The following is a 42327-nucleotide window of genomic DNA, read 5'->3' as shown; positions in this document are numbered from 1 at the left end:
TTGCGGCGGCAAAGAAAAGTAGGTGCCGCCCCGCACAGGGGCGACGCCTGAAGCAGGCTAACGCAACGCGGATGCCATCGCAAAGGCAAGCGCACAGGGGCGACGCCTGAAACAGGCTAACGCATCGCGGATGCCATCGCAAAGGCAAGCGCACAGGGGCGACGCCTGAAGCACGCTAACGCAACGCCGATGCCATCGCAAAGGCAAGCGCACAGGGACGACGCCTGAAGCACGCTAACGCAACGCGGACGCCATCGCAAAGGCAAGCGCACAGGGACGACGCGTGAAGCACGCTAACGAATCGCGGACGCCCGCGCAGACCCATAACTCGAATGCCATCGCAGATACTACCCACCCCCACGGCACGCGCAGCAAAAACCAAAACAAACAAAAGAACCGGTACGATTCACCCTTCCCCGTCCCACGGATAAAAAAACGGAGCCACCCCATGACCTCGCGCGCAGCATGGACATCCCGCATCGCCGCTTCACTCGCAGTCTCGCTCACGGCCCTAACCGCCTCCGCGCAACAGACAATAAAAATCGGCGAAATCAACAGCTACAAGGCACAGCCCGCATTCCTGATGCCCTATAAAAACGGCTGGAACCTCGCACTGGATCAGGTCAACGCAACCGGCGGCGTGCTAGGCAAGAAGCTGGAAGTCGTCTCCCGCGACGACAACGCGAACCCCGGCGACACGATTCGCGTCGCGCAAGAACTCGTCGCCCGCGAGCAGGTGCAACTGCTATTCGGCGGCTATCTGTCGAACACAGGCCTCGCGCTAACCGACTTCGCGAAGCAAAAGCGCATGTTCTTCCTCGCCGCCGAGCCCCTCACCGACAAGATTGTCTGGGCCGACGGCAACAAGTACACGTACCGCCTGCGCCCATCCACCTACATGCAGGTCGCGATGCTCGTGCCCGAAGCGGCAAAGCTGAAGAAAAAACGCTGGGCGCTCGTATATCCGAACTACGAATACGGCCAGTCGGCGGCCGCGACGTTCAAGAAGCTGCTAAAGGCCGCGCAGCCCGACGTCGAGTTCGTCACCGAACAGGCAACGCCCCTCGGCAACCTCGACGCCGGCTCGACTGTGCAGGCGCTCGCCGACGCAAAGCCCGACGCGATCTTCAACGTGCTGTTCAGCGCAGACCTCGGCAAGTTCGTTCGCGAGGGCAACACGCGCGGGCTCTTCAAGGACCGCAGCGTCGTGTCGCTGCTGACGGGCGAGCCGGATTATCTCGATACGCTCGGCGCAGAAGCGCCCGTCGGCTGGATCGTGACGGGCTACCCGTGGTATTCCATCGATACGCCCGCGAACAAAAAGTTCGTCGCCGACTACGAGGCGAAGTATCACGACTATCCGCGCCTCGGCTCGGTGGTCGGCTATGCGGCGCTGATGTCGATCGCGAACGGCATCAAGAAAGCCGGTTCAACCGATCCCGACAAACTCGCGACTGCCTTCAAGGGCTTGAATGTCGATACGCCGTTCGGACCGATCACATATCGCCCGCAGGACAACCAGTCGACAATGGGCGCATTCGTCGGTGTGACCGCGTTGAAGGACGGCAAGGGTGTGATGACGTCGTATCGCTATATCGACGGTGCAAGCGTGCAGCCGTCCGACGCCGAAGTGAAGAAACTGCGTCCCGCGGACTGATTCCGCGAACCTCCGGGACGCAGGACGCGTCCGGAAGGCCAGCCGCGCGGCTGGCCTTTTTTCATGGATGCGCCGTCATTCCTCGGCGTCGTGCTCGGCCACGAAATGGCGCAGATACGCGAGCACGGCCGCTTCCGCCGCGCGATGGTCCGCGCAGCTTTTCGAACCGGCGTTCTCTTCGTCGCCGAACAGCGTCGATGGCGCATCGTGCACATCCACCTCCTGGCCTTCGCGGAAGATGCGGATCTCGTGCATCGTCTCCGCGTACTCCGCCACCCAGTGAATCCCTTCGATATGGGCGCCTGCCCTGACTGTCTGTGTGTTCATGAGGCGTCTCCTGACGGTTGCATCGCCGCCTTTGACGTAAACCATAGACGCTATCGGCACATTGCGCAGCCCTCGTTGTGTATCGAGGCCGCTTCTGCCGGCACTGCAGGGCAGCGCGAATCGACGCATCGCCTGGCTTCGCGAACGGCCACGGACCGCAAAAAGCAGGGCTAAGCGCGCGTCAGCGAGGACAAGGCACAGCCGTTGCTGTGTATATCGGGCCACCATTCAACGGGAGCACTATCATGCCTGATAAAGCAACCCTCAAGCGTGCCGCCGCCGACAAGCGCGCCGGCAAGTCGTCGAGTACGCAAGCGGGCGAATTCGTGAAGGAAGAAATCGACCACGTGCGCGAAGGCAAGCATGGCGTCAAATCGGCGAAGCAGGCCATCGCGATCGGTCTGTCGAAGGCTCGCCGCGCAGGCGTCGCGCTGAAGCAGCCCAAGGCGGGAACGACGAGCGCCGCCACGCGCAAGAAAGCCGCCGCGGACACGTCGGCGGGCCAGAAGAAGGCGCCCGCCGCAAAGCATGCGGCGGCGAAGAAAGCGACTTCGGCTTCGAAGACCAAGGCCGCACGCCGTCCGGGCAGCGAATCGACGGCGAAGCGCTCGCGCGTGGCCGAGGCCGTGCTGAAACGCGAAAGCGGACAGGGCGCATCGAAGGAAGCGTTGTCGAAGCAGGCCAAGGCAGCGGCAGCGCGCCGTCCGGCTGCAAGCCGTTCGGCTACGGCAAAGAAGGCGGCTGCAACGAAGGGCGCGGCGGGCCGGTCGGCGGCCGCGAAGAAAGCTGCGCATACGCGGGCCGCGCGTGCGCATCATTGAAGGTATCGCTGAAGGCTGACAGGAGAACCGCCGCTGTGCGCGCCGTGGTTGAAACCGATGGCGCGCACAGCAGCGTGCAAGTCGCTTACTGGATCGAGGCCAGCGCGTTGCGCACGGTCTGGAAGATCTGGTCGATCTGCGCTTCGTCGATGATCAGCGGCGGCGAGAAGGCCAGAATGTCGCCCGTGAAGCGGATCAGCACGCCTGCCTCGAAGCACTTCACGAACGCCTCGTAGGCGCGGGCGCCCGGCGCGCCGTCGCGCGGCTCCAGCTCGATGCCCGCGACCATGCCGAGGTTGCGGATGTCCTTCACGTGCTTCGCGTCGCGCAGCGCGTGCACGGCGGCTTCGAACTTCGGCGCCATCGATGCCGCGCGCTCGAACAGCCCTTCGCTACGGTACAGGTCGAGCGTCGCCACGCAGGCAGCGGCGGCGAGCGGGTGCGCCGAGTACGTATAGCCGTGGAACAGCTCGATCGCGCCCTGCGCGCCGGCGTTGACGATCGTGTCGTGCACCGTGCGGCTCGCCGCGACGGCGCCCATCGGCACGGCGGCGTTGTTGATCGCTTTGGCCATCGTCAGCAGATCGGGCTTCACGCCGAAATACTCGCTGGCCGTTGCCGCGCCTAGACGCCCAAAGCCCGTGATCACTTCATCGAAAATCAGCAGGATGCCGTGCTTCGTGCAGATGTCGCGCAGCTTCTGCAGGTAGCCTTGCGGCGGGATCAGCACGCCCGTCGAGCCCGCGACGGGTTCGACGATCACGGCGGCGATCGTCGACGCGTCGTGCAGCGTGACAATGCGCTCCAGTTCGTCGGCGAGATGCGCGCCCCAGGCCGGCTGGCCCTTCGAAAACGCATTGTGTTCGAGGTTGTGCGTGTGCGGCAGGTGATCGATGGACGGCAGGAGCGCGCCCGAAAACGTCTTGCGGTTCGGCGCGATGCCGCCCACCGAAATGCCGCCGAAGCCCACGCCGTGATAGCCGCGCTCGCGGCCGATCAGGCGCGTGCGCTGCCCTTCGCCGCGTGCGCGGTGATAGGCGAGCGCGATCTTCAGCGCGGTATCGACCGATTCCGAACCGGAGTTCGTGAAGAACACGCGGTCGAGCCCTTCGGGCATCAATTCCGCGACTTTCGACGCCGCTTCGAATGCCAACGGGTGACCCATCTGGAAGGTCGGCGCGAAATCCAGTGTTGCGGCCTGCTTTTGAACGGCGGCGACGATCTCGTCGCGGCCGTGACCCGCATTCACGCACCACAGGCCAGCACATGCGTCGAGCACGTCGCGCCCGTCGGTCGAGCGGTAGTACATGCCTTTCGCCGATTCCAGCAGGCGCGGCGCGGACTTGAACTGGCGGTTGGCGGTGAACGGCATCCAGAAGTTCGACAGATCGTCGATTACGGGGCGCGAAGTCATGGGTATCTCCTCGAATGGATAGCGAAACTGTAGCGTCCAAGGTTAAATGGCGGACATAAACAGTTGAGTCACTGCGCTGCTAACTGTGCTGGTCGAATTGGCTAAACTGTGCTGGAATTGGCTCGATATCTGTTGCCGTCTGGATGAAACCCCGATGATCGAACTCGAACTGGATCGTGACCGCCGTCTTGCGCCGACGCTCGTAGAGCAGGTCGTGCAGGGCTTCGCGCATGCGATCGACAATCAGGCGCTGCGCGCCGGCGCGCTGTTGCCGTCGGTGCGCCGGCTCGCGCAATCCCATTCGCTGAGTACCTTCACTGTCACGGAGGCGTACAACCGGCTCGTGTCGATGGGCCTCGTGACGGCGCGGCGCGGCTCTGGCTATCGCGTCGCGCCGCGCGCGCGGGCCGCGCATGCGAATCCCGTCGACTGGCAGCCGCCCAGCCTCACCGCGACATGGCTGCTGTCGGACGTGTTCGCCGACCATTCCATGCCGATCAAGGCAGGCTGCGGCTGGCTGCCGAACGAGTGGATCAACGAAACGGGCATGCAGCACGCGTTCCGCGCGATGAGCCGCGTGCCCGCCGCGCGTCTGGGCGACTACGGGCATCCGTACGGCTTCGCGCCGCTGCGCGCGAGGATCGCCGAGCAAATGGACCGGCTCGGCCTGCCCGTCGAGGTATCGAACGTGCTGCTGACGCAGGGCGCGACCCAGGCCCTCGATCTGATCGTGCGCACGCTGCTGCGCGCGGGCGATACCGTCGTCGTGGAAGATCCCGGCTACTGCAATCTGCTGCAAATCCTGAAGCTCGCCGGGCTGAACGTGATCGGCGTGCCGCGCACGCCGGCAGGCATCGACACGGACGCGCTGGAGCAAATCGTCGACGCGCATCATCCGAAGGCGATCTTCGTCAACACGACCTTGCAGAATCCGACGGGCGCGACGTACGGCATGGCGTCTGCGTTCCGCCTGCTGCAGATCGCCGAGCGCAACCGCATGTGGGTGATCGAGGACGACGTGAGCCGCGAGCTCGGCTCGCCCGGCGCGCCGATTTTCGCGGCTATGGAGGGCCTGCGCCGCGTGCTGTACATCAGCGGCTTTTCGAAGACCGTGACGCCCGCGCTGCGTTGCGGCTATGTGGTCGCCGAGCGCGACGTGCTGCGCGAGCTGGCGCGCACGAAGATGGCGGTGGGGCTGACGTCTTCGGAGGCGATCGAGCGGATCGTCGACAAGGTGCTGCACGAAGGGCGCTATGCGCGGCATGTCGAGCAGGTCAACGAGAGGTTGCGCGCGGCGCACGCGATCGTCGAGGAGCGGCTGGATGCGCTGGGGCTGGAAGCCTTTCACCGGCCGCGTGCGGGGCTGTTCCTGTTCGCCCGCTTGCCCGTCGAGCCGGAGCGCGCAGGCGAAATCGCGACGGCGGCGCTGTCGGACGGTATCTGGCTCGCGCCCGGTTCCTACTTCCGTCCCGACGATGCGCCGAGCGCGTGGTTCCGTTTCAACGTCCCGCATTCGACCGACGACGCGTTGTGGCGCTTCATCGAACGAACCGGCCGGGGCTGAGCGCGGCAAGCGCGCGAGGCACCGTCATGGCCGCGCGAGCGAGTCGATCAGTTCGCCGATGTTGGCCGCGCCGACGTTGTCTTCCAGCAGCCCGATGAACACGCGGCTGTACAACTGGTCCTGCTGGACTTCGGGCAGGTCCGTGCGGGCCTTCGCGATCGCTTCCGCCGCGCGGTGCGCCGAACTGACGATGCGTTGTGCAAGTTTCTTTTCCATACCCTGCGCTAACGACAGCAAGCCGCAAAGCTTGAGCCGTTTTCCCCTGTTTAGAGCATTCGTTTCGTCACGAGCAAGCTGGTGCGCCGAATGCGTTGTTGTGGTCCTGCCCCGGGTTCTGCCTGAATCGTCCAACTATCACGCGACGAGCGCGTTCTTTGCCCTTGGCGCGCGGTTGGCGCGGCCGAGTTCCTTTGCGTCGTACATCACCCGGTCCGCGCTCTTTACCAGATCCTCCGCGCGTTCGCCGGGTTGCAGCACCGCGATGCCGAGACTCGCGCACACGCGGTACGCATTGCCGTGCACGCTGACGGGCGCTTCCAGCGCCGCCGTGATCGCGTCTGCGACCTGGGGCGCCAGCGCCGCGCCGTCCTCGATCACGAGCAGAAACTCGTCGCCGCCCAGCCGTCCGACCTGCGCGCGGCCTTGCGCAACCTCCATCAGGCGCCGCGCGATGTCGGCAAGAATCGTGTCGCCCAGATGGTGGCCGAAGGTATCGTTGAGTTCCTTGAAGCGGTCCAGATCGACGAAGATCACGGCCACGCGGCCGGCGGCGTCCGGCGCGGCGACGGCTTCCTCCAGCCGGTCCATGATGCAGCCGCGATTGGACAGACCCGTCAGGCGGTCGGTGTGCGCGAGCCGGTGCAATTGCGCCCGGCCCTTCAGCAATTTCAGGATCAGGGCGGCGATCCACGTGGACAGTCCGACCAGAATCGCTGAAATCACGCTCGCCATCGTCACGTAGACGCGGCGCATCCGGTAGTAGTCGTCGAGCGTCTCGGCGACCGAGAGGCCCGCCATCACCGTGAGCCCGTAGCGCTTGACCTCGCGGCGCGCGACGATGCGCTCTACGCGGTCGATCGGGTCGGTGAACATGTCGTCGTTCCCGCGCGGATCGACGTAGCCGGTCGGCAGCGACTCGCCCGTGCGGCTCGGCGCGCCGCCTGCGCGGCGCGACAGCATCGAGCCGCGGTCCGACAGCACCGCGATCATCCCGTGCTCGCCGAGCGCGGCACTCGTGTAGAAGCCGTCGGTGAGCCAGGCGGGATTCTCCGACACGATCACGACGCCGCCGAAGCTGCCGTCCGGACGGTTGATGCGCCGCGTCGCCTGAATCGACCATTGCCGCGAGATCCGGCCGATCAGCGGTTCACTGAGGAACAGTCCGACATCGGGCCGCTCGCGATGCACGCGGAAGTGCTTGCGGTCGCTGAGATCGATCGCGCCGGAAAACGGAATCGTCGACGCGATCACATGGCCGTCCGCGCCCGCTAGTGTGACTTGCAGCGCCGTGTCGGCAGTGATGAGGCCGTAGGCCTGGTATTTCTTGAGGTCGAACGTATCGGGCGAGCTTTCGTAGCCGTATTTGACCAGCAGCGCAATCGTGTCGACGTCGTGAATCGTTTTCAGCGTGTGCGTGTCCAGCGCGCTGGCGACGGTGCCGGCCGCGACACGCGCGTCGTGCAGCACGGCTGCCTTTTCGACGCGCAGCCGCATCAGGATCGTGACCCACAACACAGCGAGGATCAGCACGGTCAGCGCGGGCAGCAGAATGAACGCGCGATGCGGCGCCTTGCCGTGGCCGTGCGGCCGCAAGCACTGGGCGAAAGTGCGAAGTCTGCCTGTCAGCGACCTCGTTACGGACGCGGTGTTCTTCACTGGCTGATGCCTGATGGCTGACGCGTGAGGCGCCTCAACTCGACCGTTCATGGGAGACGGCGCGCGCGTGGCCGCCGTCTTGCTGAACCCTTATAACGGCAGCGCTGGGCGGAAGTTGATTGCGATTCTCAGATTCGATCGAAACAGCATGGACGTGCTGACCTTGGCGGCGTCGATGGCGGGAATCGACTCGATGGAAGCGCTGCCTCGCGTCGAAATCATCCGGGCGGAATGGGGCTGACGGCGAACGCGTAGCCGTTCTTGCCGTGGCGCTTGACTTCGTACATCGCGCCGTCGGCGGCGGCGACCAGCAGCCGGTGATCGGCGATGCGATCGGGATAGGTCGCGATGCCGACGCTCGCGCGCACGAGACCGAGGCCCATTTGCGTATCGGTTTCGCCGACGCAGTTCATCAGCCGCGCGGCAATGCCCGCGAGTTCGGTGTCGTTGCCGAAGCCAGACACGAGCGCCGCGAATTCGTCGCCGCCCATGCGCGCGACCATATCGCCGGGGCGCAGCGACTGGCGAAAGCGCTGCGCGAGCGCGATCAGAAATTCGTCGCCGATCGCATGGCCCAAGGTGTCGTTGACCTGCTTGAAGCCGTCGAGATCGACATACAGCACGGCGCATTTGCCGGGCGCGCGTTCGGCTGCGATGCGGTCGAGCCGCGCGAGCAGTTGCTGGCGGTTGGGCAGCCCAGTCATCGCGTCATGCTGGGCGGCGTGGCGGAACTGGTGCGTGAGTCCCGCGAGCCGCCGATGCCGCCGCGCAAACACCACGAGCGCCGCGAACAGCGCGCCCGTCACGACGACGGTCAGCACGGCGAGCACGCTCGCCACGCGCAGCGTGCGCCGGCGGACATCGTTGCTGACGGCGTCCCGGCGCGCGCGCCAGTAGTCCGCCGTGGCCGCCAGCGACTGCTTCAGTTCGTCGAGACTTTTTGCCGTCGCATTGGCCTGCGGCAGGCGCGGCGCGGGAACGGGGCTCGATCCGATCAGCGCGTCCAGTTCGGTTACGCGTGCGCCCAGTTCGTCGAGCGCCTGCCGGTATGTCGCGTTAGCGGCAGCCGAAGGTGCGCTGCGCTTCAGCAGAGTCGCGACGTTGAGCGCATTGTCGGCCCGCCCGACGGCTTCGAGCACGAGCGTTGCGTATTGCTGCCGGAAGTGGTCGGAAAAGAGCGCCTTGACCTGCACGGCGACATAAAGCAACCCGACCACGAGACAGGCGAGGGCGATCGCGCCGACCGCGATCGGCTGCGGGCGCCATCGCGGGCTGAGCGGGCGGATCGGCGTGACGGTTCGCTTCACGCCGCTGGGCTAGGGGTGCGAATACGGATCGGGGTGGTTGCCGGGCTCCCGGCCGCTGCGGCGATAGGTGACCTTGCGGAACATCGCGGTTAGCCGCGACACGAAGGTTTCCTTCGGTTTCGCCCGTTGTGCATGGCGCGCGGCGTTGCCCGGCTGCTTGCCGCGGTCGGCGCGAGCGGTAGCGGAATTTGGCGCCGGTGCGGCGCGCGTAGCTTGCGGCGGGTCGTTCGCGTCTGCGTTTGCGTCCGTGTCGTCGTCGGCTGTCTGGTTTGCGGCGAGCGAGTCGGTGCTGGTGGACGCGGGTTGCTGCGCCGGCGCTGCCGGTATCACCCGGCCCGACACGGAACTGGTCGGCACGGCCGCATGGCTCGGGATGCGCAGGTCGCCGTTCGCGCTGGCGAGCGTCGTGGGCAGTGGGCGCCGGGCCGACTCGACCGCGTCGGCGTAGGCCACCTGATCGCGGTTGAACCAGATCACATACGCAGCCGTACCCATCACACCGACGGCAAGGCCCATCGCTGAGATCAGACAGATCTGCACCCAACTGTAATGGCGTGCCTGCGGATCGTCGCTATCGGGTAGGTAGGCGCTTTCGTACTGCTGCTGCCGGCCGCCGCGCGCGCGGTCCGGAGATTCCTGTGCGTCCATGTGTGCAACGCCTCCGACCCTTGCGGTCTGCGTCTGTCAATGGCGGGACTGGCACGTCGCATCCGCGCCGAAATCTGCTCTGAGATAACCGTGGACCTTGAGCAATTATCGAGCCCGTCAAATGCCGGAATCCGGCGATGGTGCCGGTGAGGACAGCGCTGAGCCCGCTCGCGAAGACAGGGTTATGTGTCGGCTATTCTACTGTCAATTCGCAAGACGGGCCGTGGTGGAAAACGGACGTTCGAAGCGTGCGGCAGTTGCCTGAAAGGCATGCAAAGCGAGAAAAATTTCCAGACTGCCGCGCCTCACGCCATGAGGCGCAACACGATGGGATAAAGCGTCGCGACGAGCATCAGCGCCATCGCGATGTTGAAGGTGCGCAGCCACACAGGGTTCGACAGGGCGCGGCGCATCGCGGTGCCGAACGCGGCCCACAGGCAGATGCACGGCAAGCCGATCACATAGAACAGCACGGCCATCAACAGCGCGTTGATGCCGAAGTCGGCGCTCAGATGAATGGTCGTTGCGGCCGTGAGCACCATCATCCATGCCTTCGGATTGACCCACTGGAACGCGATCGCTTCATGAAAGCGCATCGGGCGGCGTTCGCCTTTCTTGACCTGCATCTCGCCCGACGTGCCGATCTTCCACGCGAGATACAGCAGGTAGACGACGCTCAGCACTTCCAGCACCGTGTACAACACCTCGAAGCGGCGAAACGCTTCGCCGAGGCCGAAACCGACCGACAGCATCAGCAACGCCACACCCGCGCTGATGCCGAGAATATGCGGCAGCGTGCGGCGAAAACCGAAATTGACGCCGGATGCGAGCAGCATCGTGTTGTTCGGTCCGGGCGTGATGGTGGTGACGAGCGCGAACAGGATGCCGGCGGGCAGGGCGCTGGCGCTCAGGGTGTCGAGGGTCATGGACGGCTCCGCGAAGTATTTCGAGATTGGCAATCAGTGTACCGAGTGGAGCCTGTACAGTACCGGTACAGATATGTGAATGATTTCCGGTACGGAGAGCGGGTATGCCGAGGTGCCTTGCCACAGCGCAAACATTCAGGGCACGATGCGTGGATAGCACCCCAACGTACTTGAAGCATGCATAACTCGAAAGACAAATCGTCAGCATCCCTGAGCCTTCTGAAAGGCATCCTGCCCATCGGCCGCGCGAGCGCATGGCGCGACGTGTTCTCCGGCATCTCGCTCGCGTCGATGGACATACCGCAGGTGCTCGGCTACGCGCGCATCGCCGGTATGCCCGCCGTGACGGGGCTTTACACCGTATTTCTGCCGCTCGTCGCGTTCGCGTTCTTCGGCGCGTCGCGCCACCTCGTGGTCGCCGCCGATTCGGCCACCGCGACCATCTTCGCCAGCCGCGCGTCGACCATTGCGCCGATGGGCAGCGCCGAGTACGTCGCGCTGGCGGGCATGGTCGCATTGCTGACGGCCGCGCTCCTGCTGCTCGCGCGCATCTTCAGGCTCGGCTTTCTCGCCGATTTCCTCTCGCGTACCGTGCTGGTCGGCTTTCTGACGGGCGTGGGTGTACAGGTATCGATTGCGATGCTCGGCGACATGTTCGGCATGACCGTGCCGTATCCATCGTCGCGAAGTCTTGCGCAACTGGTCTACGTGATCGGGCATGTCGTGCACGCGCATCTGCCGACGCTCATGCTCACCGTGCTGGTGGTCGGCGCGATTCTCGCGGGCAAGCGCTTCCTGCCGCGCGTGCCGATTCCCCTCGTTGCCGTGATCGGCAGCATCGCCGCGAGCAAGACCTACGATTTCGCCGGGCACGGCATTACGATCCTCGGCCCGATCAGCGGCGGTCTGCCGCCGTTCGCGTTTCCAGCCGTAACCTGGCAACAGTTCCTCGACCTCGTGCCCGTGGCGGCATCGTGCTTCGTGATGATCATTGCGCAAAGCGCGGCCGCTGCCCGCGTGTTCGCGCAGCAGTATCACGAAGAAGTGGACACCAATGCCGACATTCTCGGGCTGGCGGCGGCCAACGCCGCCGCTGCGTTCAGCGGCACATTCGTCGTCAACGGCAGCCCGACGCAGACCGCGATGGCCGAACGCGCGGGCACGCGCAGCCAGATCGGGCAACTGGCGTTTGCGGGCGTGGTCGTGGTGGTGCTGCTGTTTCTGAGCTCGTATCTGCAATACCTGCCGCATTGCGTGCTCGCCGGCATCGTGTTCACGATTGCAGTCGGTCTCGTCAACGTGCCGAGCCTCGCGGCGATCCGCGCCGAAAGCCCCGGCGAGTTCACCCTCGCGCTCATCACGGCGGCCGCCGTCGTGATGCTCGGCGTCGAGCACGGCATTCTGCTCGCCGTCGCTTTGTCGCTGCTGCGGCATGTGCGGCACAGCTATCGTCCGCACACCATGGTGATGGAACCGTCGCCCGCCAACGGAAGGTGGCAGCCCGTGCCCGCGAGGCCGGGCATCATGACCGCGCCGGGGCTCATCGTGTACCGCTTCGGCTCCGATCTGTTCTTCGCCAACGATCACGTCTTCACCGCCGAGGTGATCGAACTCGTCGATGCCGCATCCGGCGACCTGCAGTCGCTCGTCGTCGATGCGGGCGCGATCACCGCGCTCGACTATTCGGCGGCCCTCACGCTGAGCGATCTGATTGCGGATCTGCGCGAGCGCAAGGTGGTTGTCATCTTTGGGCGAGTGAATCCCTATCTGCGCGCCGATATGGACCGGCATCGCATTACGCAGATCGTCGGCGAGTCGAACATATTCGACACGCTGCATGAAGCGCTCGCGGCGGCGGGCATCAGCCCGCCGCGCGAGGTGAACGCGTTGTAACTTCGCGGGCCGCGTCATCCACCCGATGGCGCGTTGCAGCAGCCGCGCTGCGGCATTCGCACGGGCCTATCGCTTACCCTGGATCGGGCGTCGAACAGCAGCATGCGCCGTGCGCGCATGTTGCGCCGCACTTCGTTGCCCGGCGGCGCATCGCATCGTCTTCACACGCCAGGACTCCCGCCCATCCCATCCATCCGCACGCATCTGCAACATAGGGCAAGTCCCTAAGCGCATTTAGCCCTGCATTACCACGGCGCACATTGCCCTCCTACACTCAGCATCAAACGGAGGAGGGACGACATGGCCAAGATGATCCACACGATGGTCCGCATTCAGGATCTCGACCGCTCGCTGAAGTTCTATCAACGCGCGTTCGGGCTCGAGCCTTCGCACAGGCTCGATTTTCCTGATTTCTCGCTTGTCTATCTGCGCAACGACGAATCCGACAACGAGATCGAACTCACCTGGAACAAAGGACGCGAAGACCCGTACTCGCACGGCGACGGCTACGGGCACGTCGCGTTCGTCGTCGACGACGTGAAGCGGGAGCGCGAGCGTCTGATCCAGCTCGGCATGACGCCGAACGACGTGCGCGAATTCAAGAACGACGACGGCGCCTTGCTCGCGCGTTACTTCTTCATTCAGGACCCGGACGGCTACAAGATCGAGGTGCTCGAACGTCACGGACATTACCAATAGAAAGCCGCGCGCGACGCGGTACCCCCACAACACAACCACCAAGGAGACAGGCATGAGTCACAGAGTGATTCCAATCGCCGCACCGTCTGCCACGGCTCATGAGCCGGATGCACCGCATGCGCCGCGCTCGCTGGCGAGGCGCGAGTGGCTCAAGGGCACGGGCGTGCTGATCGGCACGCTGGCGTTTCCGTCGATCCTCGCGACGCTTGCGCCCAGCCGCGTATGGGCGCTCGAAATGCAGGCGCTGGATACTCACCAGGGGGCAGTGCTGCTCGCCTTCGTCAAGCAGCAATACCCGCACAAGACGCTCGACGACGCGGTCTATGCACTCGTCGTCAAGGACCTCGACGCGAAGGCGCAGAAGGACCCGGCAGTGCGTCAGCAACTCGCCGATGGCGTGAAGCAGCTCGACGCGCTCAACGGTGCGGACTGGACCAAACGCTCGCCCGCCGACCAGGCGCGCGATGTCGCCGCGATGCAGAAGACGCCGTTCTTCACGACCGTGCGCACCACGGCCATCGTCTCGCTGTACAGCAACGACATGGCGTACGCGCACTTCGGCTACGGCGCGGCGAAAGGCGACGGCGGCTATCTGACCAAGGGCTTCAACGATCTGGCGTGGCTGCCGAATCCGCCCGCCGCCGCGAGCGGTCCGATTCCCACCGACAGCTGAGCAACGGAGACCTGACATGGACGACAACAACAAGGTGCATTTCTCGCACAACGATGCGCGCGCCGTGGTCATCATCGGCTCCGGCGCGGGCGGCGGCACACTCGCCAATGAGCTGGCGCAAAAGGGCATCGACGTGATCGTGCTCGAAGCGGGCAAGATGCATACGCAAGGCGATTTCACCACTGACGAATGGGGCTCGTTCTCGATGCTGTCGTGGCTCGACAAGCGCACGACGTCGGGCAGCTGGCGCATCGCCACCGACTTTCCGAATCTGCCCGCGTGGATCTGCAAGACGGTCGGCGGCACGACGACGCACTGGGCGGGCGCGAGCCTGCGCTTTCAGCCGCATGAGTTCAAGGCGAAAACGAACTACGGCACGATCAAGGATGCGAACCTGCTCGACTGGCCCGTGACGAGCGAGGAGATGGCGCCGTGGTACGACCGCGCCGAAAAGAAAATGGGCGTGACGCGCACCAACGGCTTGCCCGGGCTGCCCGGCAACAATAACTTCAAGGTGATGTACAACGGCGCGACGAAGGTCGGCTACAAGGAATGCAACACGGGCCACATGGCGACCAATAGCATCGTGCGCGACGACCGCGCGCATTGCTTCCAGCGCGGCTTCTGCTTCCAGGGCTGCCGCACGGGCGCGAAATGGTCGACGCTGTACACGGAGATTCCGCGCGCGCAGGCCACGGGTCACATGGAATTGCGCACCCAGGCGCAGGTCGTGAAGATCGAAACGGATGCGAAGGGCAAGGCCAGCGCCGTCGTCTATTACGATGCCGCCGGCAAGCTGCAACGCCAGAAGGCGCGCATCGTCGCGGTGGCGGGCAATGCGATCGAGACGCCGCGTCTGCTCCTGAATTCGCATTCGAGCCGCTTCCCCGACGGACTGGCGAATTCATCCGGACAGGTGGGGCGCAACTACATGCGTCACACTACGGGTTCCGTCTACGCCGTGTTCAACGACAAGGTCGACATGTACAAGGGCACGACGATGGCGGGCATCATCGAAGACGAAGCGCGCTTCGATACGTCGCGCGGTTTCGCGGGCGGTTATCACATGGAGACGGTGTCGCTGGGGCTGCCTTTCTATGCGGCGTTTCTCGACCCCGGCGCATGGGGCGCGGACTTCACGCAGGCGATGGAGGCGTATCCGTACACGGCAGGCATGTGGATCGTCGGCGAAGACATGCCGCGCGAGACGAACCGCATCACGCTGAATAACGACGTGAAGGACCAGTATGGCTTGCCCGTGCCCAACGTGCATTTCGACGATCACCCGAACGACGAAGCGATGCGCGAGCACGGTTTCAAGCAGGGCAGCGCCGTGTATCAGGCGGCGGGCGCGAAGACCGTGTACCGCGTTCCGCCGTATCCTTCGACGCACAACCTGGGCACCGCGCGCATGAGCGCGAAGCCGCAGGACGGCGTGTGCAACCGTTTCGGCCAGACGCATGACGTGCCGAACCTGTTCATCTCCGACGGCAGCCAGTTCACCACGGGCGCGGCGGAAAACCCGACACTGACCATCGTGACGCTGGCGATCCGTCAGGCCGACTACATCGCAGGGCAGATAAACAGGCGCACAATCTGATCGATCGCACGTGAACTCATCGGGTGCGGCAGGCGGGCGCGATGGCCGCCGCCGCACTCGCCGCCGCACTCATACGAACAATGGAGACAAGCCATGTGCAACGTCTACGTGAACGCGGACCCGATCCTGTACGAATCGCGCACGCGTTCGCTGCGCATCCACGGCGTGATTACGACTGTGCGTCTGGAGAATCTTTTCTGGGACGTGCTGCATGAAATCGCGTCGCGAGAGAACATGACGACCACGCAATTCGCCGTCAAGCTCTACGACGAACTCATCGCGCTGCGCGGCGAGGTGCCGAGCAATTTCGCATCGTTCCTGCGCGTGTGCTGCTTGAGGTATCTGTCGATCGTTGCGGGTAAAAGCGAGTTAACCAGCTTTCCCGTCCCCGTTCCCGTGCCCGAAGTGAAGCCGCGCGTGCTGAAGACGGTGTGATCCGTCGCGGCGTTTTTTTTCACACAGGCAACCAACGCGCGCCTCAGCGCGAGTGCGTGCGGAACGCCTCGCCACCCAGGCCCGCGCGATCGACGGCGACGATGCGGTTGCGGCCGTTGTCTTTCGCCTGATACAGCTGTGCGTCGATCAGATTGATGAACGCGGTCGTGTCCATGCTGCCCGAAGGCGAGCCGTTCGGCACGATGGTGCCCACGCCGAAGCTCGCCGTGACGCGCTGCTGATGCGGCGAGCGTACATGCGCGATTGACTCGGCGTCGATCAGATCGCGGCAGCGTTCGGCCATCTTCACGGCCGTATCCGCGTCCGTGTCCGGCAGCACCAGCACGAATTCCTCGCCGCCGAACCGTCCGAGAAAATCGCCGGAACGCGCGGCTTGCGCGAGCACGCCCGCGACGCGCTTCAGGCAATCGTCGCCCTGGATGTGGCCGTAGTAATCGTTGTAGGACTTGAAGAAATCGATATCGATCATGATCAGCGACAGCGGCTTGCCGCTTTCCTGACCCGCAATCCACTCGCGCTGCATCACGGCGTCGAACATGCGGCGGTTGCCCACGCCCGTCAGTCCGTCCTGGAACGACAGCGCTTCGAGCTCTTTCTGCAGACGTGCGAGCTTTTCTTCCGTGCGCTTGCGTTCGCTGATGTCGAACATGAAGCCGATCAGCGAATCGACGCCGCCGTCGGGCTTGCGCACCACGTGCACGACGTCGCGCAACCACACGTAGCCGCCGTCTTTCGTCAGCGCGCGATAGTCCGCTTCGTGATCGGTGCCTGCCTGCGACTGCGCGACGCAAAACTCGACCACCTTCTGCCGGTCATCGGGGTGCATCCGCTCCGCCCAATCGTTGACCGTTTTCCACGACGACGGCGCCCAGCCGAGCAACGCCTCGATCTGCGGGCCGATGTAGGTGAAGGCCATCGTTGCCCAGTCGATCTTCCACGGAATCGCCCTGGTCGATTCGAGCAGCGTGCGATACACGGCGCTGTCGTGTTCGAGCCGCTCGCCTTCGGCGCGCATGCTGGCGCCTGCATCGTCATGGCGCAGAAACGCGGCGCCGAGCATGTCTTGCGTGTCGTCGATGTTTTTCATGGTCGATTCGTGTTGGTCGATTGCGCCCAATGGCGCGCCTCGCCATGTCAACGGCACGGCGGCATCGTTTCCTGATCGGCGGAAACCCGGACGGACAATTCTACTGATGCGGTGGCGCTGCGTCGCGCGCGAGGTACGTCCTGAACGTCTCGATCAGCGCACGGACCTTGGGCGGCGTGTGCTGCGTCGGCGGAAACACGGCCTGGATGCCCGCCGGTTCCGTCGACCATTCGGGCAACAGCCGGATGAGCCGTCCCGCCGCGACGTCGTTGCCGATCGAAAAGTCCGTCAACAGCCCCAGTCCGCCGCCCGCGAGCGTCGCCGCACGCGCGGCTTCCGCCGTGTTCACGAGAAACGCGTTCTCGCAGCGCACGCTTTGCGTGGCGCCGTTCGTGTGCCGCAAGTCGAGCGTCTGCGGCCGCGGCAGCACCGTCAGCGCTACGAAAGGCAGCGCGGGGAGGTCGGCGGGCGTTGGCGGCTCGCCCCACGTTTCGATGAACGCCGGGCTCGCCACGACCCATTTCTCGAAGCTGCCGAGCGTCACCGCGCGGTAGTTCGAATCCGCGAGACGCCCGAGCCGGATGGCGACGTCGATGCCGTCCGCAATCAGGTCGACGATATGGTCGCTGCACAGCAGTTCGATATCGAGCCGTGGATGCGCGCGGCGCAGTTCGACCAGCACGGGTGCGACTACCAGCGTGCCGTAGTCGATCGGGCAACTCACGCGCAGCGTGCCGCGCACGGGCGCCTCCTCGCCGCCGATTTCAGCCAGCGCTTCCTCGGCGGCGCGCAGGATCTTCACGCTCGCGTCATAGAACGCGCGGCCCGCCTCGGTGACGCCGAGACGGCGCGTGGTGCGCACCAGCAGGCTCGCGCCGACTTCCGCTTCGAGCCGCTGCATGTGCGTGCTGACCATCGTCTTCGCGAGCCCGAGCCGCTTGGCGGCCGCTGTCAGTGAGCCCGCTTCGACCACGGCGACGAACACGGCCAGCCGGTTCAGGTTCACGTCACGCACGTCGGCCATGTCGATTGTCCACTTCAGGAGGATTGTGTATCCAAGGTTATCAGGCTTCTGGGGCAAGGCATCGCGCATTACTCTTCGGATTGTCCAATATGACTGAACCCGGAGTGACGAATGCCCGCAGCCAAGCCCGCCCAGCCGATCCGCCTGTACACGACCCTGCTGTCGGGGCACGGGCATCGCGTGAAGCTGTTCCTGACGTTGCTCGACCTGCCGTTCGAAGTGATCGAACTGGACATGCGCGCCGGTGACAACCGCAAGCCCGAGTATCTGGCGCTGAATCCGTTCGGCCAGGTGCCCACCATCCAGGACGGCGACGTGACGCTGTTCGATTCGAACGCGATTCTGGTGTATCTGGCCAAGCGCTATGGCGACGCGTCGTGGCTGCCGGAAGACCCGCTGGGCGCGGCGGCCGTGCAGCGCTGGCTGTCGCTGGCGGCCGGGCAGATCGCATACGGCCCGTGCTCCGCGCGGCTCGTCACCGTGTTCGGCGCGCCGCTCGATCATGAAACGGCGAAGGGCATCGCGGTAAAGCTGTTCGACGTGATCGAGCGCGAACTGGCGGCGAAGCCATTCGCAGCCGGCGAGCACGTGACGATCGCCGATATCGCGGCACACACGTATATCGCGCACGCGCCGGAAGGCGGCGTGTCGCTGGACCCGTATCCGAACATTCGCGCGTGGCTGCGCCGCGTGGAAGCACTGCCGCGCTTCATCGCGATGCCGCCGACGAAGGCGGGCCTGCTCGCCGAATAGCCAGCGACGAGCGGTTCCGCATTACGCATCACGCTGACGTTTTGCCTGCAGGAGCCTGACATGTCCGATTTCACTCCTCTGAACGGCTGGGGCCTCGACACCTCGCCGTTTCACGCCGACGAACTCGCCGCGCAGCGGCTCGCAGGCGTGGACCGCCAGGCTGATCCGTCGGGGCGGCGCGGCATTCGCCGGTACATGCCGGACCAGCACCGCGAGTTCTTTGCGCAGCAGCCGTTCATGGTGTTCGGCGGCGTCGACGCGAGCGGGCAGCCGTGGGCGACGATACGCACGGGCGATCCGGGCTTCGTGTCGTCGCCGGATGCGCGCACGCTGCGCATCGACAGCCGCGCGCTGCCCGGCGATCCGCTCGGCCCGCGCTGGCAGACGGGTGCGATGATCGGCGGCCTCGGCATCCAGCCGCATACGCGGCGGCGCAACCGCATCAACGGCGTCGTGACGGCTGTGGCCGGCGACGCGGTGACGCTCGAAGTGACCCAGAGCTTCGGCAACTGCGCGAAGTACATTCAGGGGCGCGTGCCGACCTTCATCGACCGTGCCGAAGGTGGCGTTCCAGCGCCGCAGGACATCTCGACGCATTTGAGCGATGCGGACCGCGCGTTCCTCGCGCGCGCCGACACCTTCTTCATCGCGAGCGCGAATATGGCGGACGACGCGGACTTTGCACGCGGCGTCGACGTATCGCATCGGGGCGGCGCGCCGGGCTTTGTGCACATCGACGACGCGGCGACGTTGACCGTGCCCGACTTCACCGGCAACAGGTTCTTCAACACGATCGGCAATCTGCTGCACGATCCGCGCGCGGGCCTGCTATTCATCGACTTCGCGAGCGGCGATCTGCTGTATCTCGCCGTGCGCGCCGAGATCATCTGGCAGGGCGCCGAACTGGCCGCTTTCGAAGGCGCTGAAAGGTTGGTGAGCTTTCATGTGCAGGAAGTGCGCCGCAGCCGGGGCGTGTTGCCGTTTCGCTGGTCCGATGTCGAATACGCGCCGCAATTCGCGGCGGCGATTCGCAAGGCAGCGGCCGCGTCCCCATGGCACAAGCTGAAGGTGGCGGCCGTCGTCGAAGAGACGGCTTCGATTCGCTCGTTCTATTTCGAATCGACGGATGGCGCGCCGTTGCCTGCGTATCAGGCGGGCCAGTATCTGCCAGTTCGCGTGCCCGTCGAAGGACACGCTGCGCCGTTGACGCGCACCTACACGCTGTCCGATGCGCACGATCCGCATCGTTACCGGATCAGCGTGAAGCGCGAGGGCATCGCGTCGAACTGGCTGCACGACCATCTCGTGGCGGGCATGGAGATCGAAGCGATGGCGCCGCGCGGCGTATTCGTCTACGACATGCAGAGCGCGCGGCCGGCGGTGTTCATTTCCGCCGGCATCGGCATCACGCCGATGATCGCGATGTTGCATCACGCACTGAACGCGCGCGTCGCTGGCGATACTCAGGCGAAGCGTTTGTACTTCTTTCATGGCGCGCGCAGCGACCGCGAGCGTCCGTTCAGCACGAATCTGAAAGACGTGGCGGCGCGTTATCCGTCGGTGTCGCTCCATTTGTTCGATAGCGCAGCGAGCGAGGCCTTGCGCGGGATCACACCAGGACGCGTGAACATCGACACGTTGAAGCGCGCACTGCCGTTCGACGACTACGACTTCTATCTATGCGGCCCCGAGCCGTTCATGCGCGACCTGTATCGAGGTTTGCGCGCATTGAATGTCGCTGACGAGCGCATCCGTTTCGAAGCGTTCGGCCCCGCCAGCGTGAAGCGCACGCCGACGCGCGCCGAACCCGTTGCGGAAGAAAAGGCTGAATCGGGCGGCGCGGAAGTGACGTTCGCGCGGTCGCAACGCACGGTCCAATGGCTGCCGAAACAGGGCAGCCTGCTCGAACTCGCGGAAAAACACGGCATCGAAGCGAAATCGAGTTGTCGTTCAGGCATGTGCGGCACGTGTTCGACGAAAGTATTGTCGGGACAGGTCGCATACGACGGCGACGTCGAAGCGGACGTCGCGGACGGTTGCGCGTTGATCTGCATGGCGCATCCCGCTGTCGAAGGGGAGCGCGCGAGCCTGACGCTGGACCTCTGAGCCTGGCGGCTCACATCATTTGCCCGCGCCTGTCGACGGCACGCAGGTGAGGACCAGTGAACTGCCGTTGCCCGCTTCGGCGCTCAACATCGCGCGATGAAACTCGCGGCGATCGCACGACCACGCGGCCGTGAAATCGCGCGCGCACGACGCGCGTTGCTTTGCATCGAGCCGTGCGTTCACGATGTAGCGACAGGTCGCGCGGTCGTTGCAGTGCTTTGCGAGGTCGCGCGTGGCGTTGCCTGATGCCGCGCCGCAATTCGCGCCGTATGTGCCCGATTCGATGCGGATGTGTTGCGCTTGCGCTGCGATGCTGAAGACGGAAGCCGCAACAGCGGCGCCCACGAGCAAGCCGGGTTTTCGCGCCATGACGTCTCTCCCACCATGCGTTTCGCAATCGCGCCAGCACCGAAACGACGATGCGGTCGCAACGCGCGCCGCCGAACTCGAATAGCGCCGGACCCAACTTTTCCACTTCGTCCGCAAGCGATTCGCGCAACAGCAGTTTCGAGATTCAGCCGTGCGTGCGCGTTTTGCGCACGGGTGGGAAATGCTTTTTGCCCGATGTAAAGCTCAGACGCCTGAATTGCTCGCGCTTGTGTTCTTCCTCGAAGTGCGCGACGGAAGGCTTCACAAGATCGCTGCGGGACACGACGCCGAGCAGTTGCATCGAATCGCGATCGACGACGACAGGCAGCCGCTCCAGTTCGTGCACGGCAAGACGCGTCGCAACGAGGCGGCAGGTTTCGTCGGGCAGCGCGACGACCAGCGACTCGCCTTTCAGCAGGTCGGCGAGGGGCGTATCGAGCGTGTGCGGCGTCGCGCCTTCGCGCACTGCGTCGAGCATCGCGCGGTCGACGATGCCGAGCACCGCGCCGCTCTCGCGCACGACGGGATATGCACGCCGTTTCTGCGTCGCGCCGAAATAGGCGGCGAGCGCGTCGCCCACGCTGAGCGTGCCGTCGATCGAATCGGCCTGGTGCGTCATCACTTCGTCGACGTAATGCCGTTCGAGCGGATCGACGCCGTACTCGCGATAGATGTGGTAACCGCGCCGTGCGATTTTCTCGGTCATGATCGAACGCTTCATCACGACGGTCGCGAAGCCGTGCGCGACCAGCGTCGCGGCCAGCAGCGGCAGCAGCGCGTTGCTGTCGTGCGTGAGGCCGAAGGCGAACATGATGGCCGTCAGCGGCGCGCCGAGCGTGGCGCCGAGCGTCGCCGCCATGCAGACGAGCGGCCACAGCGCGGGCTCGTTGCCGGGCAGCACGTGGCCGAGCACGGTGCCGAGCCCCGCGCCGAGCATCAGCAGCGGCGCGAGCACGCCGCCCGACGTGCCGGAGCCGAGCGCGATCACCCACATCACCGCCTTCACGACGAGAATCGCCACCGCGACCTGCAACGCAATATGTTGATGCAAAAGATCGCCGATCACGTCGTAGCCGACGCCGAGCGCGCGCGGCTCGATAAAGCCGCCGATACCCACCGCCAGCCCGCCGATGGCAGGCCACCACATCCAGTGCAGCGGCAGCTTGTGAAACAGGTCTTCCGTCTTGTAGAGCGCCGCCGACAGGCCCGACGCGAGCGCGCCCGACAACAGCCCTGCGATCACGCACGAGACCAGCGAGATAGCCGTCGGCGGCGCGGTTTGAAGCGCGAACAGGGGATCGGTGCCGAACAGGATGGCGCGCGCGAAACCGGCGACAGCGCAGGCCAGCGCGACGGGCAAGAAGCTGCGCGGCCGCCATTCGAACAGCAACAGTTCGACGGCGAGCAGCACGGCGGCGACGGGCGTGCCGAACACGGCCGTCATGCCCGCGGCGGCGCCCGCGACGAGCAGCGTCTTGCGCTCCGCCGACGTCACCTTCACGCACTGCGCGATCAGCGAGCCGAGCGCGCCGCCCGTCATGATGATCGGGCCTTCCGCGCCGAACGGGCCGCCGCTGCCGATCACGATGCCCGACGACAGCGGCTTGAGCACGGCAACCTTCGGCGACATGCGGCTCTTGCCGAACAGAATGGCTTCGATCGCTTCGGGAATGCCGTGCCCGCGGATTTTCTCCGAGCCGAAGCGCGCCATCATGCCGACAATCAACCCGCCGATCACAGGAATCACGATCACCCACGCGCCGAGCGTATTCGTTGCAGGCGAACGGTCGGCGAACGAAAAGCTGCCGAAGAAGAACAGGTTCGTGAACAGATGAATCAGGCTCAGCAGCACGAACGCGGCCAGCGTGCTGAGCAAGCCGATGCCCGCCGCCAGCGCCGAAATGCCGGGCAGCCGCGAGTTGCTGGAAAAGTCCCGCTTGTGAGAGTTGTCGCGCATGAGTGCTGTGTCGAATGCGGTGTCGCTTGCTGGCTAGAGGCCCGAATCAGAGATCGATTTGCGGAATCGTGAACGCGCCCTTGAGCGAGCGCAGCTCGGCGCGATGCAGTTCCGCGAGGCGCGCCAATACCTTTTCTCCCGCTTTCAGCAGATGCACTTCCACCTGGCGGCGGTCGGTCTCGCTGATTTTGCGCTTGACCAGTTCGAGCGCTTCGCAGCGCGATACCAGTGCGACGACGCCGTGATGCTGCGCCTGCAACCGCTCCGCCAGTTCACCGATGGTGGCCCATTCGCGATCGGGATAGCCCTTGATATGCAGCAGCAACAGATATTGCAGCGGCGTAATGCCTTCGCCTTGTGCGGCCTGCTCGGAGAAGCGCTCGAAGCGCCGCATCTGATAGCGAAACTCCGAGAGCTGTTCGTAGTCCGCCTTGTTCAACGTGCGTGTGAGAACTTTCATGTCGATGGCCGCGCGAGGGAAAGCAAAAAATGTATCACGAAATGATATAAATGGCGATGCCTGCGCATCGCCATTCGCAATCTTCAGGACCTGTAATGGCGGCGCGCGAGGGCCGCGCTCAGGCAGCAGGGCGCTGTTGCGCCTGACCCCTGGCTTGGGCCTGCATCTGCGTCTGCCGGTACAGACCTGCGATCAGATCGGACTGCGTGATGATGCCGACCAGCCTGTCGTGCAAATCGATCACGGGAATGTGATGGTGGCCGTCGTCGGCGAAGAGCGGCACCAGTTCGACGATCGGCGTGCTGGTCGAGACGGTGCGTACGTGCGTCGTCATGACGGTGCTGACGAGTTTGCCGTGTGTCGCGTCGCGCTTGAACAGACGCGCCGACAGCGCTTCCATCAGACGCAGGTCCGCGCTTTTCGGTTTGCTCGCGAGATCGGCGCGCGTGACGATGCCCGCCACGTGCTGGCGTTTGTCGACGACGGGCAGCGCCTTGATCGAGTGACGCTGCAACAGGTCCGCGGCGGCGCGCAACGTGCTGTCGGGCGTGACGCTGACGACGGGCGCCGACATCACGTCGCGGCATGCCAGTTCGCTGAAGGTGCGCGCGTACGCCTGCAACTGTGTTTCGCGAAACAGTGCTTCGAGGTCGTCAGGGTCGATGTCGAGCAGTTCGCCGCGCCGGTTCAGCACGGCTTCGAGGTCGGTGCGCGTGATGCTGTTGCCGGATGCGGGCGCTTGCGGCACGGACGGCGCCGCGCGCGTCGCGTGTGGATAGCGGTGGCCCGTTACCGCGTGATAGACCAGCGCCGCGCCGAGCAGTGCCGCCGACTGGATCAGGATCGGCTCCAGCACGAAGCGAAAGCCGAGCGCGTGAATGGCGGGTCCGCCCACCACGGCTGTCAATGCGACGGCGCCCGACGGCGGATGCACGCAGCGCAACGCGAACATCGCGGCGATCGCCACGCCCACGGCGAGCGCCGCCGCCGCGACGGGATCGGAAATCAGCAGCGCGGCGGCCACGCCCACTGTCGCCGACACCAGATTCCCGCCGATGATCGACCACGGTTGCGCGAGCGGACTGGCGGGAACGCCGAACAGCAGAACGGCCGACGCGCCCATCGGCGCAACCAGCAGCGGAATGTTTGCGTTCGGACCGAGCAGCAGATGCATGCTGCCGCCCGTGAACGCAATGCCGATCAACGCGCCGAGCGCCGAGCGCATGCGCTCGGGCCATTTGACGTTCATCGCGGCAGGATAGAAGCGCGCCAGCCACTGGAAAAAAGGGGAACGGGTCAAGATATTGTGCGATTAGGGGAAACGGGCAGCCGTAAATTAAGGGAAAAGCTGTCACAAAGGAAACAACTTGTCGTCATGGATATATGTCAACGTGATATAAATCCCGCCCAACGGCCACCGGGCGGACGCTAACGGGGCCTGAAAATGCAGGGAAAACCCGTAATCCATGCGCGCTGCGCTGCATCATAACGTGATATGAAATGGATAGAGCCTGGACGGCGTGCCTGCTGGCATCTGCGTTGCTCGCTGGCGCATTGCCGCATTAACGGGCATGATCGTGCCATGTGCCTGCGTCAAGCCTTCGAGGCACATGCCCAACCCACCGAAGCACATTGTGGAGACCAAGCATGGAACCCTTTGACGCCGCCAATCCGTTCGCCGAGTTCAACAAGCTGTTCGAGCAGTTCAAGTTGCCCGGATTCGACGTGCCGGCCGTGATGGAAGCGCGTCGCAAGGACGTCGAGGCCCTGATCGCCGCGAATCAGACGGCCGTGCAGGGCATCCAGGCGCTCGCGCAGAAGCAGGCCGAAATGCTGCGCGCCACACTCTCCGAACTGCAGGAGGTCGCGCAGAAGCAGGCCGCTGCCGGCGGCGTGCCGTCGGCGCAAACGGCCGAACTCGTCCAGCAGACGCTGCACAAGGCGCTCGCCGACATGCAGCAGCTCACGCAAGCCGCGTATCGCACGCAGGCCGATTCGTACGCGGTGATCGCGAAGCGGGTCGAAGAGAACGTCGAAGAGCTCAAGACACTGCTGCAGAAGAAGTAACGCGCGTTCGCCACGAGCTACAGGCTGCAAGCCGCAACGCGAGGCTCGCCGCGCGTGCGCGGCTACTTGCGCGCCGACGCCTGCGCGATCACACGATGCACGAAACGCAGCTTGTCGACGACGGGCGGCGCCAACGTGAACGGATAGCCGTCCGGCATGCCGAGACTGCGGTTCAGGCTGTTCAGCGCGTCCGTCAGCGGAAACCAGCGCTTTATCAGGTTATCGAAGCTGGCTTCCTCGACGGGTGTCTGGTCGGTCAGGGACGGCTCGTTCGGCGCGGGCGGCAGCAGCGCCAGCCCGTATGCCGTCGACGTATCGAGCACGTCGACGATCATCAGGTAGTGCGCCCACGTTTCGGCCCAGTCTTCCCACGGATGCATGGTCGCGTACGCGCTGATGTAGCTGTTTTCCCAGTCGGCGGGCGCGCCGTTGCGATAGTAGGCGTCCAGCGCTTCGCCGTAATCGGTCTGATCGTCGCCGAAGCGTTCGCGAAACGGCGCGAGCCAATGCGTTCCCGCAACCAGCTTCTCGAAGTAGTAGTGCCCCGACTCGTGGCGGAAATGCCCTAGCAGCGTTCGATACGGCTCGCGCATGTCGGTGCGGACTTGCTCGCGGTGCGCGTCATCGGCTTCGGCCACGTTCAGCGTGATGCGGCCGTTGTCGTGTCCCGTCATCACCGCTTCGCCGTCGCCCGTGTTCTCGCGGAAGTCGAATTCAAGGCCATTGTCGGGATCGGCCTGGCGCGATTCGATTGCGAGGCCCAGCGCATCGAGCGTGTAGAGCAGGCGGCGCTTCGCGGTCTCCAGCCGGTACCAGTAGAGCCGGTTGTTCGGTTCCGCGAGATTCGGGATCGTGTGCGTGAGGCGGCATGAGCGGCACAGCGTGTCGGGATCGTCGGCGGGCAGCATCCAGTTGCAGATGTTCTCGACCGCGTAGTTGTGGCATTGACGGTACAGCTTGCCTTTGACGTCGGGATGCAGGCTGCGCCACTGGCCGTCGCCCGCGTCTTCGAAGGCGCTGATTTCGGCCAGTTCCGGCACGTAACCGAGCAGCGCCGCGCAGCGCTCGCACAATACGTTCTCGAAGAACACGCGCTGGTCGCATCGGTTGCAATGGAAGGCTTTCATCGCTTCAATCCGTTTTACGTTGATGTCGTCGTTCAGCGGGCGGAGACGTCCGGCCGCCGCGCCGAGCGCCGTTTGATTTGCGGCGGTGGTCGTGGCAACCTCGACGCGCGTGGGGTTCCCGCAATCTTCATGCCGCTTCGCTATAACGTCGTGGGTCTTGCGCACATTGCGTGCGCGCACGGCCCGCCGCATGCGCTGTTTTGGTGCGCGTGGTCGGTCGCGTGGCATGCGTGCCTTGGCTTTCGAAGACCGTCGAACACCCTTCGAAGCATGGGGCCGCCACGTGACAATGCGATAGCTGCAAGCGCAGGCCCCGTCTCGTTACCGTGCTCAACGGCACAAAGCTTGCTTTTCGCGTCTGCCCCTTTATCGGCCTTTTCCGCCCAGGAGTCCGTAGTGTCCATACGTGTCGCGCTGAACCATGTCACGCATTACCGCTATGACCGTCTCGTCGGATTGTCGCCGCAGGTCGTGCGGCTGCGCCCGGCGCCGCATTGCCGCACGCCGATCCTGTCGTACTCGATGCGCGTCGAGCCGGAACTGCACTTCATCAACTGGCAGCAGGACGCATTCGCGAACTACCAGGCGCGTCTCGTGTTTCCCGAGCGCACGCCCGAGTTCAAGATCACGGTCGATCTCGTCGCGGAAATGGCCGTCTACAATCCGTTCGATTTCTTCCTGGAGCCCGCCGCCGAACAGTTTCCGTTCGAGTACGCGCCCGAACTCGCGGCCGAACTGGCGCCGTATCTCGTGCGGCGCGAGATGACGCCGCGCTTCAAGGAGTTCGTCGCGAGCATCGATCGCTCGCCGCGCGGCACAGCCGATTTCCTCGTCGAACTGAACCAGCGTCTGCAGCGCGACATCCGCTATCTGATCCGGATGGAGCCGGGCGTGCAGACGCCCGAGGAAACACTCGTCAATGCGTCGGGCTCGTGCCGCGACTCGGGCTGGCTGCTGGTCGAGACGCTGCGCCAGTTGGGGCTGGCGGCACGCTTCGTGTCGGGCTACCTGCTTCAGCTCGCGCCCGATACCAAGGCGCTCGATGGCCCGAGCGGCACCGAATACGATTTCACCGACCTGCACGCGTGGTGCGAAGTGTTCCTGCCCGGCGCGGGCTGGATCGGCCTCGATCCGACCTCGGGGCTGCTGGCGGGCGAAGGCCACATTCCCGTCGCGTGCACGCCGGAGCCGGGCAGCGCTGCGCCGATCTCGGGCGCCGTCGACCAGTCCGAAGTCGAGTTCGAGCACGCGATGTCGATCACGCGCGTGCTCGAAACGCCGCGCGTGACCAAGCCCTATACGGAAGCCGCCTGGGACCGCGTGCTGACGATGGGCGCGCACGTCGACAGCCAGCTCGCCTCGATGGACGTGCGCCTGACGATGGGCGGCGAGCCGACCTTCGTGTCGGTGCGCGACCGCGACGCCGCCGAATGGAACACCGACGCGCTCGGGCCGACCAAGCGCGGCTATGCCGTCGCGCTGATGGACAAGCTGCGCGGCCATTACGGCGCGAGCGGCTTTCTGCACATCGGTCAGGGCAAGTGGTATCCGGGCGAGCAGTTGCCGCGCTGGGCGCTGTCGCTGTACTGGCGCGCCGATGGCGAGCCGTGCTGGAACGACCCGGCGCTGTTCGCCGACGAGCGCAGCCCCGGCCGCTATACATCCAACGATGCGCAGCGCTTCATCACGCGGCTCGCCGACAAGCTGTCCGTCGACAGCAAGTACGCGCAGCCCGGTTACGAGGACACGTGGTATTACCTGTGGCGCGAGCGCCGCTTGCCCGTCAACGTCGATCCGTTCGATTCGCGTCTGGACGACGAAATGGAGCGCGTGCGGCTGCGCCGCGTATTCGATGCCGGGCTGTCGGGCGTGACGGGCTACGTGCTGCCATTGGCGCGCTCGACGCAGGGTCCGGGCTGGACGAGCGGCGCGTGGTTCTTCCGCGACGAGCGCATGTACCTGATTCCTGGCGACTCGCCGATGGGCTTGCGCCTGCCGCTCGATTCGCTGCCGTGGGTGTCGAAGGGAGACTATCCATACCAGCACGCGCACGATCCGTTTGCGGAACCCGCGCCGCTGCGCACAGCGGCGCAATTGCGGATGCAGTATGAAGGTGTGTCGTATGACGCTCGCGGCGGTGCCGGACCGGGCGTTGCAAGAGGTGCGGGCACAGGCGGACCCGGCACAGGCACGCCGCCTCAGGACCGCTTCCCCGAACGCGGCGAATCGGCCGCAGCGCTGATCCGCACGGCACTGTGCGTCGAGGCGCGCAATCCGGCGCGGGCGGCGGGCCCGAAAGTGGAGGCCGACGCGCTTGGCGATGGCCGTGCGCTGCTGCACGTCTTCATGCCGCCGCTCACCGAACTCGACGACTATCTCGACCTGCTGGCCGCCGTTGAAGCCACGGCCGCCGAGCTGAAGATGCCCGTCGTGATCGAAGGCTATCCGCCGCCGCGCGATCCGCGTCTGAACGTGCTGCAAGTGACGCCCGATCCCGGCGTGATCGAAGTCAACATTCATCCGGCGAAGAACTGGGACGAACTCGTCGATCACACCGAGTTCCTCTACAACGCCGCGCACGAAACGTATCTGAGCACCGAAAAGTTCATGCTCGACGGCCGCCACGCGGGCACGGGCGGCGGCAATCACTTCGTGCTCGGCGGCGCGACGCCCGCCGACAGTCCGTTTCTGCGCCGCCCCGATCTGCTGGCGAGCCTCGTCGCGTACTGGCACAACCATCCGTCGCTGTCGTATCTGTTTTCGGGGCTGTTCATCGGGCCGACCAGCCAGGCGCCGCGCGTCGACGAAGCGCGCAACGATCAGGTCTACGAGCTCGAACTGGCGTTCAGCGAACTGCAACGGCAGGTCGATCTGCTCGGCGGCCAGGGTAGCGCGCAACTGCCGCCGTGGATGATCGACCGCGCGCTGCGCAACATCCTGATCGACGTGACGGGCAATACGCACCGCGCCGAGTTCTGCATCGACAAGCTCTATTCGCCCGATGGCCCGACGGGCCGCCTCGGCTTGCTCGAACTGCGCGGCTTCGAAATGCCGCCGCATGCGCGCATGAGTCTCGTGCAGCAACTGCTGTTGCGTGCGCTGGTCGCGAAGTTCTGGAAGACGCCGTACACGCAGCGACTCACGCGCTGGGGCACCGGGTTGCACGACCGTTTCCTGCTCGGCACGTTCGTGCAGATGGATTTCGACGACGTGCTCGCCGATCTGCGCGGCGCGGGCTACTCGTTCGACAGCGAATGGTTCGCGCCGCACTTCGCGTTCCGTTTCCCGGCTATCGGCGAGATGCACGCGAACGGCCTGTCGCTGACGATCAGCGGCGCGCTGGAACCGTGGCACGTGATGGGCGAGGAAGGCGCGGCGGGCGGCACGGTGCGGTATGTCGATTCGTCGGTGGAGCGGCTCGAAGTGAAGGTGCTGGGGCTCAACGACAATCGCCACGTGGTGAGCGTCAATGGCGTGTCCCTGCCGTTGCAGCCGACGGGCCGCATCAGCGAATTCGTCGCGGGCGTGCGGTTCCGCGCATGGGCGCAGTCGTCGTCGCTGCATCCTACGATAGGCGTGCACGCGCCGCTGACGTTCGATGTCGTCGATACCTGGACGGGTCGCTCGATTGGCGGATGCCAGTATCATGTCGCTCATCCGGGCGGACGCAACTATCAGACGTTCCCGGTGAACGCGTACGAAGCGGAAAGCCGGCGACGCGCGCGCTTCTTCACGACGGGCCACACGCCGGGGCCGCTCGTGACGCAAGCGCCGCCGCGCAGCCTGGAGTTCCCGTTCACGCTGGATTTGCGGCACTGGTAAGCCGCCGCTGAAACCGTAAGCCCACAACGACAGACTCGCGACGACATCTTGGCTCTTCAATCGACCTTTCCGTTCGAAGCGGCAACAAGCCATCCCGACGCGCTCGCGCTGTTGCGTTCGCTGCCGCTGCTCGACGTGCGCGAGGGCCATTGGGACGAACTGCGCGATACATCGGGCGCGCTGCGCGAGCCGTGGCGGCGTTTTTTCGAGCTGCTCGGCGAGGAAGGCATCGCGGGCCTGGAGCCGGGCAGCGCCTCGATCGCCCAGCAGGTGCGCGACAACGACATCACGTACAACGTCTACGCGGATAAGGGCGAGCCGCGTCCGTGGGCACTCGACCTGCTGCCGTTCATCATCGCCGAAGACGAGTGGGCGCATATCGAGCGCGGCGTGAAGCAGCGCGCGCAACTGCTCAACGCGATCGTCGCCGATGTGTACGGCCCGCAGAAACTGCTGCAGCAATGCAAGCTGCCACCCGCGCTCGTCTACGGGCACCCCGGCTATTTGCGCGCCGTGAAGGGCTTCACGCCGCCGGGCGGCCAGTTCCTGCAGGTGGTCGGTGTCGATCTGGCGCGTGCGCCCAGCGGCGAGTGGACGGTCGTGTCGCATCGCACGGAAGTGCCGTCCGGCCTCGGCTATGCGCTGGAAAACCGCATGATCGTCTCGAGCGTATTCGGCGACGCGTTCCGCGAAATGCGCGTGAGCCGCCTTGCGCCGACGTTTTCCACGCTGATCGCGACACTCGCCGAATGGGCGCGCGCCACGATGCGCGACGGCAAGAAGGACAGCGCGCCGCATATCGCGCTGCTCACGCCGGGGCCGTTCGCGGAGACCTATTTCGAGCATGCGTTTCTGGCGCGCTATCTGGGCGTGACGCTCGTCGAAGGCAAAGACCTGACGGTGCGCAACGACATGCTGTATCTGAAGACGCTCACGGGGCTGGAGCGCGTGCACGTCGTCGTGCGTCGCCTCGACGACGCGTTCTGCGACCCCGTCGAACTGCGCGCCGATTCGACGATCGGCGTGCCCGGGCTGTTGCAGGTGATGCGCGCGGGCAATGTGATCGTGTCGAACGTGCCGGGTTCGGGTTTTCTCGAATCGCCAGCCATGCATGGCTTTTTGCCGGGCATCGCGCAGACCTTGCTGAACGAGCCGCTGCTGCTCAACGGCGTGTCGACGTGGTGGTGCGGCGAAGACGCCGCACGCGAGCATGCGTTCGCGAACATGGACGAGGCCTTCCTGCAACCGACATGGCCCACCCGAACGCCGGACGGGCCGCCAGGCATCGCGCCCGGCGCGCAGCGGCTCGACGCGTGGAAGAGCCGCATCGAGCGCGCCCCCGATGCGTTCACGATCCAGCAGCCGCTGCCGTATTCGTGCACGCCGCGCTACGAAGACGGCACGCTCGGCAACCGGCCAAGCGTGCTGCGCGCCATCGCTGTGGCCGACGCGAATGGCAACTGGCACGTGCTGCCCGGCGGCTTCACGCGGCTCGCGGGGGAGCGGCAGTCGTCGGTGTCGATGCAGTTCGGCGGCAGCAGCGTCGATACATGGGTGCTCTCCAGCCATCCGAATTCGACCTTCACGCTGTTGCCTTCGCCGCTCAAGCCCGCGGATCTCGCGCGCAAGCATCGCACCGTGTCGAGCCGCGCGGCGGAGAACCTGTTCTGGAGCGGCCGCTACGGCGAGCGGGCGGAGAACAACGTGCGGCTGTTGCGGCTGATTCTCGGCTCGCTGGAAAGCAACGGCGCGGACACCATGTTCGGGACGCTCGCGGAACTCGCGTTGCAATACGGCCTCGTGCAACCGGGCGATGTCGTGGCCGGCCAGTCGCTGCGAGCGTTCGAGCGCACGCTGGTCGCTAATCTGCACGAAAACACGGGCGCATACAGCATCGGCCAGAATCTCGCGAGCCAGGCGCGCGCGAGCGGCGAAATACGCGGCCGGCTGTCGAACGATCACTGGCGTATCACGCTCGCCGCGCGCAACGACTTCCGCGACGCGCTGCACGAACTGACGCCGGCGGCGGCCGTGTCGTCGAATGCGTCTTCGCGCGGCAAGGCGCGCTACAACCGCGTGTCGCTGATGAACGCGCTCGAACATCTTTCCACGCAACTTGCGGCGATCAGCGGCGCACAGGGCGACCGCATGACGCGCGACGAAGCATGGCGTCTGATGTTCGCGGGCCGGCATATCGAGCGCGTGTGGGCGATGACGTCGATATTGCGCGTCGTCGCGACGCAGCGCCAACTGGCGACGCCCGCCGCGTTCGATCTGCTGCTGCAACTGTTCGACAGCACGCTGACGTACCGTTCGCTGTATCCGGGGCGCCTCGAAGTGCCCGCGCTGATCGATCTGCTCGTGATCGAGCCGACCAATCCGCGCGGACTGTACGGCGTGTACGCACGGCTGTGCTCGAAGCTCGACGATATTTCGATGGCGGCGGGCAACACGCGCCATCGGCGCTTCAACGACATGCTGCCGGACGTAAGCACGCTGCCGTCGCTGGAACAGTTGTGCACGACGGACGGCAGCGGCCTGTACGCGGAACTGATCGCACTGTGCGACCGCCTCGCGATGAGCATGACGGCAGCCGCCAACGAAATCAGCGCGCGCTACTTCAGCCACGCGAACACGCTGGCCGCGCAGGTGTCGTCATGAAAGACGCGCAGACGCTGCTGTCCGTGTCGCATCGCACGACCTATCACTATTCGACGCTCGTCGAAACCGCGCAGCATCTCGCGACGATCCGTCCACTCGCATGCTCGTGGCAGCGCGTGGTCGCGCATACCGAGCGCATCGAGCCGTCGCCTTCGTATCTGCATAGCCGCATCGACGCATTCGGCAACGACGTGCTGTATTTCGCGCTCGACGCGCCGCACGAACGCCTGCAAATGGTCAGCGAAACGACCGTGCAGCTCACGCCGCGCTGGCGCGATCTCGATCCCGACGCCACACCCGTGTGGGAAGAGGTGGCGGAAGCGCTGCGGTTTCGCGCGGGAGGCGTGTGCGATCCGCAGGTGGAGTTCCGTTTCGCGTCGCCCAACGTTGCGCTCAAGCCAACGTTACGCGACTATGCGCTGCGCAGCTTCCGCCCCGGCACGCCGATCGTCGCGGGCGCGATCGATCTGATGCATCGCATTTACGCGGATTTCGACTACAAGCCGTCCGCAACGATGTTCGATACGCCCGCCGAACGCGCGTTCGATATGAAAAGCGGCGTCTGCCAGGACTTCGCGCAGGTGATGATCGGCTGCCTGCGCGCGCTCGGCCTGCCCGCGCGCTATGTGAGCGGCTATCTGCGCAACGATCCGCCGCCGGGTCAGCCGCGGCTGATCGGCGCGGATGCGTCGCATGCGTGGGTGTCGGTGCATTGCCCGCAAAGCGGCTGGATCGATCTGGATCCGACCAACGACGTACTCGCCGACATGGACCACGTGACGCTCGCAATCGGCCGCGATTACAGCGACGTCTCGCTGCTGCGCGGCATGATTCTTGGCGGCGGTGCGCATCGCGTCGAGGTCGCCGTCAGCGTGCTGGCGCTCTGAGCAACAATGAATTTCAGCTGGCGCAGCGCATCGCCATTTGACAGCGTGCATACGCACATATAGACTTCCTTCCCATGAGCAAGCCTATTTCTCACGACGATTGCAACTGTTTCGCGCTGCGCCAGGCGGCGCGGTTCGTGACGCAGATCTACGAACGCCATCTCGGCCAGGTTGGCCTCACGGCGGCGCAGTTCACGATCGTCGCGAAGCTCGCGCGCAAGCCCGGCCTGACCATGGTCGAGCTGGCCGACACGATGGTGATGGAACGCACCACGCTCGTGCGCGCGCTGAAGCCGTTGCAGCGCGATGGTCTCGTGCTCAGCGAGCCGTCGGAGCACGATGGCCGCACCTATCAGTTCAGCCTGTCGAAAGCGGGCAAGGAAACGTTCGAGCAGGCCGCTATCGCATGGCGCGCGGCGCAGGACGAATTCGAAAGCAAGTTCGGTCGCAGCCGTGCCAAGGCCTTGCGCGCTGAATTGTTCAATCTGACCTCGTAATCCGGTTGTTTTTTTGCGCGGTGTATCGCGCGTTCGACAAAATCGATTCAATGGTGTGCATATGCACGTAGAAACAGACACGGAAGACATACAGGTTTCGCCCGACGACGACTGCTTTGCGATCCGGCAAGCGGCGCGCTACGTGACCCAGCTTTACGACCGTCATCTCGGTCAGGTCGGGCTGAAAACCACGCAGTTTTCGATCATGTGCCGTCTGCGCCGCCGCAAGTGGATGACGATGAAGGAACTCGCCGACTCGATGGTGATGGAACGCACCACGCTGGTCCGCGCGATCCAGCCGTTGCAGCGCGACGGGCTCGTGTTCACGGAAGCGTCGCGCAGCAATCGCCGGGTGCTGACGGTGATGCTGACGACCGCGGGCGAAGAACGGTTGCAAGCGGCGCGCGATCACTGGTTCGCGGCGCAGGAAGAATTCGAGCAGCGTTTCGGACCGCAGCGCGCAGCCAATCTGCGAGAAGAGTTGTTCGACATGACGAAGCGCTAACGCTCACGATTTCACGCAACAACGCGGGCGCTTTCAGGCGCATTTTTTCAACGTTTTCCGGTGCATACGCACATATAGCCATGTCTACCACTCCCTCTATTGCTCCGCCGAGCGTCGCCGGCGCCGCGAAACAGACGCGCAGCATTCCGTGGATGCTGCTGGCGGTGATCACCGTCGTCGTCGTGGTCGCGGCGGCCGCATCGTACTGGTTCTTCGTGGGCCGCTTTGTCGAGACCACCGACGATGCCTACGTGGGCGGCGACGTCACCGTGCTGGCGCCGAAGGTGAACGGTTTCGTCAACGACGTGCTGGTGCAGGATAACCAGTACGTGAAAGCGGGGCAGGTGCTGATCCGCCTCGACGCGCGCGATTACGATGCGCGCCTCGCGCAGGCCAATGCCGAAGTCGCGAGCGCGGAAGCCGCCGTGACGGAACTCGAAGCAAAGAAGTCGCTGCAACTCGCGACGATCAACGAGCAATCCGCCCAGGTGCGGGCGTCGGGAGCGGAACTCACGCGCAGCGCGTCGGATGCGGTGCGTTACCGCGAGCTCGTGAAAGACGACGCGGTGTCGAACCAGGTCGTCGAGCGCGCCGACGCGGACCTCGCGAAAGCGCACGCCGCCGTGGACCGCAGCAGCGCCGCGTTGACGGCGGCGCAGCGGCAGTTGCCCGTGCTCGATGCCCAGATCAACGATGCCCATGCCCGCGTCGCGACGGCCATGGCGGCGCAACGTGTCGCCGCGCTCAACGTCGAGTACACGACGATCCGGTCCCCGATCGACGGCTATGTCGGCAATCGCACGGCACGCGTGGGCGTGCTGGCCAATGTCGGCGTGTCGCTGCTGACGGTGGTGCCCGCTAGCGGACTGTGGATCGACGCGAACTTCAAGGAAGACCAGTTGAAGAAGATGAAGGTCGGCGACACCGTCGACGTCGATCTGGACGCGTCGAGCCATCGCATCGAAGGCGTGGTCGAGAGCCTTGCGCCGGCGACGGGTGCGACCTTCAGTGTGCTGCCCGCGGAGAACGCGACGGGCAACTTCACGAAGATCGTGCAGCGCGTACCTGTGCGCGTGCGGCTCTCGGTGCCGAAAGAGATGCAAGGCGTGCTGCGCCCCGGTCTCTCTGCAACCGTGAAGGTGCATCTGCGCTCCGACGCGGAAGCAGGCCACGACGCAGCCCGCTCGGCTTCGTAACCCACGGACGCCGCGACCATCATGAGCAAGACGACATCCGCCCCCGTGAACCCGGCCGATCTGCCGACGGGAACCAAAGTCTTCGCGTTTTCGCTGCTGTGCCTCGGCTTTTTCATGGCGACGCTCGACATCCAGATCGTGGCGTCGTCGCTGAAGGATATCGGCGGCGGCCTGTCGGCGAGCCAGGACGAACTCTCCTGGGTGCAGACGGCCTATCTGATCGCCGAGATCATGGTGATTCCGATGTCGGGCTGGCTCACGCGCGTGTTCTCGACGCGCTGGGTATTCGCGGCCTCCGCATTGGGCTTCACCGTCACGAGCATGCTGTGCGGGCTCGCATGGGACATCAACTCGATGATCCTGTTTCGAGGGCTGCAAGGCGCGGCCGGCGCCGCGATGATCCCCACCGTGTTCACGACCGCCTTCATGCTGTTTCCCGGCAAGCAGCGGATCATCGCCGCAACGACGATCGGTGCACTCGCATCGCTCGCGCCGACTATCGGCCCTGTGATTGGCGGCTGGATCACCGACCAATGGTCGTGGCACTGGCTGTTTTATCTGAACCTCGTCCCCGGCGTGCTCGTCACGGTGCTCGTGCCGCGCTATGTCAACGTCGATCACGCCGATATCTCGCTGCTCAAGACGGGTGACTATCTGGGCATCGTGCTGATGTCGGGCTTTCTCGGCTGCCTCGAATACGTGCTGGAAGAAGGGCCGCGCAAGAACTGGTTCGGCGACAACGCGATTCTCTTTTGCGCGTGGATCTGCGTGATCTGCGGCTTCCTGTTCCTTGTGCATGCGTTCACGGCGAAAGAACCGATCGTCGATCTGCGAGCGCTCGCGATTCGCAACTTCGGTATCGGCAGCCTGTTGTCGTTCATCACGGGCATCGGCCTGTTCTGCACGGTGTTCCTGACGCCCGTGTTTCTGTCGCGTGTGCGTGGCTTCGATTCGCTGCAGATCGGTATCGCGCTGCTGTCGGTCGGTTGCGCGCAACTGGTCGCGCTGACGGCGTACTCGTTTCTTGCACGCCGGGTCGACATGCGTCTGCTGATGGTGTTCGGGCTGACCTGCTTCGGCGTCGGCTGTTACCTGTATGTGCCGCTGACGAACCAGTGGGGATGGCATGAACTGCTGATTCCGCAGGTGCTGCGCGGCGTCGGGCAACAGTTCTGCGTGCCGCCCATCGTGACGATGGCGCTCGGTTCGCTGCCGCCTGCGCGGCTCAAGTCGGCGAGCGGCCTCTTCAATCTGATGCGTAACCTGGGCGGTGCGATCGGCATTGCCGTGTGCAGCACGATGCTCAACGACCGCCTGAACCTGCATTACGAACGGCTCGACGAACACGTGACGGCTGGCCGCCCGGTGATCGAAGCGATGCTGCGCAATCAGGCCGCGCACTTCTCAGCGGTCGGTGGCGACATGCTCAACGGCGCGTCGGCGGGTCTTGCATCGCTGCACTCGCTGCTGATGCGCGAAGCGCTCGTGCTGACGTTCTCCGACACGTTCCTCGCGGTCTCGCTGTGCTTCGCAGTGGGCCTGATCAGCGTGCTGTTCTCGCGGCCTTTCGGTCTTACCGCGCCGCCGCCGGACGCTCACTGAACCCGCGCACCGAACCACGCGAAAGCCATCAACACATTCGATGATTGGAAGACCCGACATGAAAACGATCGTAGCCAAAGCGCTCGCCGTTGCCGCCGCCATGACGCTCGCCGCGTGCGCGGTGCAGCCTGAGACGCACGCGGACTTGCCGCAGACCGTGAAGACCGTCGCCCCGGATGCATGGAGCGTCGACGCGCCGAAAGACAGCGTGGACGCCGACCAGTGGTGGTCGCAATTCGGCGATCCAGCCATGCACAAGCTCGTGGACATCGTGCTCAACGACAACCTCGACGTAAAGGCCGCCGTCGAGCGCGTGAAGCAGGCGCAGGAGGTCACGAAGCAGCAGCGCGCAGCACTCGCGCCGCAACTCGATGCGGGCGCGACTGCCGTGTACGAGCGGCAGAACACGCCGCCGCCGCTCGGCTATGTGAAGCAGGCGGGCATCGGCTTGACGGCATCGTGGCAGCCCGATGTATTCGGCGGCGAACGTCTTGCGGTGCTGGCGGCGCAGGCGCAGGTGTCGGGGCGTCAGTCGGCGCTGAACGAATTGCGGCTCGCGCTCGCTGCGAGCGCAGCCGCCGCGTATATCGACTTGCGCTGGGCGCAGTCGCAATTGCAGATCGTCAACGACAACGAGGAAATCCGCGCCCGCGCGCTGAAGCTCACGCAACAGCGCCTGAAATACGGGCTCTCCACGCAACTCGACGTGGCGCGTGCGCAGAACCAGTTGCAGGATCTGCAGGCGCAGCTTCCGAAGATCCGGTCGGACATTCAGCACGACATGAGCCTGATTGCGGTGTACTCGGGACGCACGCCGGAAAGCGTCGACAGCCTGCTGCTCAGCGAGGCGCATCCGATTCCCGTGCCCGCGCAAAGCGTGCCGCAGACGCTGCCGTCCGAAGCGCTGCTGCGCCGCCCCGATGTGCGTACCGCGTACGCCACTGTCGAGCAGCGTGCGGCTGAAGTGGGCGTCGCGCGAGCGGACCGTTATCCGAAGTTCAATCTGAGCCTGAGCGACGGCATTCTCGCGTCGTCGTATCTCGGCATGCCGACCTTGACGGACAACCTCTTTAGCGCGGCGTTGAACGCGACGAGCCCGATCTTCAACGCGGGCCGCATTACCGCGCATATCGAGCAGAACGAGAGCCGCATGCGCGAATCGCAACTCGGCTTGCAGCAGACGATGCTGAACGCGCTGAAGGAAATCGAGGACACGCGCAGCGATCTCGTCAACGGCGGCGCGCAGGTAGAGAAGCTGGGCGGCGCGCTCGGTGCGTCGGGTCAGGCGTTGAAGCTTTCCACCGAGCTGTACAAGGGCGGCGCGTCGAGCTTCCTCGATGTGCTCGATGCGCAAGAGGCGTATCTGCGCGACGCGGAATCATTGAATCAGGCGAAGCGCGAGCATGCGCAGGCGGCTGTCGCGCTGTACCGGTCGCTTGGCGGCGGCTGGGACGTGCCTGCTACTAGCGATGTCGCGAAGGCGAAGGCATCGACGGATGTCGCGGCTAATTAAGGCGAAATGAAGCGGAATGAAAGTGCCTCGTTGGCGCGAGGCACGCAAGCGTAGTCCTTCAACCTGAGGAATAGCGATGAATGCTCGCGATATTGTGATTGCCCATCCCGTCCGCACGCCGATTGGCGCATTCGGCGGGTCGTTGAAAGAAGTGCCCGCCGTGCAGCTTGGCGCGGCTGTCGTGCGCGAGACGCTGCGGCGCGGCGGGATCGACGGGAAGGCGTTGTCGTCGGTGGTGATGGGCAACGTCGTGCAGGCGGGGAACAAGATGAACCCTGCGCGCCAGGCGGCGATTGGCGGCGGCGTGCCCGTGTCGGTGCCCGCGCTGACGGTGAACCGCGTGTGCGGATCGGGCGCGCAGGCGATCGTGTCGGCGGCGCAGGAGATCGCGCTCGGACTCGGCGACGTAGCCGTCGCAGGCGGCATGGAGAACATGGACCGTGCGCCGTATCTGCTCGAAAGCGGACGCTGGGGCAGCCGCATGGGTAATGCGCAGGTGCACGACAGCATGCTGCGCGACGGCCTCGTCGATGCGTTCTCGAACGAGCACTCCGGCTGGCACACGGAAGACCTCGTGAGCAAGGCCGAACTGACGCGCGCCGCGCAGGACGAATGGGCGGCGCGTTCGCAGCAGCGCTTTGCCGCCGCGCAGGAGCGGGGCGTGTTCGATGCGGAACTGGTGGCGGTCGAGATCGCGGGGCGCAAGGGCGCGGTGCAGTTCGCGCGCGACGAACAGCCGCGTCCCGACACGACGATTGAGACGCTCGCGAAGCTGCGCCCCGCGTTTCGCCCCGATGGCACGATCACGGCGGGCAACGCGCCGGGCCTGAACAGCGGTGCGGCGGCGATGATCGTCGCGGGGCGCGACTATGCGGAGGCGCATGGCCTCGAAGCGTCCGCGCGTCTGGTTTCGTTCGGCATCGCCGCCGTCGAGCCGGGCATGTTCGGCCTCGGCCCGGTGCCCGCCGTGCAGATCGCGCTCGAACGCGCGGGCTGGAAACTCGGCGACGTCGAACGTGTGGAGATCAACGAGGCATTTGCTGCCGTGCCGCTTGCCGTCGCGCAGAAGCTGGGTCTTGCGCTCGACATCGTCAACGTCGAAGGCGGTGCGATTGCGCATGGCCATCCCATCGGCGCAACGGGCGCGGTGCTCACCACGCGCCTCATTCATTCGATGCGCCGCGATGGCCTCAAGCGCGGCATCGTGACGTTGTGCATCGGCGGCGGGCAGGGCATTGCGCTCGCGCTGGAAATTGTCTGACGCGGTTTTCGTGGTCGTTTTGATGCCCGCAGCGGTGCACGCAAGCCCGCTGCGGGCATCGTCGATTTGCGACATACTGCATGCGCGTGGCGTAGGCCACGCAAATGGACCCATGGAGGAGCAATGCGAATTCTCGTAGTAGGCGCGGGTGCTGTCGGCGGGTACTTCGGCGGGCGTCTTGCACAGGCGGGCCGCGACGTCACGTTTCTGGTGCGCGAAAAGCGCGCTGAAGAACTGCGGCACTTCGGGCTGGTCATTAAAAGTCCGCGCGGCGACGTGACGTTGCGCGACGTGAAGACCGTGCTCGCGAATCAGATCGCGCAGCCTTACGATCTCGTGCTGTTGAGCTGCAAGGCGTATAACCTGGACGACGCGATTGAATCGTTCGAATCCGCTGTTGGCGAATCGACGATGATTCTGCCCGTGCTGAACGGCATGCGCCATATCGACGTGCTCAAGCAGCGATTCGGCGCGACGAAGGTATTGGGCGGGCAGTGCGTGATTGCCGCGACGCTGAATCGGGAGCGCGAAATCGTGCATCTGAACGACATGCATGCGATCGGCTTCGGTGAACTCGGCGGTGGACTGAGCGAGCGTGTGCAGGCGGTGGCGTCGGCGTTTGAAGGTGCGGGCTTCGATTCGACGGCGTCTGACAACATCCTTCAGCAGATGTGGGAGAAGTGGGTGTTCCTCGCGACGCTTGCGGCCAGCACCTGTTTGCATCGGGCCGCGATTGGCGACATTCTGAAGACCCCGGACGGGCGCCGTGTGATCGAAGGCATATTGGCCGAATGCAAGGCGGTGGCCGCGGCGAACGGTCATGCCATTGGCGAGGCGTCCAATGCGCGTGCGCAGACCATTCTGTTTGCGGATGGCTCGGCGTTGACTGCGTCGATGTTGCGGGATATCGAAGGGCAGTCGCGGATCGAAGCCGATCATATCGTTGGCGATCTGATTGCACGCGGCGGCGAGGCGCAGAAGGAGGGCGTGCTGTCGTTACTGCGTATCGCGTACAGCCATCTGAAAGCTTATGAGGCGAGGGCGGCGCGGTTATCCGCGTAACGACGCGCAGGGGCCGGAACACGACGAAGCTGAAGTAGAATCGACGGCACTGAATCACGCGAGGTGGACCATGCCCACTCCCCAGGGATCGGTGGCAGCGCTCTGCACGGCTTCCGCGACGACGTTCTCGATCGGTATTATCTTTCTTGGCTATTGGGGTCTCCAGGAAGGAGGAGACTGGACGCTTGCCGACAAGTTCGTTGCTGGGCTCGCGATTGTTGGGTTTGCGTTTCTCGGGCTCGTGCCGTGGGTGGCGACCAGTCCCGTCGAGCCTGATACGAATGATAAGAAAGTGCGCTCCGCGCGGGGGATGTTTCTGGTTGGGATGATTGCGGTTTGGTTGTCGATTGTTGTGTCGGTTGTGTTTTGATTTTTTCTTCTTCTTTTTCTTCTTCTTTGTCTGCGACCGTGGGTTGGGTGTTACTGGACTTTGCCCTGGCATCCGCCGATTTATGTTTTCGCTGGCATCCGCGATTCGTTAGCTCGCTTCACGCGTCGCCCCTGTGCGGGG

General features: G+C 64.9%; 36 protein-coding genes and 1 pseudogene. 22 read left to right on the top strand and 15 right to left on the bottom strand.

Annotated features, from left to right (window positions below):
• Positions 1-448 precede the first annotated feature (448 nt).
• Positions 449-1657, top strand: coding sequence for an ABC transporter substrate-binding protein (locus KFO72_RS28545; protein WP_224099465.1), 1209 nt, complete (start codon positions 449-451; stop codon positions 1655-1657).
• Positions 1658-1732: 75 nt separating this feature from the next.
• On the opposite strand, the gene KFO72_RS28540 is transcribed toward KFO72_RS28545, so the two are convergent.
• Positions 1733-1984: a hypothetical protein gene (locus KFO72_RS28540; protein ID WP_054932864.1), complete on the bottom strand. Its 252-nt coding sequence runs from the start codon at positions 1982-1984 to the stop codon at positions 1733-1735.
• 245 nt (positions 1985-2229) lie between these two features.
• Between KFO72_RS28540 and KFO72_RS28535 the strand changes: the two genes are divergently transcribed.
• Positions 2230-2805 (top strand): DUF6496 domain-containing protein, encoded by a 576-nt coding sequence (locus tag KFO72_RS28535; RefSeq protein ID WP_060604054.1) that lies wholly within the window; start codon positions 2230-2232, stop codon positions 2803-2805.
• Positions 2806-2890: 85 nt separating this feature from the next.
• On the opposite strand, the gene KFO72_RS28530 is transcribed toward KFO72_RS28535, so the two are convergent.
• Positions 2891-4219: an aspartate aminotransferase family protein gene (locus KFO72_RS28530; RefSeq protein ID WP_060604051.1), complete on the bottom strand. Its 1329-nt coding sequence runs from the start codon at positions 4217-4219 to the stop codon at positions 2891-2893.
• A gap of 154 nt (positions 4220-4373) precedes the next feature.
• On the opposite strand from KFO72_RS28530, the gene KFO72_RS28525 reads away from it, so the two are divergent.
• Positions 4374-5783, top strand: coding sequence for a PLP-dependent aminotransferase family protein (locus KFO72_RS28525; protein ID WP_054932861.1), 1410 nt, complete (start codon positions 4374-4376; stop codon positions 5781-5783).
• Positions 5784-5807: 24 nt separating this feature from the next.
• Here the strand turns inward: KFO72_RS28525 and KFO72_RS28520 are convergent, their stop codons facing one another.
• The 5 genes from KFO72_RS28520 to KFO72_RS28500 all read right to left on the bottom strand — a co-directional run bounded on the left by KFO72_RS28520 (position 5808) and on the right by KFO72_RS28500 (position 10539).
• Positions 5808-5999, bottom strand: a complete 192-nt coding sequence (locus KFO72_RS28520; RefSeq protein WP_054932860.1) for a hypothetical protein — start codon at positions 5997-5999, stop codon at positions 5808-5810.
• Positions 6000-6137: 138 nt separating this feature from the next.
• Positions 6138-7595, bottom strand: coding sequence for a sensor domain-containing diguanylate cyclase (locus KFO72_RS28515; protein ID WP_225033519.1), 1458 nt, complete (start codon positions 7593-7595; stop codon positions 6138-6140).
• A gap of 281 nt (positions 7596-7876) precedes the next feature.
• The gene (locus KFO72_RS28510; RefSeq protein ID WP_225033518.1) at positions 7877-8965 is read right to left on the bottom strand and encodes a diguanylate cyclase domain-containing protein; all 1089 of its coding nucleotides are present in this window, start codon (positions 8963-8965) and stop codon (positions 7877-7879) included.
• A gap of 9 nt (positions 8966-8974) precedes the next feature.
• Positions 8975-9613 carry a hypothetical protein gene (locus KFO72_RS28505; RefSeq protein ID WP_054932856.1) on the bottom strand — a complete coding sequence of 213 codons (639 nt, stop codon included), beginning with the start codon at positions 9611-9613 and terminating at the stop codon, positions 8975-8977.
• 305 nt (positions 9614-9918) lie between these two features.
• The gene (locus tag KFO72_RS28500) at positions 9919-10539 is read right to left on the bottom strand and encodes a LysE family translocator (protein ID WP_054932855.1); all 621 of its coding nucleotides are present in this window, start codon (positions 10537-10539) and stop codon (positions 9919-9921) included.
• A gap of 177 nt (positions 10540-10716) precedes the next feature.
• Here KFO72_RS28500 and KFO72_RS28495 point away from each other — a divergent pair, with 177 nt between their 5' ends.
• The 5 genes from KFO72_RS28495 to KFO72_RS28475 all read left to right on the top strand — a co-directional run bounded on the left by KFO72_RS28495 (position 10717) and on the right by KFO72_RS28475 (position 15839).
• Positions 10717-12432 (top strand): SulP family inorganic anion transporter, encoded by a 1716-nt coding sequence (locus KFO72_RS28495; RefSeq protein WP_054932854.1) that lies wholly within the window; start codon positions 10717-10719, stop codon positions 12430-12432.
• 300 nt (positions 12433-12732) lie between these two features.
• Positions 12733-13131, top strand: coding sequence for a VOC family protein (locus KFO72_RS28490; RefSeq protein WP_054932853.1), 399 nt, complete (start codon positions 12733-12735; stop codon positions 13129-13131).
• Between the two features lie 52 nt (positions 13132-13183).
• The gene (locus KFO72_RS28485) at positions 13184-13804 is read left to right on the top strand and encodes a tat (twin-arginine translocation) pathway signal sequence (RefSeq protein WP_107203544.1); all 621 of its coding nucleotides are present in this window, start codon (positions 13184-13186) and stop codon (positions 13802-13804) included.
• A gap of 16 nt (positions 13805-13820) precedes the next feature.
• Complete coding sequence (locus tag KFO72_RS28480; RefSeq protein WP_225033517.1) at positions 13821-15404, top strand: GMC family oxidoreductase; 1584 nt, start codon at positions 13821-13823, stop codon at positions 15402-15404.
• Between the two features lie 93 nt (positions 15405-15497).
• The gene (locus KFO72_RS28475; RefSeq protein WP_054932850.1) at positions 15498-15839 is read left to right on the top strand and encodes a ribbon-helix-helix domain-containing protein; all 342 of its coding nucleotides are present in this window, start codon (positions 15498-15500) and stop codon (positions 15837-15839) included.
• Between the two features lie 43 nt (positions 15840-15882).
• Here KFO72_RS28475 and KFO72_RS28470 read toward each other — a convergent pair whose 3' ends face one another.
• Entirely contained in the window at positions 15883-16947 is a 1065-nt protein-coding gene (locus KFO72_RS28470; RefSeq protein WP_060604036.1) for a sensor domain-containing diguanylate cyclase, read from the bottom strand.
• Between the two features lie 100 nt (positions 16948-17047).
• Positions 17048-17971 carry a LysR family transcriptional regulator gene (locus KFO72_RS28465; protein ID WP_054932848.1) on the bottom strand — a complete coding sequence of 308 codons (924 nt, stop codon included), beginning with the start codon at positions 17969-17971 and terminating at the stop codon, positions 17048-17050.
• Between the two features lie 111 nt (positions 17972-18082).
• Between KFO72_RS28465 and KFO72_RS28460 the strand changes: the two genes are divergently transcribed.
• A complete protein-coding gene (locus tag KFO72_RS28460) occupies positions 18083-18724 on the top strand; it encodes a glutathione S-transferase family protein (RefSeq protein ID WP_060604031.1) in 642 nt (213 codons plus the stop codon).
• A 60-nt stretch (positions 18725-18784) separates the two neighbouring features.
• Entirely contained in the window at positions 18785-20830 is a 2046-nt protein-coding gene (locus KFO72_RS28455; RefSeq protein WP_225033516.1) for a pyridoxamine 5'-phosphate oxidase family protein, read from the top strand.
• Between the two features lie 15 nt (positions 20831-20845).
• Here the strand turns inward: KFO72_RS28455 and KFO72_RS28450 are convergent, their stop codons facing one another.
• From KFO72_RS28450 to KFO72_RS28435, 5 genes and pseudogenes are all read right to left on the bottom strand, one after another.
• A complete protein-coding gene (locus tag KFO72_RS28450; protein WP_225033515.1) occupies positions 20846-21199 on the bottom strand; it encodes a hypothetical protein in 354 nt (117 codons plus the stop codon).
• 25 nt (positions 21200-21224) lie between these two features.
• Positions 21225-21341, bottom strand: a pseudogene (locus tag KFO72_RS42355) (RNA polymerase subunit sigma); the annotation flags it as partial.
• A 3-nt stretch (positions 21342-21344) separates the two neighbouring features.
• Complete coding sequence (locus KFO72_RS28445; protein WP_224099457.1) at positions 21345-23156, bottom strand: chloride channel protein; 1812 nt, start codon at positions 23154-23156, stop codon at positions 21345-21347.
• A gap of 46 nt (positions 23157-23202) precedes the next feature.
• Complete coding sequence (locus tag KFO72_RS28440; RefSeq protein WP_036000194.1) at positions 23203-23616, bottom strand: MarR family winged helix-turn-helix transcriptional regulator; 414 nt, start codon at positions 23614-23616, stop codon at positions 23203-23205.
• A gap of 118 nt (positions 23617-23734) precedes the next feature.
• Positions 23735-24916, bottom strand: coding sequence for an HPP family protein (locus tag KFO72_RS28435; RefSeq protein WP_412101804.1), 1182 nt, complete (start codon positions 24914-24916; stop codon positions 23735-23737).
• 347 nt (positions 24917-25263) lie between these two features.
• Between KFO72_RS28435 and KFO72_RS28430 the strand changes: the two genes are divergently transcribed.
• The gene (locus KFO72_RS28430) at positions 25264-25683 is read left to right on the top strand and encodes a phasin family protein (RefSeq protein ID WP_054932842.1); all 420 of its coding nucleotides are present in this window, start codon (positions 25264-25266) and stop codon (positions 25681-25683) included.
• 62 nt (positions 25684-25745) lie between these two features.
• On the opposite strand, the gene KFO72_RS28425 is transcribed toward KFO72_RS28430, so the two are convergent.
• Positions 25746-26810: a putative zinc-binding metallopeptidase gene (locus KFO72_RS28425; RefSeq protein ID WP_054932866.1), complete on the bottom strand. Its 1065-nt coding sequence runs from the start codon at positions 26808-26810 to the stop codon at positions 25746-25748.
• A gap of 396 nt (positions 26811-27206) precedes the next feature.
• Here KFO72_RS28425 and KFO72_RS28420 point away from each other — a divergent pair, with 396 nt between their 5' ends.
• The 11 genes from KFO72_RS28420 (at position 27207) to KFO72_RS28370 (ending at position 42186) form a co-directional block, all read left to right on the top strand.
• A complete protein-coding gene (locus KFO72_RS28420; protein ID WP_225033514.1) occupies positions 27207-30632 on the top strand; it encodes a DUF2126 domain-containing protein in 3426 nt (1141 codons plus the stop codon).
• A 48-nt stretch (positions 30633-30680) separates the two neighbouring features.
• Positions 30681-33293, top strand: a complete 2613-nt coding sequence (locus tag KFO72_RS28415) for a circularly permuted type 2 ATP-grasp protein (RefSeq protein WP_225033513.1) — start codon at positions 30681-30683, stop codon at positions 33291-33293.
• Complete coding sequence (locus KFO72_RS28410; protein ID WP_054932839.1) at positions 33290-34180, top strand: transglutaminase family protein; 891 nt, start codon at positions 33290-33292, stop codon at positions 34178-34180. The genes KFO72_RS28415 and KFO72_RS28410 overlap by 4 nt, the downstream gene beginning before the upstream one ends.
• Before the next feature lie 74 nt (positions 34181-34254).
• Positions 34255-34677 (top strand): MarR family winged helix-turn-helix transcriptional regulator, encoded by a 423-nt coding sequence (locus tag KFO72_RS28405; RefSeq protein ID WP_007747272.1) that lies wholly within the window; start codon positions 34255-34257, stop codon positions 34675-34677.
• Between the two features lie 61 nt (positions 34678-34738).
• Positions 34739-35182 carry a MarR family winged helix-turn-helix transcriptional regulator gene (locus tag KFO72_RS28400; RefSeq protein ID WP_054932838.1) on the top strand — a complete coding sequence of 148 codons (444 nt, stop codon included), beginning with the start codon at positions 34739-34741 and terminating at the stop codon, positions 35180-35182.
• 80 nt (positions 35183-35262) lie between these two features.
• On the top strand, positions 35263-36378 hold the full coding sequence (locus tag KFO72_RS28395; RefSeq protein ID WP_054932837.1) for an HlyD family secretion protein: 1116 nt from the start codon (positions 35263-35265) through the stop codon (positions 36376-36378).
• A 21-nt stretch (positions 36379-36399) separates the two neighbouring features.
• Positions 36400-37980, top strand: coding sequence for a DHA2 family efflux MFS transporter permease subunit (locus tag KFO72_RS28390; protein WP_054932836.1), 1581 nt, complete (start codon positions 36400-36402; stop codon positions 37978-37980).
• A 58-nt stretch (positions 37981-38038) separates the two neighbouring features.
• On the top strand, positions 38039-39493 hold the full coding sequence (locus tag KFO72_RS28385) for an efflux transporter outer membrane subunit (protein ID WP_062916133.1): 1455 nt from the start codon (positions 38039-38041) through the stop codon (positions 39491-39493).
• A gap of 76 nt (positions 39494-39569) precedes the next feature.
• Positions 39570-40754, top strand: a complete 1185-nt coding sequence (locus KFO72_RS28380; RefSeq protein ID WP_062916134.1) for a thiolase family protein — start codon at positions 39570-39572, stop codon at positions 40752-40754.
• A 123-nt stretch (positions 40755-40877) separates the two neighbouring features.
• On the top strand, positions 40878-41816 hold the full coding sequence (panE, locus tag KFO72_RS28375) for a 2-dehydropantoate 2-reductase (protein WP_054932833.1): 939 nt from the start codon (positions 40878-40880) through the stop codon (positions 41814-41816).
• 70 nt (positions 41817-41886) lie between these two features.
• Positions 41887-42186, top strand: a complete 300-nt coding sequence (locus KFO72_RS28370) for a hypothetical protein (RefSeq protein ID WP_054932832.1) — start codon at positions 41887-41889, stop codon at positions 42184-42186.
• The last annotated feature ends 141 nt before the right edge of the window (positions 42187-42327 follow it).

Source organism: Paraburkholderia sp. XV (assembly GCF_020177535.1).
GTDB classification, from domain to species: Bacteria; Pseudomonadota; Gammaproteobacteria; order Burkholderiales; family Burkholderiaceae; genus Paraburkholderia; species Paraburkholderia caribensis.
The sequence above is the reverse complement of the archived record's forward strand: the minus strand, read 5'-3'. Positions and strand labels throughout refer to the sequence as shown.

Coding starts and splice junctions, on each gene's coding strand:
- KFO72_RS28445 (WP_224099457.1), bottom strand. CDS start 23,156: ATGCGCGACAACTCTCACAAGCGGGACTTTTCCAGCAACTCGCGGCTG.
- KFO72_RS28495 (WP_054932854.1), top strand. CDS start 10,717: ATGCATAACTCGAAAGACAAATCGTCAGCATCCCTGAGCCTTCTGAAA.
- KFO72_RS28540 (WP_054932864.1), bottom strand. CDS start 1,984: ATGAACACACAGACAGTCAGGGCAGGCGCCCATATCGAAGGGATTCAC.
- KFO72_RS28450 (WP_225033515.1), bottom strand. CDS start 21,199: ATGGCGCGAAAACCCGGCTTGCTCGTGGGCGCCGCTGTTGCGGCTTCC.
- KFO72_RS28470 (WP_060604036.1), bottom strand. CDS start 16,947: ATGAAAAACATCGACGACACGCAAGACATGCTCGGCGCCGCGTTTCTG.
- KFO72_RS28530 (WP_060604051.1), bottom strand. CDS start 4,219: ATGACTTCGCGCCCCGTAATCGACGATCTGTCGAACTTCTGGATGCCG.
- KFO72_RS28395 (WP_054932837.1), top strand. CDS start 35,263: ATGTCTACCACTCCCTCTATTGCTCCGCCGAGCGTCGCCGGCGCCGCG.
- KFO72_RS28505 (WP_054932856.1), bottom strand. CDS start 9,613: ATGGACGCACAGGAATCTCCGGACCGCGCGCGCGGCGGCCGGCAGCAG.
- KFO72_RS28545 (WP_224099465.1), top strand. CDS start 449: ATGACCTCGCGCGCAGCATGGACATCCCGCATCGCCGCTTCACTCGCA.
- KFO72_RS28370 (WP_054932832.1), top strand. CDS start 41,887: ATGCCCACTCCCCAGGGATCGGTGGCAGCGCTCTGCACGGCTTCCGCG.
- KFO72_RS28465 (WP_054932848.1), bottom strand. CDS start 17,971: ATGGCCGACGTGCGTGACGTGAACCTGAACCGGCTGGCCGTGTTCGTC.
- KFO72_RS28455 (WP_225033516.1), top strand. CDS start 18,785: ATGTCCGATTTCACTCCTCTGAACGGCTGGGGCCTCGACACCTCGCCG.
- KFO72_RS28390 (WP_054932836.1), top strand. CDS start 36,400: ATGAGCAAGACGACATCCGCCCCCGTGAACCCGGCCGATCTGCCGACG.
- KFO72_RS28490 (WP_054932853.1), top strand. CDS start 12,733: ATGGCCAAGATGATCCACACGATGGTCCGCATTCAGGATCTCGACCGC.
- KFO72_RS28380 (WP_062916134.1), top strand. CDS start 39,570: ATGAATGCTCGCGATATTGTGATTGCCCATCCCGTCCGCACGCCGATT.
- KFO72_RS28520 (WP_054932860.1), bottom strand. CDS start 5,999: ATGGAAAAGAAACTTGCACAACGCATCGTCAGTTCGGCGCACCGCGCG.
- KFO72_RS28440 (WP_036000194.1), bottom strand. CDS start 23,616: ATGAAAGTTCTCACACGCACGTTGAACAAGGCGGACTACGAACAGCTC.
- KFO72_RS28485 (WP_107203544.1), top strand. CDS start 13,184: ATGAGTCACAGAGTGATTCCAATCGCCGCACCGTCTGCCACGGCTCAT.
- KFO72_RS28400 (WP_054932838.1), top strand. CDS start 34,739: ATGCACGTAGAAACAGACACGGAAGACATACAGGTTTCGCCCGACGAC.
- KFO72_RS28480 (WP_225033517.1), top strand. CDS start 13,821: ATGGACGACAACAACAAGGTGCATTTCTCGCACAACGATGCGCGCGCC.
- KFO72_RS28425 (WP_054932866.1), bottom strand. CDS start 26,810: ATGAAAGCCTTCCATTGCAACCGATGCGACCAGCGCGTGTTCTTCGAG.
- KFO72_RS28475 (WP_054932850.1), top strand. CDS start 15,498: ATGTGCAACGTCTACGTGAACGCGGACCCGATCCTGTACGAATCGCGC.
- KFO72_RS28500 (WP_054932855.1), bottom strand. CDS start 10,539: ATGACCCTCGACACCCTGAGCGCCAGCGCCCTGCCCGCCGGCATCCTG.
- KFO72_RS28525 (WP_054932861.1), top strand. CDS start 4,374: ATGATCGAACTCGAACTGGATCGTGACCGCCGTCTTGCGCCGACGCTC.
- KFO72_RS28405 (WP_007747272.1), top strand. CDS start 34,255: ATGAGCAAGCCTATTTCTCACGACGATTGCAACTGTTTCGCGCTGCGC.
- KFO72_RS28460 (WP_060604031.1), top strand. CDS start 18,083: ATGCCCGCAGCCAAGCCCGCCCAGCCGATCCGCCTGTACACGACCCTG.
- panE (WP_054932833.1), top strand. CDS start 40,878: ATGCGAATTCTCGTAGTAGGCGCGGGTGCTGTCGGCGGGTACTTCGGC.
- KFO72_RS28535 (WP_060604054.1), top strand. CDS start 2,230: ATGCCTGATAAAGCAACCCTCAAGCGTGCCGCCGCCGACAAGCGCGCC.
- KFO72_RS28385 (WP_062916133.1), top strand. CDS start 38,039: ATGAAAACGATCGTAGCCAAAGCGCTCGCCGTTGCCGCCGCCATGACG.
- KFO72_RS28430 (WP_054932842.1), top strand. CDS start 25,264: ATGGAACCCTTTGACGCCGCCAATCCGTTCGCCGAGTTCAACAAGCTG.
- KFO72_RS28410 (WP_054932839.1), top strand. CDS start 33,290: ATGAAAGACGCGCAGACGCTGCTGTCCGTGTCGCATCGCACGACCTAT.